This window comes from Kocuria atrinae, from assembly GCF_039531425.1.
GTDB lineage: Bacteria > Actinomycetota > Actinomycetes > Actinomycetales > Micrococcaceae > Kocuria > Kocuria atrinae.
The window spans coordinates 15575-62490 of record NZ_BAAAQA010000012.1 but is presented as its reverse complement, the minus strand read 5'-3'; the positions used below and the strand labels follow the sequence as shown (position 1 = coordinate 62490).

Below are 46916 nucleotides of genomic sequence, written 5' to 3'. Positions count from 1 at the left end.
AAACGGCTCAGTGCCGATCCGGGATATCGGCCGCCGGCCCTAACCTGAGTCGGTGGATCGAGGCTTAGTACCTTGGTTGTTACTGAAGAACTCATGGCAGGTTCCGATCATGCTGGATCATCCAGAACGAACCCGGACTGAAGTCGTTTCCCTCGGTGTTCAAACGATGAAAAGCCCAGTGCATCTGCGACCCACGAGCCCAACCACTCTGCGGCGAAAAATGTATCGATCGGGGCCCCGGCCCGGCGATGTCAGATGGAACAGAAAACCCGCGGGTCACTCGCACGAATGCCCAGGTCGTTCAGCCGCTCCTCGACATGGTTGTGTAATCCTCGGCTTACGCCCTTCTGAGGTGGTTGTCAATGGCTCTTCGATTGAATCTCCGAATAACCGGTCAATGCGGGCTGACCAGCATCATTGATGTTCAGATACTCGCAAGTTGGATGTCATTCGGAGTGGTCACTATGTCCCCATGGCTACTTCTCAACCGCCCATCAATCGCCGTCAACTCGTCACCGGCAGCCTGGCCGGCGCGGCTCTCGTTGCGCTCCCCGGCACCGCGGTCGCCCATCGCGGCGAACGCACCGCACCGGGTCTGATCAGCAGACGGCTCACCCTACCCAGTGGCGTCGCCTCGGGTGACGTCTCCTCCAATTCCGCGGTCTTGTGGGCGCGCGCCTCGGGCCGGGGTCGCCTGCACGCAACTCTTCAGGCTGTCTCCGCCGACGGCGCTCCGTTACGTGGCCGTTTTGCTCGGGGCCTCCGTTTGACCTCCGGATGGGCCACCCCGGAGACCGACCACACCGCCAAGATCTTCGCGGGCAAGCTACCCTCCGGAACCCGCTTCAAAGTCACGTACGCGTTCGAGGACGAGCGTGGCCGACTGGGCGAGCGCGCCGTCGGCAGTTTCACGACCGCTCCCGGCAAACGCTTTGGTCCGAAAACTTCTGCCGCACAGTCCTTCGTCTGGACCGCAGACACCGCCGGCCAGGGCTACGGGATCAACGACGAGATCGGCGGGATGCGCGGATACGCCGCCATGCACGCCACCACGCCGGATTTCTTCTTGCACTCCGGCGACACCGTCTACGCCGACAATCCGATTGAAAAGACCCTGGAGGTTCCGAATGAACCGCTGTGGCGCAACGTGGTTACCGACGAGGTCTCCAAGGTTGCCGAGACACTCAACGAGTTCCGCGGCCGCCACCGCTACAACATGATGGACAAGAATCTGCGTGCCATGTACGCGGAGGTTCCTGTGATTGCCCAGTGGGACGATCACGAGACCACCAATAACTGGTGGCCGGGCGAAATCCTTGAGGACGAGCGCTACACCCAAGTGCGCGACGTAGACACCTTGGCCGCTCGTGGTCGCCAGGCCTGGCAGGAGTACATGCCCACTGCGGACTCGCGGGCGCTGTCCCGAGGCACCGGGTCCGAGCCCGCTCGCATCTATCGCAAGGTCGAACGCGGCGATCACCTGGATGTCTTCGCCCTGGACATGCGCACCTTCAAGAGTGAGAACACCCCGGGCAAGGAGCCGCACGAGACCGACATCTTGGGCGAGGAACAGACCCGGTGGCTGATCCGTGAGCTGCGCCGTTCGCGGGCCACGTGGAAGGTGATCGGTAACGATCTCCCGCTGGGACTGATTGTTCCGGACGGCAAGGACCAGGAGTCCATCTCCAACGCCGACCACGGAGCCCCGCTGGGTCGTGAGCTGCAGCTGGCCAGGATCCTGAAGGCCATCAAGGACCACGACATCAAAAACGTGGTGTTCCTGACCGGGGACGTCCACTACTGCGCGGCCCACCACTACTCCCCCGAGCGCGCGGCGTTCAAGGACTTCAAGCCGTTCTGGGAATTCGTGGCCGGGCCCATCAACGCTGGCGCCTTTGGGTCCAACGAATTGGATCGCACCTTCGGACCCCGCGTGGATTTCGAACAGGCCGGCCCACCCATGGCCTCACCCCGCAACGGCGATCACCAGTACTTCGGCCATGTGGCCATCACCGAGGACGGCAGCGAGTTCAGCGTCAAGCTGATCAACGCCAACGGCAAGGCCGTGTACCAGCGAACGCTCACCCCCGAGCGCTGATTCGACAAGGTTCGACGCCGCCGCCGGGACCTGGGCACACGAGGTCACCGCGGCGGCGTCGGCGTGTGCAAACCTCCAGGTGACAGGTTCACAATGGTGCCCATGGTGAGTTTGCCGACCGGTTACACGTTGAGGGTGGGACCGCCCAGCGTGGGGTCCTACGTTTATCTGCGCGAGGCCTCCGGCATGAGCCCCAAGACGTATCAGCAGGCCCTCGCTGGGATCGACGGTGCCTGGGCTGCGGTACACGTGGTTCATGCCCCCACGGGGGAAACCGTGATCATGGGCCGCGTGCTAGGTGACGGTGGGTGGTATTTCCACATCATCGACATGGCCGTGCTCCCTGAACACCAACGACAGGGACTCGGGGATACGATCCTCACCTGGCTGCTGGACCGGATTCGCCAGGACGCTCCCCCGGATGCGTTCGTCAGCCTCATGGCAGATCCACCGGGCCGGAGTCTGTACGAACGACACGGATTTAAGGACCGCTCACCCCGCAACGTGGGAATGAGCCGATTACTCGAACGACAGGTGGACGATGACTGAGGCCGCAATGCACGACCAGCCGATCTGGCACGCCCCCGTGGGAACCGTGGCCGGCTGGCATGACGGCCCCGTGGATCGCGCTACTGGCATTCGCTATGCACGCGCCGCCCGGTTGGAGGCCCCCACGCCGGTGAGCGATGCGAGCGAGCCGATCCAGGCGACGTCGTGGTCCCCGGCCTGCCCTCAGGCTCCAGTACCCCTGCTGGACAACGCGGTGGGCAGCAGCATCGGCAAGCTGCCCGTGGACGAGGACTGCATGCGGCTCTCGATCACGGTGCCGGCCGGCACGAAACCGGATGCTGACCTGCCCGTGATGGTATGGATCCACGGGGGTTCGTACGTGTCCGGAGCCGGTGACGCGCCGTTCTACGATCCCAGCACGTTAGTCGCCGAGCAGAGCGTAGTGGTCGTCAACGTGACGTACCGCCTGGGCCTGTTCGGTTATCTGGGCGACGGCAAGACAAGCCCCGCGAACCTGGGGTTGCTCGACCAGATAGAGGCGCTGCGCTGGGTGCATCGCAATATTGCATCCTTTGGTGGCGATGCTGAAAACGTCACGATTTTCGGTCAGTCCGCCGGGGGCGACGCCGCCGCCCACCTCATGATTGCCCAGGGCACCCGCGGGCTGTTCCGCCGAGCGATCGTGCAGAGCGCACCGTTCGGTCTCATGAAGAGCCGCAGCAAGATGAACAAGGTGATGTCCCGCACGGCGAGCGCTGTGGCCCCCGATGCGCACTGGGAAGAGGTGACGGCCACGCAGTCGACGGTGGAGAAGGCTGCATCGCGTTTCGGTCTCAAAGGTCAAATGCCCTTCGGAGTGCAGTACGGACATGCCCCACTGCCCGCCGAGAAGGATTTGGACGCGGCCTGGCGTAAGGTGGCTCCGCAGGTGGATGTGCTCGTGGGATACACGACCCGCGAGGTCGCCCTGTTCGCGGCCGCCGTTCCTGTGCTCCTCAAGCGACTTGAGAAACCCAAGCGCGATCCCGCCCTGGAACAGCTGGTGGTCAAACCGCTGACCAAGCGGATCTACGGAACCGGTGCCAAAGCCTTCGCATCACGTCACGCGGCCGCAGGAGGCAAGGTCACAGGTTATGTCCTGTCCTACGGTAACGAGGAACACCCGTTGAATGCGGCCCACATCGCGGAGTTGCCTTTGCTGTTCCCGTCGAGCGCCTGGGAGGGCGCCCCCAGCGCACTGGGGCTGAGTCTCAACGACATGCACGAACGCGGGCGACTGCTCCGAACCCAGTGGGCGGACTTCGCCCGGGGCGGTTCGGTGAACAGCCTGCCCGAGATCGGTTTACGAGTGCTCTCCTGACGGTGGCTGCTGCCAGCCAAGATTCTAGGACTGTTCACTCCGTGGATCGGGAGTGAACAGGTCTTCGATGCGACATTCGAAAACCTCGGCAATCCGGAAGGCCAACGGAAGGCTGGGATCGAACCGGCCACGTTCGATGGAAATAACGGTCTGCCGCGACACTCCCAATAATTTCGCCAGATGCGCCTGGGACCAGGAACGTTCCCCTCGTTGCTCGGCAATGATGTTCTCCACTACGAGTCACGTCTCTTGGCTACCCAGAACCGAACAGCAAAACTGACCATGGCCAGGATCAGGATCAACAACAGAACCGTGTCCCCGCTGACCTCGAGCCTGGAGATCGACAGGACAACCAGCGCAATACCGGCCGTGGTGATGACGTCGTGGAATGCTCCCGACGTGGCTTTGGCGTACCACTTGCTCTCGATGTTGTCCTCTGCGTGCGCGTCCGGCTCCACGGTGTATTTGGAGACGAACACGACCCAGCCCAGGGCGAAAAACGTGCCCGCAGTGCAGGCTGCGAAGATCACGAACCCGAGCAATCTGTTCTCGTCGTAGAACACTGACGCGACAGCTCCCACGATGGACGCGAGTACGAGCGACGTAACCACGGCCAGCACATAGGCCGAGAGCGGGGCCTTACCCGTGGTGCGAGTTGTTGTTGCCATGATGACTCCTACGGTCTGAGCCTGTGCGGCTCTTGTGGCTATGTAAAGCGCGCTTGACTTAGTCAAGCAAGCTTTACTCACCTATGTCAAGCGTGTTTGACAACAACTCCCGCCGCTTCCGCAATCTCCCGATACGCGTCCGCCAGGTCATCGACACTCGCATGGGCATTGAGGCCGCTGGGGTTCGGCGCCACCCACAGCTGCACACCGGGCCACGGGGATTCCTGCTTCCCGAGCCGGGCCTTCGGCACCTTGAAAGCGGAACGGTAGGCCGTAATGCCCAGGACAGCCACTACTCTCGGTTGCCGTTCGGCCACGAAACGGTTCAACCGATCTGCCCCAGCCAGCAGTTCCTCGCGGGACAGTTCATCTGCCCGCGCGGTGGCCCGCGGGCAAATGTTGCTGTTACCGATACCTTTGCCCATCAGTTCTGCCAGATCTGATTCCGAGTAACCATCCCTCGCATCAATGAGGGTGTCGGTGATGCCCGCCCGGTGCAGGGCCGGATAGAACCGATTGCCGGGCCGGGCGAAGTGCGCGCCCGTAGCTGCGGTCCACAAACTGGGATTGATGCCGACGAACAGGAGATTCAGCGGATCGGGCAGCAGATCCGGCACCGTGCGATCGCGAAACGTCTCCAGTTCTGCACGTGAAAACCCCATGGGACAAGGCTAACTGCGTGGTCCAGCAACCCGTTCCGGTGAACGACTCGGTTGAACAGCCGAAGCGTCACGGTAGCCCACACGACCGTTGAGCTGATCTGACTGCCGCGGCGCTCGCCAGAATCACAAGCCCGATGCCCACAATTTCCGGAACATCGAGAGCCTGCCCCAGCAATATCCACCCCACGAGCGCAGCGATGGCCGGAGCGAGACTCACCAGAATCGCGAACGTTTCCGCGGCGAGGAGCCGCAGCGACGCGAGTTCCAGCGCGTAGGGCACCGCCGAGGACATCACCGCGATCAGCGCACCAATCAGCAAAACCCGCGGGTCCAGGAGTTCCACGCCGCCGCTGGCCACCCCGAACGGTGCGGCCAGAAGCGCACCCACCACCATGGCGAGCGCGAGACCTTGGGTCCCGGGGAACGCCCGCCCGGCTTGGCGAGACATCAAGATGTACAGCGCCCACATACACGCCGCAGCCAACGCGAAAGCCACGCCCACGGGGTCCAGACCCTCAGTGCTTGGCCCCACTCCACTGAGCAGAAGCACTCCCCCGAGAGCGAGACCGGCCCACAGTAGACCGCTGAGTTTGCGTGACAAAACGACCGACAGGACCAGCGGCCCGAGTAATTCAATGGTTACCGCGACACCCAGCGGCAAGCGGGCAATGGCCTGGTATATGCACATGTTCATGGCGCCCAGGCTCAGCCCGAAGCCAAGAATCACCGGAAGGTTCTCGCGGGTGATCGACCGGACCGAAGGTCGGAACACTATCCACAGGAGCAGAGAGGAAATGAGCAGCCTGAGGAAAACAGCGCCTTGTGCCCCCACCCGGTCGAAGATCTGATAGGCAATGGCCGCGCCCGTTTGGGTGACGAGGGCTGCTGCAACAACCAAGGTGACGCCGGCCGCAGAGGACCCCGGCGCCGTCGGCGGGTGGGAACGAGTCGAGCGGTTGATCACCACACCGAATGTACGCGGTTCCCCGCTTCGACCACACCGACCGGTAGCCTGAGCAGCGGACGAGTGTATGATCCACATCACACCCCGGGAGCGGGTACCCCCATGAACGATCAACGCGTCCTCGGACAATTCGAAACTCTGAAGAACACCGGCACGGTGGAGTTATCCACCAGTCGCGGCAAGCCCCACTCGGTGAGCACCGATCCCGAGCTCGAGGTTCAATGGGACGAGGTCGAAGGCATGGGCTTGGCCCGCGTGAGCCGCTCAACCATGGTTGCCATGAAACTGACTCCTTCCGGCTACGAGCGCTACAAATCTCGGCTGACAGGCACTACCCGACGATTGGCCAAGGACATGATTGCCCTCCCCGCCACGATTGGCGAGGGACCCCAAGAGCTGGTGGCCCTGCTGGGCTTGGCCCATGGGCAGTACGGTCCTCCGGAGGTCCGCGAACAACACGCACGGAGACAGGCGGAGGCGCAAGCAGAGGCTGACGCGAACGCCGCTGCTCGTGACCCTCGCGCGGAGCGGCCCCGAGCTTCCAACCCTCAGGAGTAAGCGGGTTCCCGTTCGACACTGCGCTGGTCACGAGGGGAACGGCTGAGCCGCACACGGCCCACCGCCCAAATGACCAGCACGGCGGCGGACAGAACGGCCGCAGCGATACCCACGAGCTGCGAGGCAGGTTCGTCCGTGAGGCGGCCAACGCTGATCCATGCCAAGGCCCACGCGATACCGGCGGCCACGGCAAACCGGGGGCCCAGCGCTGCGACGTAAACGGCCGACAGCACCACAGCCACGACCATCACCGTGACGGCGATCCATTCGTCCGTGGAGCCGCCGGAACCCCAACCCGTTGCGGACCCCGCGGCGGCAATGTTGGCGCACGTGGCTGCGATGACCCAACCGAGGTACAAACCGAAGGTGCCGTCCACGATGAGCTTGCCGAGCGGCGTCGTCCCGGGATTCTCGCGCAACCGCTTCACCAGAATGCCCAGGGTGACTGCGAGCGCCAGGATGACCAGGACGCTGACCCAGATCCAGCCGACCTGGGTGACCAATAGCCACACGGCGTTGAGGATCATGGTGATGCCTGCGAGCCAGCCGATCCGGCGTTCACGGGCCGTAGTGGCAACCCACGGGAGCCACTGCCAAATGGTGTAGGCGAAGAGCCCGAGGTAGATCACGGACCAAATAGAGAAAGCGGTACCGAGCGGGGCAATGAGGGTGGCGTCCGCGGAGAGCGCTCCACCAGAAGATTCCGCGACCCGAGTTCCGATCACCCCCGTACCAACGAGCGTGCCGACAACACAGAAGATTTCGGCGGCGGTGACAAATAGACGGCGGGCCAGATCGGTCCTCATGACTCTCCTCAGGTAGCGTGCGGCCACCGTAGCGAAGAATCCATAAGACAACTGATTAACTGATCCGCGTGACGTGCACGGGTGCCCTCAACCGGGAAGCACGCAGCGGCCTGATGCCCTACCGAGACCCTCAGCTTTACTCCCGCTCGGACAACAGGAACGTCCGCAGCGCGTTGATGACTTCCTGTGGGCGGTCCGAATGCACCCAGTGGCTGGCTCCGCGCACCTTCAAGCGAATGGTGCTGGGGAAGAGCGAGCGCATGACGGGCTCGTCCTCGTCCTTGACGTAGTTGGACTTCTCGCCGGCGATCCACAGCACTCGGCCGGGGAACTGGGCTTTGTCGAGTTCGGTCTCGATGTCCGGGAACCCCATGATGGTCTCGAGCTCGGAACGCAGCAGCGCGAGGTTGGGCTGCCACCGCAGGCCATCGCCGTCGTTCTTGAGGTTCTGCAGCAGGAAGCCGCGCACGCCCGCCTCGGGGATGGGCTCCTGGAGAGCGGCGTCCACGTCGGAGCGGCGCTCGGCGGAGTCGATATCCACCTCAGCGAGCGCGTTCAGGAGGTGGTGGAATTCGCTGCGTCCCGAGCCGGAGCCCACGGGCGAAATGTCGATGATCACCAGCTTGCGCACCAGGTCAGGGTGGCGCAGGGCGAGCACCATGGCCACTTTGCCGCCCATCGAGTGTCCGACCACGTCCACGGGACCGTCCGCAGCAAATCCACTCTTCAGGTGTTCCGCCACCTGATCCGCGAGCTGCAGGTAATCGAGCTCTTCGGTCCAGTCCGATTGCCCGTGATTGGGTAGATCCACCAACAGGCTGCGGAATTCGGGCTGCAGCCCCTTGGCGATCATGCTGAAGTTCTTACCCCGGCCGAACAGGCCGTGGAGGAACACCACGCGGTGATCGCCCTCGCCGGTTTCGACGGAATGAACGGTGGTTGAGCTCGTATCAGTCACCCGACCAATCTACTGGTCACGCGGCCCCACCGACCAAGTCGAACGCCACGGAACGAGTCAGGCCCCGGATCCGTTCAAGCGGTCGATGTGCTCTGAAGCCTCAGCCTTGGTCAGATTGGCGGGCAATTCTTCTCCCGCTCGCTTGGCCAACGTGTCCAGGTAGGACTTCTGAGACTCGGTCATCGGGTCGTCACCGCTGACCCAGTCTTCGGGGTCCTTCTCGAGGTTCGGGTTCTGCGCGTCACCCGTGGCGCCAATGGTCTCGCCGGTGTCGCCGCGCGATTCATTTGATTCGTTGCCAATGTTTTCGTCAGGGTTCTGGGTCATGTTCGCTCCTCGTTCCTCTGCATAGCGCGTCCAATGAACTCCGGTGGGCCTGTCGACGTTGAATCAGCGCCGATGATCACCCACCTTGCTATCCAGGTTAATCCCACCCTCGGACACTCATAAGAGGATTTTCGCTCAGGGCAGTCGACCGATGATGTGACGTTCACCCACCTACCGAACGATGGTCCGTTGGCTGCCATCAAGACGCCTGGTCCAGCCCTTCGAGTCCAGATGCTCGAGCAACGGGATGGCCACCCGCCGGGTGGTTCCCCATGCCTGCCGCGCCTGGCTCGTGGTGAAGGGCTGTTCCAACCGCGCCAGCTCGCGCATGGCCAGTGCCGGAGCATTCGGCAGCACGACGACGCTGCCCTCCAACCTCAGTAGCCTTCCCGCACGTTCCGCCGCGGCCAGCTCGCGCGGACCCAGCCCGAGATCGTCCAGTTCGTGGGCCTCGGGTGCGGCAAACGGGTTCTTGGCCAGTTGTGCTTCCACCGTGGACATCGATTTTTCCGCAGCACCCAGTCCAAGGGGGCGGCCGGGAACGCAGAGGTAACCGTCGCGTTCCTCCAAAACGGCCTGTTGGATCACGGTGTCCAGGAGATCTGAACCGGGCAGGTCGAGGTTGTCGATGACGGCCCCGCGTGTCATGCCCGGACTCAAATGATCCCTCTCGTGCAGGCGTTCTACCGCGGTCCTCAGCCGGTCCGCCCAGGCCACCAGCACCGGGCGATGGATCCACCAGGGTCCTGCTTGCACAATGTTCGCGTCGGCCGGGGGTTCGGCGCTCTCCGAGTACACCAGCGCCAGCTTGTGCAGCCATGTCCCGCGAACCACCCCGCGACGTTCGGTCTCTGCCGCCGCGTCGCCCGTGGCCGGGAGCCCGGCGAGCCATTCAGCTTGCCGGGCACTGTCACCTCGTCGCGTGAGCTCGGCCGGGTCTACGTCCAAGACACGGGCGCCGCCCAACAACACACGAGCTTCGGGATAGCGCATGACCAGCCGGTCCCCCGGGATCAGCGCCAACTTCTGAGCCAATTTCACTCTGGCGTGGTCGCCGTCGAGAGGACGCAGCCGTGCGGGCACTGAGGCGGAGCCCGCGTGCACCATGATTTCCGCCGGTGGGTCCTCGAAAGAGATGCCGGAGATCCGGCGAATATCCAGCTCCCCCGTGATCGGCCACGCGTCCGGCGTCAGGAGCGCGTCACCGCGGTGAATGTCCTCCGCAGAGATGCCGCGCAGATTGATGGCCACGCGGTTTGTCGGGCCAATGGAATCAACCGATGAGTTGTGGCTCTGCAGGGATCGCACGGTCACGGCTCGTTCTCCGCCTTCGCCCAATAGCGTGAGCCGATCGCCCACGCGAACTGTTCCTCCGGTCAGCGTTCCCGTGACCACGGTTCCCGCGCCGGACACCGAGAACGCTCGATCCACCCACAGCCGCAGCCGTTCTTCTGGATCCGGCAGGGGAAGTGCGGCCAGCACGCTGTCCAAAGCAGCACGGAACTCTTCCAGGCCCGCCCTGTTCTGAGCGGACACCGCAATCACGGGAGCCTCTCGCAGACCGGTTCCGGCGAGTTCGCCCCGGGCCTGCTCCGTCACCGCTTCGACCCGTTCAGGCGCCCGGTCCGTTTTGGTCAGCACGATCAGGCCGTGTTCAATCCCCAGCGCGGCCAACGCATCCCGGTGATCGCTGGACTGGGCTTGCCACCCTTCGTCCACGGCCACCACGAAGCACACCACGGGTGCCGGTCCCAGCCCCGCGAGCATATTTCCAAGGAAGCGTTCATGGCCGGGGACGTCCACGAATGCCACATTCTTGCCGGACGGCAGATCCATCCACGCGAAGCCCAGGTCGATGGTGAGTCCGCGTCGTTTCTCTTCCGCCCAGCGGTCCGGTTCCATGCCGGTCAGGGCGCGCACCAGCGTGGATTTTCCATGGTCCACGTGCCCCGCTGTTGCCACGACGTACATCAGTTCAACGCTCCCAGCGCGGCGTGTATCGCGGCGGCGACCTGAGCGTCGTCGTCCTGGGGAATACAGCGCAGGTCGATGAGGCACGCACCGTCGTGGACTCGCGGCAGCACGGCAGGTTGTCCACGTCGCAAGGACGACGCCGCTTGCTCCGGCAGGCGCACGGCCCACCCGGGCAGCGGCACGCCGGGCGCTCCCCCACCGCCCACGCGACCATCGTGGGCAACCACGGGCATGCCGAGTTCGGCGCCGAGCCGCTCTGCGCGCTCACGCAACTTTTCGGGATCCGCGTGAAGCGCCCTCTGCACCGGTGTGTTGCCGGAAACCAGGGTCGCTTCCAGCGCGGCGAGAGTCAGTTTGTCTGCGCGAACCGCGCGTGCCAGGGGGTGTTTGGCGAGCTTCTGGATCGACTCCGTGCGGCCCAACAGAATTCCCGCCTGGGTACCGCCGAGCAGTTTGTCTCCGCTGGCGATGACGACATCCGCGCCGGCCTCAAGCGCTTCGGAAAGGCTGGGCTCATCAGGCAGGGCCGAATCAGGTGTGAGCAGTCCACTGCCCACGTCCATGATCAGGGGCAGCTTGTGTTCATCAGCAATCACCCGAAGTTCCCTCAGCGGTACGTCCGAGGTGAATCCACTGACCCAGAAATTGCTCGGGTGAATCTTGAGCAGCGCGGCGGTCTGAGGGCCCACCGCGTCCACATAGTCGGCGGGGTGGGTGCGGTTGGTCGTGCCCACTTCCCGCAGGCGCGCGCCCGTGGATTCCATGAGATCCGGCAACCGGAACCCCGCACCGATCTCCACGAGTTCACCGCGGCTCACAATCATTTCGCGGCCGGCAGCCAACGCCGTGGTGGCCAGCACGAGCGCGGCGGCGCCGTTATTGACGACCAGTGCGTCCTCTGCAGCCGGGCACGCTGCGAGAAGAGCTTCACGCGTGGCCACCCCTCGTTTGGACCGCTGCCCCGTGGCCAGATCCAGCTCGATGTCCACGTAACCGCTCGCGGTCAGCAAAGCCTCGCGGGCTGCAGGAGATAACGGTGCCCTACCAAGATTGGTGTGAATGACCACCCCGGTCGCGTTCAGGACGGGTGTCAGGGAGGTGGCCCGGCGCTCAGTCAGTGCCGCGATTACTGCGTCCTGCACCTCCTCCGGTGCAATCTCAGATTGCCGGGCCCGCTCCTGAGTCTGTGAGATGACGGCGCGAATCACCCGATCGCTCAACCTGTTGCGAGCGCCCTGCACCTCCGGCAACGCCAGGAGCTGATCCGTACGGGGAATCCGTGAACGGGGGTCTGCACCGGTCACTACGGCTCCTTGTGCGTCTCAAGTGCGCGGGGTGCGCTGCCGCCGCCCCGGGCCAAGCCGAGAGCGGCCATGGAAATTGGCGGAAGCGGACGGGAATCGAACCCGCCAAACCGAGATACTCGGTTTCACCGGTTTTGAAGACCGGGGGGCCCACCAGGACCCAGACACCTCCGTGTCGAACTTATCACCGGCCGCGCAGATGCCTTTCCTACACTGGGGACATGGCTTCAGTTCAGTCCTCGGCCCCTGACCTTCGACTCACCGGGTACGCTCACGGCGGCGGTTGCGCCTGCAAGATCCCGCCGGGAGAACTCGAGGAGGCCGTTCGCGGCCTGACCGGCCAAACCGCGCCCAACGTTCTGGTGGGCCTGGACGACGGCGACGACGCCGCTGCGGTCCTGGTTCGCGATGACCTCGCCGTGCTGTCCACGGCAGATTTCTTCACCCCCGTGGTCGACAACGCCTACGACTGGGGTCGGATTGCCGCGGCCAACGCCCTCTCCGATGTCTATGCCATGGGTGGTCATCCGGTCGTCGCCATCAATTTGGTGGGCTGGCCCCGCGACGTGCTTCCTATGGAACTGATGTCCGAGGTGTTGCAGGGCGGACTGGACATCGCCTCCGAGGCAGGGTGCCCGGTCATCGGCGGTCATTCGATCGATGACCCCGAACCCAAATACGGTATGGCCGTGACCGGCACTGCCGACCCCACCAAGCTGCTGCGCAACGACACCGCGGAGGCGGGGTTGCCCATCACACTCACTAAACCGCTGGGCGTGGGGTTGCTCAACAACCGTCACAAGCAGACCGGCGAGGTCTTCGATGAAGCCATCGCCACCATGACCCAGCTCAACCGGGATGCTTCCCAAGCGGCAGTTGCTGCGGGGCTGAAGGCCGCCACAGATGTCACCGGCTTCGGGTTACTCGGCCACCTCTACAAGATGGCCCGTGCTTCCGGAGTAGGCGCGGTCATCGATCGCAGTGCAGTTCCCATGGTCTCCGGTGCGGCAGAGGCGCTGCGGGACGGATTCGTTTCCGGCGGCACCCGTCGCAATCTCGACTGGGTGCGACCGCACCTGACCGCTGATTCCCGCATCTCCGATGACGATTTGCTGTTCCTTGCGGATGCCCAGACCTCGGGCGGACTGCTCGTGATCGGCGAGCTGCCCGGTCACCCGGTGATCGGCGAGACCGTGGCCCTCCCCGCTGACGACAGTGAGCTGGTCCGCGTCCGCTGATCAGCCGGCCGTGGTGATCGAGTCGTCCGTGATGCCCTCGGCGCGGCGCTTGGCCAACCGGTTTCGCTGTGGTTCCACTGTGTACTTGGGGTCCTTCACGGAATCCTTGCCCGCCTGGAACACACCGAACCGAGTAAGTGCGGAGGACGCCACCAGGGCCGCGCCCGAGAGAGCGGCGACCCAGCGACGTCGTCCGCCGAGGATCGTGCCGGTGGCACCCGCAATGGCAAGCCGCTCGCTCCATGTGAGCCACGTTCCGGGACGTCCCTGTTCAAGTGGTTCAGCGGCCACGGGGTCCATGCGCTGCTTCATGAGGTGCATGGAGACGACCTCACCAGCCACGCCCGCGAGCGCGAAGGTTCGGGCGGGTGCCGTCTCGCGAGTCGGCGTGGTCAGCATGGCGAGGCCGCCGGCGGCCAGGGAAGCCGAGCTCACGAATACGAACGGAAGATCCTTGTGCATGGCATTCCACGTGGGAACCGCGGTGTCTCCGAGCAACACGGCGGTGTAGGCGGCCAGTGGCGCGCCCAATACTGCGGCACCCGCCGCGGCGGGGCGATCAACGAAACGCAGGATGGAACGCAGGGGTCCCAGAGGGAGTTTGGCGTGGGTCATGCGATCCACCTCGCCGGCCGCGGCGACACCCGCGTGCGTGGCGTAATACGCCAGCAACCACGAACCCAAGCTCATGGGTGAGGTGGGTTTGATGGTGCGCATCATGTGCAGAAACCGCTCTGGGCGGCCCAGGTCGGCCACCAGCGCCACCGTTCCCAGACCCGCGGCGGTGATGGCGGACAATCGCATGTTGCGTCGCAGCATCGGCCGGTCGGTGAGCTCACCACCAAAGGCCAGGATGGACGAGCCACCCGCAAGACCACCGAGGAACAGGTACGCGCCAATTTCCTTCTCCCACGGCGGCGCCTTGACGATGGGTCGCCCGTAGTAAGACGTGAAGTCCGGCTCGGGCACCATGGGCATTTCGCGCGAGCCGTCGCCTCCGCGGCGGAACGCTGATCCGGGTGCACGACGGCGCCCCTTGCCCTTCCGCTTCCGGCGCGGCTCCTCGGGTGGGCGGTAGCTGTCGAATTCGGAGACGCTCATCGGCGACCTCCCGATGCAAAAGCGACCGCACCCACGGCCAGCATTCCGGCGACGGCCATCCCGGCACGCTTGAACATGTCCGGAAGATCCGCAGTGGGGACCCGCGGGTCAGGCGGCAGGCCGTAGGTTTCGGGTTCATCGAACAGTAAGAACACTGAACCGGTGCCGCCCACGCCGTCCTTGGGGTTGGCACCGTAGAGGCGGGCCTCGGTCTGCCCCTGATCGCGCAGCTGGGTCACACGCTCCCGGGCCGTGGCCACCATGGAATCCCGATCGCCGTACTTAATGGACGTGGTCGGGCAGGCTTGAGCGCACGCCGGGGTCTCGTCGTTCTTCATCCGGTCGTAACACAGCGTGCATTTCTGAGCGACGCCGTGTTCCGGCACCTTGACGGAGTCCGGCATGGGAGGTGAATTCCGCTGGTTCTTTGGTTCGAACACGCCGTCGCTGCGACGTTCAATCACGCCGAACGGGCACCCGGCTACGCACGTGCCACACCCGTTGCAAATGTCGTCCTGGACCACCACAGTGCCGTATTCGGTGCGGAACAGTGCACCCGTGGGGCACACGTCCAAGCATCCGGCGTTGGTGCAGTGTTTGCACACGTCGGAGGACATGAGCCAACGGAAGTCTGGGGTGTCCGGGTGGACAGAGGAACCGCTGGAAGCACTCGCGCCGGAGGAATCGGGTGTTGTCCCGTCCGCTCCCCCCGCGTCACCACAGCCACAGCCTCCGGAACTGCAACCGCCCGACGAAGCCTGGGTGACTGGGACCGTGCCCCGCGACGTCGTCCCCTCCGGAGGACCCACGCGCGGCATGCCCAGTCCCACCAGTGAGCGCCCGGATTCCCGTGCTTTCTCGATCTGCCGGTCATCTTGTTCGATGAACGCCACGTGCCGCCACGTGTTGGCGCCCAGACCCCCGGTGTTGTCGTACGAGGATTCCAGTAATTCGTAGTTCGAATCCGCCGGATTACGGTTCCACTCCTTGCACGCGACCTCGCATGCCTTGCAACCGATGCAAATGGAGGTGTCCGTGAAGAACCCTTTTCGGGAGTGCGGATGATCGTAGTGGGCGTCGTGCGTCGGGTTCCCGGCAAGGGGTCGGTCAGTCATGATGATCAGTCCTCCTCGCCTTGGGAGAGCGAGTTGTCGGTGTGGTCACTGTCCTGGTCCGAGGACTGGCCCTTCGCATGGTCTCCCCGGATTTCGCGTTCCGGGTCGGTAACGCGAGTATTGCTGGTCTCCGGCGTGAGCCCGGCGCGTTGCTGGTACTCGTGTACTAACTCCGTGAGTGCGGGACCGCGAGGACGCCGTCCGGGACGGATGTCGCAAGAGCCTACCTTGGACCCTTGAATGTGCACGTTGGGGTCCAAGGCAATGCCCAACAGGTCGTTGGCGGAATCACCCGTCACCACGGCATCGGAACCGACACCCCAGTGATAAGGCAACCCAATCTGATGCACGGTATTGCCACCCACGGTCAACGGGGTCATGCGTTCGGTGACCAGCACCTTGACCTCGATGGCCGAACGTGGCGAGACGATGGTGGCCCATCCGTAAGGTTCAAGACCTTTCTCCTGCGCAAGCTCCGGGGAGATTTCGCAGAACATCTCCGGCTGCAACTCCGCCAGGTATGGCAGCCAGCGGCTCATGCCACCGGCGGTGTGCTGCTCCGTCAATCGGTAGGTGGTGAACACATACGGGTACACACCGGAGCCAGGATTGCCCGCACTCGGGGCGGACAGATTGTCCTCGCGTGCAAAGATCATGCGCGTGGGGTTCTGCTGCTGCGCGTAGAGAGGGTTGTCCACCGGTGATTCCTGGGGCTCGTAGTGGGTGGGCATGGGCCCGTCCACCATGCCCTTAGGAGCGAATAACCATCCCTTACCGTCCGCCTGCATGATGAACGGGTCGTCACCGGCCAGGGCATCCGCTCCGCGTTGGCCCTCCACTGGTCGACTGCCCGGTTCACGGTCCAGCGGGAAATCGGGATTGTCCTTGCCTGTCCACTGGTGTCGGTCCGCGTCCCACCACACCAGTTTCTTGCGCTCACTCCACGGTTGGCCGTCCGGGTCTGCGGAGGCGCGGTTGTAGAGGATCCTCCGGTTGGCGGGCCATGCCCAACCCCACTCGGACGCGATCTCGTCCTGTTCTTCACCCGGTTTGCGGTTGGCGGCCTGATTGACACCGTCCGCGTAGACACCGGTGTAGATCCAGCAACCGCCAGATGTCGTTCCGTCTGCCTTCATCTGGGTGTATGACGACAGCGGTGTGCCCGCGTCCGGGCCTTCGAGGAACTTGCCGTTGATCTCGGCCAGCACGGCCTCAGGATCCGGTTCGCCGTCCTCGTTGAGGGGGTAGTCCCAGGTGAGGTCTTGCAACGGACGGTCCCTGTGGTCGGTGGAATTCGCTACCCGCTGCCTGATGCGATGACCCAGCTCGAAAAAGAACTCCAGTTCACTCTGGCACTCACCCGGCGGGCTCACCGCCTGGTGACGCCATTGCAACAGGCGCTGGGTCTGCGTGAATGTTCCAGACTTCTCCACGTGCGTGGCCGCAGGCATGAAGAACACCTCGGTGTCGATGTCCTCCGCACGCAATTCCCCGGACTCGATTTCCGGCCCGTCCTTCCACCAGGTGGCGGATTCGATCATGTTCAGATCCCTGACCACCAACCACTTCAGGTGGGACATGCCCATTCGTTGCATTTTGCCGTGCGCGGAGCCGACGGCCGGGTTCTGGCCCAGCAGGAAGTAGCCTTCCACCTCGTCGGCGAGCATGCCCATGAGCGTCTGATAGGTGCCATGGGGCCCGTTCAGACGAGGGATGTAGTCGTAGGCCCAGTTGTTTTCTTCCGTGGCGGCATCTCCCCACCATGCCTTCAGCAGGTTCACGGCGTAGGCGTCCGCGTAAGCCCAGAAACCCTTCTGTTCCTTGGCGGCAATGGTCTTGAGGTATTCCTCGAATGACTCCGATTCCACCGTTGGCATCGGAAGGTAACCGGGCAGCAAGTTGAACAGGGTGGGGATGTCAGTGGATCCCTGGATACTTGCGTGCCCGCGCAGCGCCATGATGCCTCCGCCGGGACGGCCCACATTGCCCAACAGCAGCTGGAGGATCGATGCGGTGCGGATGAACTGTGCGCCCAAGGTGTGCTGGGTCCAGCCCACCGCGTACGCGAAGCACGTGGTGCGGTCCCGGCCCGAATTCTCTGTGACTGACCGAGCCAGGTACTCGAAGTCGTCCTCGGAGATACCGCACGTCTCGCGCACCATCTCCGGGGTGTAGCGGCTGTAGTGGCGTTTGAGGATGTGGAAAACCGTCCGTGGGTCCTGCAGAGTCTCGTCCCGAATCGGGGAGCCAGGTCCCACCGGTGCACCGCCGCTACCGAACTCATCGCCGCCGGCACGTTGGCTTTCGTCGGATCCTTCTTCATGTTCTTCGACCGCGCTGTCTTCGCCCTCGGCACTCGGATCACGCTCGTCGGTGGAGTTGGTGGATGCGCCCTCGGACTCGTCCCCGTCAGGTTCGGTGGTTTGATAGGCCCAAGAATCAAGGTCGTAGGCACCGGTTTCGGTGTCATACCCGGAGAAGAGACCGTCCAGGTCCTCGGTGTCCAGGAAGTCCTCGCTCACCAAGTTCGGGGCGTTCGTGTAGGCACGGACGTACTCGTCGAACCACAGCTCGTTGCTCAGCACATAGTTGATGAGCGCGCCCAGCAACACGATGTCCGAGCCAGCTCTGATCGGTACGTGTTTATCCGCAATAGCGGAGGTACGCGTAAACCGAGGGTCAACGTGAATGACTTTTGCGCCACGCGCTTTAGCTTCCGTCACCCACTGGAATCCCACGGGATGGCACTCGGCCATATTGGATCCCTGGATGATGATGCAATCGGCGTTCGCCATGTCCTGCAGTGACTGAGTAGCGCCACCGCGGCCAAATGAGGTTCCCAAACTGGGAACCGTGGAGGAGTGTCAAATACGAGCTTGGTTCTCGATCTGTACGGCCCCTGCTGCGGTGAAGAGCTTCTTGATCAGATAGTTCTCTTCGTTGTCCAGGGTGGCGCCGCCCAATGAGGCAATGCCCATGGTGCGCCGCAGGGGTCGACCCTCGTCATCCGTGTCCTGCCATGTGCGACGTCGGGATTCGATGAACCGGTCCGCGATCATGTCGAGCGCAGTCTCGCGGTCTAACCGCTGCCACTCCTTGGCTTTGGGTGCGCGATACAGCACACGGGTCTGTCGGCCGGGCGAGTTGACGAGCTGCTCGCTCGCGGAGCCCTTGGGGCACAAACGGCCGCGGGAAATCGGCGAATCGGGATCACCCTCGATCTGGATGACCTTCTCGTCCTTGACGTAGACCTTCTGCCCACAGCCCACGGCACAGTACGGGCACACGCTTTGCACCACCCGATCCGCCGTTTCGGTGCGCGAGGTGATGTCACGGGTGTGCTGAGACACCACGGCCGAACTACGGCCAGTGGTGTCTGCAGTGCGGAATTGCCGGAAGACCGGCCACTCCAGTGGGCTGAATCGCGACATGAAGCCAGGCTAGTCCAGGTCAGGATCGGTCGGCAGCTCTTGATCCGCCGTGTCGATCCGGTTCTCTACCTGCAGCTCGTCCACGTCCTTGAGCGGGTCCTCATCGGCGCCCCACTGGGCGTCGTCCTCTTCCCACGCGGAATCCTCGTCACCGGTGGTGCCGATGAACTCGTCCTCGCGCAGGGGCTCCCCGGGAGCGTCCGGGTTGTCGATGGGGTTGGGATCAGGGATGGGTTCAGACATCATGGATTCCTTTCTCGCCCCGAGCTCGGTCACGTCGACCAGCCCGTAGAACGATCATAGTACTTACTGTTGGTCGTCAGCCGGTGCCGAGAAGGACCACATCACGCCGAAACGGTCGAACACCGTGCCGTACCACTCGCCCCACGGTGCCTTCTCGAAAGGCATGCCCACCGAACCACCACCGTTGGTGAGCTTCTGGATCAGGTCGCGAGCGTCGTCGGGAGTCTCCACGGAGTAGAGCAACGAGTAAGCGGTGCCGCGCAGCGGGTAGTCGTTTCCGTCTTCCATCGCATCGCCGCCGGCAACCTGGCCGCCGGGGGTGGTCAGGACCGCGTGGGCCACGTGTTGAGGGTTCGGCTCGAAGGGCATGCCCTCCAGCTGCATGTCTCCGTAGCGCACCAGGTCAAGGTCTCCACCGAAGACTTCGTGCCAATGCTCAAAGGCCTCGGCCGCGTTACCGGGCAGAGCGATATAAGTAGCGAGGGTGGTGCTCATGCGGTGCTCCTGAGTTCGAAAACGTCACGGCAGTCGTGTGTCGCGTGCTCGCCAGAATAGGCCTCCCCCGCCCCTGGGACCAGACCCCGGTCAGATCAACGGCCAGGGAAATCTCATCCCGGTGGGGTCCGCCGGTAGCCGACCCAAGAGCCCCAGGACTCTCACGCGTTCCCGGAGAGCCTGAGCCTCTGCGGTGGTGAGCAGGTCCGCCACTTCGGCCGGGACCTCGTGTTCAAGGGGCGCAATGTCCTCCAACAACGCCTCAGCAATCGGTTCTCGGGCAAAGTCCCAGATGACCGTGCGCAGTTTGAAGGGCTCGGCAAAACACAGTCCGTGATCGATTCCCCAGATCCGCCCGTCCAGGCCCCGCAGCACGTGGCCGGCTTTACGGTCGGTGTTGTTGGCGACCACGTCGAAGACCGCCATGCGTTTGAGATCCTCGTGCGTGTCCGGACAATCCGCGTACAGGGTGAAGTAGTGCTGCTCCAGGTCCGTTTCGATGAACCGCTGCAGGGACCCGATGCCAAAGGGGCCGTCCTCCCGAATGATGGTCAGCGGCACGATCCCCCAGCCCAGTGACTCACTCAGTAGATACGCCGCGCGCTCGCGCCGGTAGAGCCCCGGTTCGAAGTCGTACAACGGCCGCTCCCCCAGCTCTGGTTTGTAAATGGCCCAGCCCTGATTGTCCCCGTGAGTCAGCTCGACCAGGAACGTCTCGTTACTGCTCTCCACGAGCTGCCCGAGGACCTCGATCTCCCCCAGTTCAAGAAGTTCACTCGTGCGCTGATCGTCCACGGTGCCTCCTCAGTGCGCCGTCAATGCGGCCAGCGAATCCTGGGTTGAGTTAACGGTCAGCACCACGGGATCGTGCCCTTGGGGATATGCCACCGCTGACACCGAACACGGCCCCACACTGAGCCGCTGGAACTTGTTCAGCGGAGTGCCCATCTCGTGCGCCACCACAGCGCGGATGGGGTCCGCGTGAGAGAAGCAGACCACGGTGCCGCCGGGGTGAGCGGTTCGGATTCGGGCGAGCGCGTCGATCATGCGGTCCAGCATGTGCTGGAAGCTCTCACCACCGGGAAATGTGAAGCTTGCGGGTTCATGCTGAATGGTCTGCCATTCGGCCTTGCGGGCCAAATCTGCCAGTTTCTGGCCGGTCCACTCCCCAACGTCCAGTTCCAGCAGACCCTGGTCTTCGATGACCGACAGCCCGGTGGCGTCCGCCGTGGCCTGCGCAGTCTCTCGCGTGCGTTCCAGCGGAGACGAGTAGAGCGCCGTGACTGGGAGTTCGGTGAGCCGCTGCGCCACGCGCGCAGCCTGTTCTCTGCCGGCCTCGGACAGGTGCAGTCCCGGCGCTCGCCCAGGCAAGAGCTGCCCGGTGGTGGGTGTCTGACCGTGCCGAACGAGCAGCAACGTGGTGGTTTCTGGGCTCACACGCACCAGCGTAGGCGGCGGATTCTCCCTCGTCACGGCCTACCTGCTCGCCGCCCGTCATACGACGTCATCAACATGTGGGAGGGGTCGACGCCGCTGGCCCCCGCGCGTAGCGTGGCGTGCGTGAGCGTTCAGCCTGAGATCCGCACCGTGGGTGACCTGCGCGCAGCAGGTCACGTCCAGAAGACACTGCGCGAAGAAATCCGCGACAACCTGCTCGCCGCTCTGGCAGCCGGGGAAAATCCGTGGCCGGGTTTGCACGGTTTCGACCGCACCGTCATCCCCCAGCTGGAGCGTGCCCTGATTGCCGGGCACGACATCGTGCTGTTGGGTGAGCGAGGCCAGGGCAAGACCCGTCTGCTGCGCACGCTGTCCGGACTGCTGGACGAGTGGAGCCCCGTGATCGAGGGTTCCGAACTCAATGAGCACCCCTACGACCCCATCACCGCGGATTCGGTCAGCCGTGCCGCCATCGAAGGTGACGCCTTGCCGATTGCTTGGCGGCACCGAACCGACCGCTACGTCGAGAAGCTGTCCACCCCGGACACCTCCGTGGCCGACCTCATCGGTGACGTTGACCCCATGCGCGTGGCCGAGGGTCGCCGTCTGGGCGATCCGGAGACCATCCACTTCGGCCTGGTACCGCGCGCCAACCGAGGCATCGTGGCCCTCAATGAGCTTCCAGACCTGGCAGAACGCATCCAGGTGGCACTGCTCAACGTCATGGAAGAGCGGGATATCCAGATCCGCGGTTACGTGCTGCGCCTGCCCCTGGACGTACTCGTGGTTGCCTCCGCGAACCCGGAGGACTACACCAACCGCGGCCGGATCATCACTCCGCTCAAGGACCGCTTCGGCGCCGAAATCCGCACCCATTACCCGCTGGAATTGACCGACGAGATCGCGGTCATTCGCCAGGAGGCGCAGCTGACGGCCGAGGTGCCGGACGTGATCCTGGAAATTCTCGCCCGTTTCACGCGGGCGCTGCGCGAATCAAACGCCGTCAATCAAGCCTCCGGCGTCTCCGCACGATTCGCCATTGCCGGTGCGGAGACCATTGCGGCCGCTGCCCGACATCGCGCTACGGTGCGCCCGGGCGAAGATGCGGTGGCCCGCCTCGTGGACGTGGACAGCGCCGTCGACGTGCTGGGCGGCAAGATCGAATTCGAGTCCGGTGAGGAAGGTCGCGAGGACGAGATTCTGGAGCACCTGTTGCGCACCGCGACCGCCGACGCCGTACGGGCCCACTTCCGGGGGTTGGATTTCGGCCCGCTCGTGGAGGCTTTCGACGGTCAACGAACCATCACCACCGGTGAACAGGTCACCGCCCAGGAATTCCTTGACGCTCTGCCCGGTCTCGAGGACAACGAGTTGTATGACCAGATCGCCCAGAAAGTGGGCGGGGACACCCCCGGTCACCGAGCCACCGCCATCGAGTTGGCATTGGAAGGGTTATTCCTGATTCGTCAGCTCTCCAAAGAAACCGGTGACGGGGAAACCGTCTACGGATAGAGGCCATCATGCGTAACCGCCACAGGTCCTCCCGGTACGGCCGCTACTCCGGGGGCCCCGATCCCCTGGCACCACCCGTCGACCTCGCCGAGGCCCTCGACGCCGTCGCGGAAGACGTCATGTCCGGCTACTCCCCGGAACAGGCCATGCGTGAGTTCCTGCGCCGGGGCGGACGCAACCAGCGCGGACTGGACGATCTGGCACGCAAGGTGCAACAGCGGCGTCGTGATCTGTTGAGCAAGCACCGCCTGGACGGCACGATCCAGGAGGTCAAGGAGCTGCTGGAGAAGGCCTTGCGCGAGGAACGCAACCAGTTCCTGCGCGACGCTCGCATGGATCCCATGGACCGGCAGTTCCGCGAAATGCAATTGGACAGCCTGCCCTCCTCCCCCGCGGCTGCCGTCACGGAACTCGCCGACTACGACTGGCAGTCCGATACCGCCCGGCAGCACTACGAGCAGATCAAGGACCTGTTGGGGCGCGAGCTGCTCGACCAGCGGTTTGCCGGCATGAAGCAAGCGTTGGAGAACGCGACCGACGAGGACCGGCAGGCCGTGGCCGAGATGCTGGGTGACCTCAACGACCTGCTGGACAAGCACGCCCGCGGTGAAGACACCCCGGAAGACTTCGACGAGTTCATGGCCAAACACGGGGATCAGTTCCCCGAGAACCCGCAGGATGTGGACGAACTCATCGATGCGCTCGCCCAGCGTTCTGCTGCCGCCCAGCGCATGATGCGGTCCATGACGCAGGAGCAACGCGACGAACTGATGGCGCTGTCCGCACAGGCCTTCGGCTCGCCCGAGCTGATGTCCCAGCTCGACAGGCTGGACTCCTCCCTCCAAGCGTTACGACCGGGTGAGGATTGGACCGGTTCCGAGCAGTTCGACGGCGATCAGGGCCTCGGCCTGGGTGACGGCACCGGAGTGCTCCAAGACCTCGCGGACCTGGATTCGCTGGCCGAGCAGCTCTCCCAGTCCTATTCGGGATCCACGCTGTCCGACCTGGACATCGAGGCGCTGACCCGGCAATTGGGCGACGATGCCGCGGTCTCGGCCCGCACGCTGGCTGAGCTGGAAAAGGCCATGCAGAACAGCGGCTACCTGCGTCGCGGCACGGACGGGGACTTGAAATTGTCCCCGCGCGCCATGCGCAAGCTGGGGCAGTCCCTGCTGCGCGACGCCGCCGGGCGTATTTCCGGACGACAGGGCCGCAGGGATACTCGCTTGGCCGGAGCGGCCGGTGAGCAGACCGGGTCCAGCCGAGCGTGGGAGTTCGGGGACATGGAACCGTGGGATGTCACGCGCACCGTGACCAACGCGATCGGGCGCACAGCCGCCGCCGGCCAGGACCCGATGAAGGAACTGCGGATCGATGTGGAGGACATCGAAGTGCGTGAGACCGAGGCCCGCACCCAGGCCGCTGTCGTGTTACTCGTGGACACCTCGTTCTCCATGGCGCTGAACGGCCGCTGGGTGCCCATGAAGCGCACCGCGCTGGCGCTTCACCACTTACTCTCTACCCGGTTCAGGGGTGACCGGCTCGAGCTCATCACGTTCGGACGATACGCCCAGCGCATGGGCATCGGTGAGCTGACGTCCCTGCCCGCGTGGCACGAACAGGGAACCAACCTGCATCACGGCCTGTTGCTGGCGGGCCGGTTCTTCCGGCAGCACCCCAATATGCAGCCGGTACTGCTCGTGGTGACCGATGGCGAGCCAACCGCTCACCTGATGACGCACGGGAAAGCGTGGTTTTCCTATCCACCGGACCGCGAAACGCTGGTCAACACGGTGTCCGAACTGGATAAGGTCACCCGCCAAGGCGCGGAAGTCACGTTCTTCCGGTTGGGAGACGACCCGGGATTGGTCCGGTTCGTCCAAGCGATGGCCCAACGGGCCGGGGGTCGAATGGTCGCCCCGGATCCCGAGGACCTGGGCGCGGCCGTGGTGGGCGAGTTCCTGCGAAACCGCTACTCGGATCCCGTGTGGGACGTGGACTGGGACTGAGCGTTCGGCACATTCCACGGCCGGGGACCCGCCTCATCCCTTGTCACTCCTTCATTTGCATGGAAAAGTGATCTGAACCACGGCGCCATGACTGTGGCGCCCGGTCGCCCGACTAAACACCAGGAGGTCACCGTGAACCTGTCTTGGCTCACTCCCGTGCTCGAGAACGACGGACCGTTCCTGTCGATCTACATCGACTCCACTCGAACCGATCCCAGTTCCGCCTCGGGCCTGTCCACCCGGTGGGGAAATTTCCGTTCCAAACTCGCGGACGACGGCGCTCCGGACGAGATTCTCGAGGAGATCGAGGAAACCTTGTTGGAACCTTCACCGATCGGTGGCCGTCATGGACGCGCAATCCTTGCCACCGGTTCGGCAATTCTGGTCGACAGGGTGCTGCCCGCTCCCCCGCGCCAGGATTCGGCCCATTGGGGTGACGAACCCGTGCTGGTCCCCCTGTTGCAGGTGATCCCGACCGGGGTGCGTCAATTGCTCGTGGAAGTGGACCGATCAGGCGCTGATCTGCACCTGCGTGCTCCCGAAAACCCCACTATCACCAAGAATGACAATGGCCTGGGTGAAGACGCCTCGGTGGATGGCGGCCACGACGAACTGCACAAGGCCAGTGTGGGCGGTGGCTCCCAGCACGGCTGGCGCTCGAGCAATCAGGAAGCCCGGGTCGAAGATTCCTGGGAGCGCAACGCGGAGGCGGTCGCGTCCAAGGTCGATTCCATCGTGCGTGACCGTCAGCTGGACATGCTGCTCCTCACCGGCGACGTTCGAGCAGAGTCACTCCTCAAGGACGAGCTGAGCAAGGAGGCCTTGGCGATCCTGAAGGAAGTCCCGGGTGGCACGCGCGGTGTCAGCTTGGACCGCGCCTCGTTCCGGGAGGAAATGGCCCGTGTGACCGAGGAGTTCATCAAGAATCGTCAGCAGTCGCTCGCGGATCTGTTCACCGAGAACCAGAACCGCGGCGGTGAGTCCGTGGCCGGCTCGACCGAAGTCGCCGAGGCACTGCAGCGCGGTCAGGTATCCGAGCTCATCCTGACCATTGGTGCCGAACCGGAAAATGCGGAGGAACTCGCCCGACAGGCGCTCGCAACGGATGCCGGGATCTCGACACTGGGTTCCGAGTACGTGGACCTTCCGGATGGTGTGGGAGCGTTGCTGCGCTGGCGGGACGAGGCCACACCCTCGAACAGCCTGTCGAGCATGTCCGGGGACCACGGCCGCGAAACCGCGGTGGATCCGGACAGCCAAGAGTCCCCACGGGGTCAAGAAGAAGAATCCATCCGGCAGTGAGCAACCTGTTGAACCCTAAGGTTGCTGACTAGACTGGTCGGACGAGGCCCACCGGGCCAACGGCGGGCCGTTGGACCAGGAGGGCTGAGCAGTAGCACGCAATGTCGCGCAGAAGCTGATTGCCGATCACCTCGTCGAAGGCAGCATGGAACCCGGTTCCGAAGTGGGATTGCGGGTCGATCAGACTCTGACCCAGGACGCCACCGGCACCATGGTGATGCTTGAGCTGGAAGCCATGGAACTTGACCGGGTGCACACGGAGTTGTCGGTTCAGTACGTGGACCACAATTTGCTCCAGACGGACGAGAAGAATCCGGACGATCATCTGTTCCTCGAGTCCGCGGCTCAGCGGTTCGGATTGTGGTTCTCCAAGGCCGGCAACGGAGTGTCCCACCCGGTCCACCAGGCCCACTTCGGCCGCCCCGGCGTGATCATGATCGGCTCCGATTCCCACACGTGTGCCGCCGGTGCGCTGGGAATGCTGGCGATCGGCGTCGGGGGTCTGGAGGTCGCTATGGCCATGGCGGGCCAGCCGCTCTACGTGGCGATGCCCGAGATCTGGGGCGTGGAGCTGACCGGGCAGCTGCCCGATTGGGTGTCCGCCAAGGACGTGGTTCTGGAAATGCTGCGGCGTCACGGAGTCAAGGGCGGCGCCGGGCGGATCATCGAATATCACGGCGAGGGCCTGGCGCACCTGACCGCTATGGATCGACATGTGATCGCGAACATGGGTGCCGAGCTCGGCGCAACCACCAGCATCTTCCCCGCCGATGACGCAGTCCGACAGTATCTGGAAGCGGTCGGCCGCGGTGAGGACTACACGGAGATCGTTGCCGACAACGGCGCCGAATACGACGTCACCGAACACATCAACCTCTCTGAACTCGAACCACTGATCGCCAAACCTACATCCCCGGGCAACGTGATCCCGGTTGCCGAGGTGACGGACGAGGATGTGGCCCAGGTCGTGATCGGCTCCTCCGCTAACCCCGGCCTACGTGATTTCGCCGTGGTGGCGGAGATTCTCGACGGGCAGCAGGCCCACCAGGGAGTGTCCGTGGACATCAACCCGACCTCCCGCGAGGTCCTGGCCGACCTGATTTCCGGCGGGTGGTTGACCAGCCTGGTGGGATCCGGGGCGCGGATCCACCAGTCCGGATGCTTGGGCTGCATTGGCATGGGCCAGGCACCGGCGAGCGGTCGCAATTCGTTGCGCACCATGCCGCGGAACTTCCCGGGCCGTTCGGGCACCGAGGAGGACTCTGTCTGGCTGTGCTCCCCGGAAACGGCCTCTGCGGCCGCACTGACCGGAAAAATCACCGACCCTCGGACCCTGGAGGACAGTCACGGAATCTCCTACCCGCGCCCGGAGATGCCCGAGACCTACAGCGTGATCAATGACATGCTGTTGCCCCCGTTGGAACCGGAGAAAGCCAACAAGGTAGAGCTGGTGAAGGGCCCGAATATTTCTGCGCTTCCGGATTTCGAACCGATCCCGGACCAGCTGTCAGCGCCAGTGCTACTGGTCATGGGGGACGATGTTTCCACGGACGAGATCATGCGGGCAGGCTCCCAGGTACTGCCCTATCGCAGCAATATCCCCAAGATCGCGGAGTTCTCCTTCACGAGGATCGACAAGACCTACCCTGAACGAGCACATCAGGCGAAGGACGGTCACGTAGTGGTGGGTGGAGACAACTACGGACAGGGATCCTCCCGCGAACACGCCGTGATTGCTCCGCGCTATCTGGGGTTGCAGGCCGTCATCGCCAAGTCATTCGCCCGAATTCACTGGCAGAATCTGGCGAACTTCGGGATTCTCCCGCTGGAGTTTGACGATCCGTCCGACTACGACGAGATCTCGCAGGACGACCAGATGCTCGTCGATGACCTGCATGAAGCACTGCGGGCCGGACGCACCCTCACCGCCACCATCGGTGACCGTGAGGTGAAGCTCAACCACAGGCTGTCCGACCGGCAAGTGGACATGGTGCTGGCGGGTGGTCGTATTCCACTCACCGCGCAGCAATCTCAGTGAGTAGAGGAATCCGTGGCGGCAACATTCCGTGAGGGCAGAGGGCCGGGCGTGGTTGGCAAGCCTCCTTACCATGACTGTGGCACCATGAGGTCAACCCGCGAATGACCAGGAGGTGGAAGGCCATGCATCTGCCTCGCGCCCTCATGACCATGTCCGCTGGAGCGTTCACGGCCAATTGCGCCCTGGGTGCCTCGGTGGCTGCCGGGTGGATCGATACGTCAGACTTCCGCTGGGTCCACCACGGTTTATACGTCCTGACCGCATCCACGACCTGCGCGGCGTTCGTGGCGTGTACCGCTCGACGATCCCCCGCGGCCTTCGCGCTGGCCCCCGCTGTCCTTCCGCTGTTCATGCTGCAGCATCACGGAGCGCACCCGCTCCAACGGCACACCCGAGACGCTTTGTCAGCGGCCCCCTGCTACGTGGCCGGCCTCGTGCTGGCCTGGAGGTAATCCATGGAGTTCCTCGACGCCGTGTTCAACCGGCGCACCACCAACGGCCCCTTCCGCCCGGATCCGGTCAGCCCCGAGCATCAACAGACCCTCATCCGCGCGGCCGCCGCCGCGCCCTCGCAGTTCAACAGTCAACCGTGGCGGTTCGTGGTCATCGAAGATCGGGACACCATCAACACGGTCGCCTCCATCAGCGGCGAGAGCATGACCGAGGTCATGAGCTCGGGCACTTTCTTCAACCGCTACAAGAAGTACTTCAGGTTCAGCCAGAAAGAAATGGACACGCTGCGCAGCGGCATGCTGTTCGACAAGCTGCCCGCTCTGCTGAGGCCTTTCACCTCCCGGGCGTTCACACCCTCCGGCCAGAACCTCATGAACAAGCTGCGGGTGCCGCAGACCTTGGGCGAGGAGAATCGCAAGCTCGTGGCCGGGTCACCGTTGCTGCTGGGCGTCATGCTTGAACGCGGCGAGTACCGCCCCGAAGAACTGTCCGGGTTCTACTCCGTGTTCAGCATGGGCGCGGCCATGGAGAACCTCTGGTTGACCACCGTGGAATTGGGCATGGGCATCCAGTTCGTGTCTTTCCCAATGGAGGCCCCGCATCAGTGGCAGCGCATCGTGGACATGTTGCGAGTACCTGACGACCTTGAGCTGATGGCCGTGTACAGGTTGGGTTATCTTCCGGAGCGAACCCACCGCCCGGCCATCGACTGGTCCAGCCGAGAGCGCAAACGCCCCTCCCAATTCGTGTTCCGGGAGACCTGCGACGTTCCTCAGGAGGGCTGGGACAACGACGTTCGCCCCGGCTCCGCCTGAGCCGGGTACACCGCAAGTAGTCGGAAGAAGCACTGCTGCCGAACACGCCACGTAGCAGGCAGCGCTTCCACCAGTTCATCCCGGCGGTAGCTGCGCCGGACCGACAGCAGGCCATCGAAGCGGGCGAAGGTCCGGGCTCGGATGAGTGGCAGTGTGCCCAGCCAGTACAGCAACCAGGCCGCACGGCTCCGCCTCAAGTCATTGTGCACCGCCACTGAGCGGGTCAGAGCCGAGGTGTCCGCCAGCAAGGCAGATAGCTCGGACGGCGATAAGTGGTGAAGCACGTGATTGGAGACCACCACGTCGAAGCGTTCACCCGCGGTCACCAATTCCGCGGTGGACTGGGCGCGGTACTCGACCCCGGCACCGTTGTCATGCGCGGAAGACCAAGCGTGGGCTCGGGGGTCCGGATCGATGGCCGTAATCGCAAGATCGAGTCCGTCGCGGCGAGTCCACCGGGAGAGGCTGCTAGCGACGTCGCCACCCCCGCTGCCCACATCCAAGAGGGTGGGTGTGCGGCCCTCCAAGGACGCGGAGCGAATGGCCGGACGGATCCACCGGCGGTAGACGGGCCGCCATGAGGCGACCATCGGATTGATGACCCCGAACAACCTGTAGGTGTTGTCCAACGCCACGGGGTCGCAGTTCGGATCATCCATGAGCTCCGGCTCGTCAATACTTCGACGGCGCAGCAGCGGGTCCATCATTGCCCGGTTGCTTCGGCAGACACCGTTGCTTCGGCAGACACCGCGCGCAGCAACGCGCTCTCAATACTCAGTCCGGGGCCGAAAGCCATGGCCCCCACTAGACCGCTGGTTCCGGAGGTTCGGATTCTCTCCAGTACGAAAAGAATGGTCACGCTACTCATGTTCCCGGCATCCGCGAGGACCGCGCGCGAGGGCTCCATGTGGTCGTCGGCGAGCGCCAGACGTGACTGCACCTTGTCCAGGATGCTTCGACCGCCGGGGTGAACGGCCCACAACGGAATGTCTGCGACGCTCAGGTCTGCCCGGGATAGCAACGGCGCCAGCGCATCCGTGACGTGATCGTCGATGATGCGGGGAACGTAGGTGCCCAGGATCATCTCGAACCCTTCGTCGCCCACGCTCCACGCCAGGTCCTCCTCGCCCACGGGCGCGAGGGTTGTCTCGAAATCCAGTAATTCCAGCGCAGGTTCCGGTGACCGGTCACCGGTGTCCCGCGCGGTGATCACTGTGGCCGCAGCACCGTCTGCGAACAGCGCATTGCCCATGATGGTGTCCGGGTCGTTGCGCACGTGCAGGTGCAAAGTACACAGTTCCACGCACACCACTAGCACCACGGCCCGGGGATCCGAACGGCACGCGGTGTGGGCGGCCCGCAAGGCAGGGAACGCGGCGTTGCATCCCATGAATCCCAAATGCATGCGGGACACATCCGTGGGCAGACCCAGGTCCTTGACCACGCGGACGTCCGGCCCCGGTGCGAAGAATCCCGTACAGGACACGGTGATCACATGCGTGACGTCCTGCGGGGTCACGGCCGGTGCCGCCTGAGCGAGCGCGGTGCGCGCCGCCCGCACGAAGAGCCGTTGCGCGTGGTCGGTATAGATCTGGTTCCGCGTCTGCGTTCCTGGGGAGAGCAAATGCCCGGTGGCGGGATCTACAAAGGGCGACGGCGCGGCGTCGTCATCGGCCTCTACACTGTCGGTCGCAGCGGCCGCCCCAAGCTCCGGCAGGACTGTGTAGCGGGTCGCGACCCCGGATCCCGCGAAGGCCGAGCCGACCAACCGCGACCCCAGTCGGGTCATGTCCGGCTGCTCAGCGAAAAGCCTTGCGACGTCCGGCTGGTGGATCCGGGTATCCGGAACAGCGGTCGCAATCGTCAGCATGCGTACGGTCATACCCCATGGTAGGCACGGCAGCCACCATGACGGTCGATCACTCGCTGACGGGCGCAGCCGAGGCCATCGGTTCGATCAATCCGCTGGTCGACGGAACTCCTCGGGAACTTCTTCCAGCAATCGCAACCACATTTCGGAGACCGTCGGGTAGCTGGGCACCGCATGGCGCAGCACGTGCACCGGAATCTGCCCGGTGATGGCGATGGTGGCGGCGTGCAGCTGTTCGCCGGCTTCCGGCCCCACGAACGTGGCACCCACCAGACGTCGAGTCGAGCGGTCCACCACGATTTTGGCCCGCCCCGGAACGTCATTGCGCAGAAGGGCGGCTCCCGCCGTGGAGTTGTAAGGCACCTCGGCAGTGACCGCCTCGATCCCCTGGTCACGCGCGGCGGCCTCGGTGAGCCCCACCTGTGCCACCTGTGGTTCTGTGAAGATCACTTGAGGGACGGGAGGACCTTCCACCGGGAAAGGCTCGGGCGCGCCCGTGGCCGTGGCACGGATCTTGGCACCCACCACGCGCGCCCGGTACTTGCCCCAGTGAGTCAGGGGAACATCGCCGCTTGCATCGCCCACGGCATGTAACCAGTCGGGGAGGTTGTCGCCCAGCACCTGGTCCGAAGTGACGCTGACGGCGTCCAGCCCCAGGTCACTCAATCGCGGAGCACGTCCTGTCGCCACGAGCACCTCGTCCACCTCGAAATCACCCGCGGACGTCTTAAGCTGCACCGCACCACCGTGGATTTTCCCCAGTCCGGTGGGCTCAGGATTCTCCCTGGTGCACGAGGTCACGGACGCGTTGAACACCGCGTCCACACCGTGGGCCTTCATGCCATCCAGTACGGTCTGCCCGGCGAACGGTTCATTGTCTGACAACAGGCCCGAACCGCGTACGAGCAGTGTCACATGCGACCCGAGACCGGACAGCCATGTGGCGGCCTCGCACGCGACCACCCCGCCGCCCACGATCGCCAGTCGTTCGGGTATCTCAACCACACCGGTGGCATCCGCGGAAGTCCACGGCTCCGCACCCTCGAATTCCGCGGGAATCTTGGGTTCACTGCCCGTCGCGATGATCACGGAGTGCCGCGCGGTGATGGTGAGCGCAGCGGAGTCGTCGACCCGAACCGTGCGTTCGCCGACAAGGCGAGCGTGACCGCGAACCACCTGGATCCCTGCCGATTCCGCCCACTCGACCTGGGAAGAATCGTCGTAATTCGACACGAAGGAATCCCGGCGCTCGAGCATCCCACCGTGGTCCAGGCGCGCGGGCGAGACGCCGTCAACGTCTGCGGAGGTGCCAGCGACATCGAGGGGGCGCAGCAGGGCCTTGCTGGGCATGCACGCGTAGTAAGAACACTCGCCACCCAAAAGGTGGCCCTCCACGATGACGGCCGTGAGATCGGTGCCTTCGATCGTGTATTGGGCGGCGTTCTCGCCCACGGCTCCCCCACCGATGACGACGACGTCCACGGTGAGTTCCTGAGTTTGCGGTTGTTGCGTGTGGGGCATGAGCACCTCTTCTTGACGTGTCGGTGTGGTGGGGCCGGTAATCCGACCCCACCACACCGGGTGGGAAGCCTACTGATTATTCAGAAGCCTACTGACAATTAATGGCATCGTAAGCGCCCACGCCCGCCCTGACCAGATCCCCTAGTGATGACCACCACCGTGCACATCGTGGAAGGCCATGATGCTCTTGGGCAGCACCGTGAAGGGCCGCATCATCGTGTGGTCCTCGTGATCCAGAATGTGGCAGTGGTACATGAAACTGCCCGTGGCGCCGGTGAAGTCACCGAGCACCTGGACCCACTCCCCGGACTGAACGACCCACGTGTCCTTCATCCCCGCGGTCATCGGACTCACCGGGCGACCGGCTCCGGGAACGGGCAACGGATTGGGAGTTGAAGCCGTCGCGAGGTTGAAGCCGGGCACCGACCCACCGGGACCGAGCGGCCACTGCCACCGATTGAGCATCTGGAACTCGGTCATGTGGATGTGCATCGGATGCGCCGGACCACCGAGATGCAGGATGTTCCAGACGGCCCAGTCACCTTCGGAGAACCTGATGGTCAGGGATTCGTCGAACAACTTGGCCGCCGGCTTGAACGTGAGGACCTTGCCGTCCGCACGGGTCACCCGGATCACCTCCGTGGTGCCGGGGCCCTCGCCCTCCGCAAGCTCACGCAGCTCCCACATTTCCGGGTGCACGGAGCCCCCGATACCGGGAGGAACTACGGCCACCCAGGCATGAGCGTGATGGTCGATCACTCGGTCACCGATGATCAATTTGCCGTCATCCGTGTGGCGGTAGCGCACGTACTCCCCATTGAGAACGCCGGGGAGCCGGAACCGGTCGAGCACGCGGCGATCATCCACGCGGAACTGCATGACGCTTGCGTCTGCCTGCCCCGGTTGAGCATTGAGTGCCGTGCCGTTCTCATTGCGCAGCTCCAGGGTCCGGCCGCGGTACTTGGAGAAGTCCACGAGCACGTCCACCCGCTCGCCCGGGCCCATGTCCACGATCCCGTCCTGGGGAATGAAGGGCGCAGGCAGTAGGCCTCCGTCCGTGCCAATGACCACCAGCGCATCGGTCTTGCGGCGCGCGCCGAAGGCAGGGTCCGTGCTGGGAATGTCCTTTGTCGGCGTGAACTTTTCATCCGTGGTGTCGTGGATGGAGAAACGGTGGATCCGCGAACTGGAGCCGTTGAGCAACCGCAGTCGGTACCAGCACGCGTCCACGTCCTTGGTGGGCCAGATCTTCCCGTTGACCATGTTGAACGGTGCGCTGACGGGAATTTCACCCTTGATCCCGGTGGAACCCGTGAAGCCGGCCTGCTTGTACAGGGCACGCCCCGTGAACTTGATGGTCCCCGCCGGCGCGCCCGCCTCGGATTCCAGATTGCGATCCGCGATACCGAGGAACAGCTCACGCTCACCCGACGGCAAGCGAAGCCGCGCTTCCTGCTCGTCCCGAATGATGTAGAACCCTGAAAGACCCGCGAATACGTTGAACCTGGTCACCGCCATGGCGTGATCGTGATACCAGAGGGTGGTTGATTCTTGACGATTCGGGTAGGTACAGCGCGTGACACCGCCCGGCAGGGTCACGTTGTGGGCCCAGCCATCGTTGTGGCCGTCCGTTAATGCGCCGTGGAGATGCACCACGGTGGCTGCGGTGAGTTCGGCGGTATGGTCCAATCGCGGATAAGAATCCTCGCCGGGGCCCTTGTCCGCGGCCCGACCGCCCGGGAGGGCGGCGGCGCGGAAGTTCGCGTTCACCCCGGGCTGCCCAGGAGGTAACGGAGGCAATGCGGGCACGCGTACGACGTCGTACGGCAAGTTCAGCGCCTTGCCGTCCCGCTCCAGCCCGTTCTCCCAATCGATGCGCACGGCGCGGTCCCGCTGGACCTCGATCGTGGGGCCGGGAAGGCCGCCCTCGTAAGTCCACGCCTCGGCGGGCGGGATGTCCGCGTGAAACTGCACCCGCCCGAGTTCGGCACGAACGCGAATGGGACTGCCCGCCGGCCGACGCCACGCGCGAATGATGGTTGGCTGTGGGAGGCGATCACGAAACTTCTTCAACCCCAGCCCCGAGTCAACTCCCGGCAACGGGACTGGCCGCGGCGGCCACCACGGGAAACCGGCTGGCGGGCGCACTCCCGGCCGGTTCGCCGACGGCGCTTGCCCACTCATGGGTTCGCGCATCGGCTCTTCGGACGTGTCCGGCTCCACAGGAGCGAGAGTGATTCCAGGCTCCGATGGAAGCGGCGGTGCGCTTCCGGTCTGGGCAAGGTTAGCGTACTCGACCGAGCCTGGCGCGGGGAGATTCTGCGATTCGGGGGTGGGAGTATTCATGATTAGCCCTCGCTTAGCGAGTAGTGCTGCGGCAAGTGAGCCCTCCGCGACCTACGTCGACCCTCAGTTGCCCTGATAAAAAATTAGCATAAGCAAATACCGGAGAGTAGGGGGTCACGTTTTGGTTAAGCATGTGAGGTCGCCCGGCGAGGGCCCAATGGCGGACAGAAGTAAACCCCGGCCTCAATAACGAGGCCAGGGCCGACTCCAGAGTGTCCTATGCACCCAGAACAGACTGTGCGATGAGATGGTCGAGCTTCCGCACATCGATACCGCGTCCGACGTTGATCTTGATCCGACCCGCCCGGGTCCACAGTTCAATCTCGGCATTCAGGTCGATCGTTCCGGCGTTTTCCGTGGACCACATGTTGATACTCGAGTAAGGAATCGAGTAAGTCTCAACTTTCTTCCCTGTAAAACCTTGAGCATCACGGACTATCAGTCGCCTGTTCGTGAACGTTGCAGTATCTCGTACGGTCTTGAAGGAAACGACAGGGGTTTCGCCGGGAACGAGCAGCTCTGGAATGTCATGGGGAGTGTCAATTTGAGACGTGAACGTCCATCCACTGTTCAATACTTGGTCACTCATGGGTTAGCCCTCTTTCATTGTTTCGTCTACGGGGACTTCTCGGCCTCACGATTGCCGACGAGCGTTGGAGGTGAGTGGCATTCGAAAGGTCTCAATCACATATTACTGATGAGTTGCGAGTTTCAATCTTAAACAAAGGATCATGATGAGAAACAGCAAGGTGTGCATCTGCGCCCCATCAACCGGAACAGGAACTGGCGAGTCACCGCCATTGAATTCACGGACTCTTATGGCACACCATGGCGTCGTAACGAACAAGGACTGTTGAGTCTGCAGACGAAGGAGACACCATGATTCAGGCAACCCCATACATCGGCTTCGAAGGCCAGGCAGAAGAAGCGCTCATGTTCTACCACTCCGTCTTTGGCGGGGACCTCAAGATCACGCGTTTCCGAGACTTCGGCATGGTCGAGGACACCCCTGACTGGGTCATGCATGGTCAGCTCGACACCGACATGGGGTGGAGTCTCATGGCCTCCGACAACCCGGGCGGCGTCACGGGAGGCAGTCGTATCAACGTCTGCATCTGGGGCGACGACGAACAGCGCATGACCGAATTCTTCAACGCACTCGCTCAGGGTGGCACGGTGGAGATGCCGCTTGAGAAGCAGGAATGGGGTGACTCCTTTGGCGGGTTACGCGATCGGTTCGGGGTCGACTGGGGTGTGAACATCGGTTCCAAGGAGTCGTAATACTCCTGGTCACCCTCGCTTGTGACATGCGTCATGCGTAGCGTGGAGTTGCCACACCGTTGAGCGGTCGGCATCACTTCCCGAACGCGCCGGCCCAGCGGACCGACGATGAGGAGATGCCATGAACGAGCGTGAACTGACTTCCCCGACCGATTCGACTGACCTGGCTGGCGCCCCCCAAAAGAAGATCTCTCGAGCCCGAACCGGCATGGCCTTCCTGGGTCTGGCGGGACTTCTCACGCTCGCCGCGTGCGGCGACAACGCAGGCGGTGGCGGCGGAGAGGAAACGGGCTCCGAAGAGACGAGCGCGGCGGCGTCGGAACCCGAAACCATCGCTACGGCGGACGTCCAGAATGCCGACGGCGTTGACTTGGGCACCGTGGAATTCTCCTCAGCGGAAGACAATGACCAGGCCATGGTCGTTTCGGCCGAACTCTCAGGACTGGAACCCGGCTATTACGGGTTCCACGTGCACGCGCACGGCGTGTGCGAGGCGGAGAGTTCCGCGCCCGATGACCCGTCCGAGACCGGTGCGTTCCTGTCCGCGGGTGGTCACTTGGGCGGCGACGACGCCCGGCACCCCGAGCACGCAGGCGACCTTCCCGCGCTGCTAGTCATGGAGTCAGGCGAGGCCAAGCTGACGTTCCAGACGGATCGGCTCACCAGGGACAACCTGATGGACGATGACGGTTCCGCGCTCATGATTCACTCCGACCCGGACAATTACGCCAACATTCCCGAACGCTACGCTGCCGACGGCGCGGACGAGGACACTCGGTCCACCGGCGATGCGGGCAGTCGCCTGGCGTGCGGTGTCATCGAGTAGTCGCCTCTTTGCTGCCGCGGTAGGCGGTTCAATACTCGCGCAGCGGCACAAACCTAAACTGCCCGTGGCGGGTGACCTTCACGCCCTTTTGACGACGGCGCACACGCAGCATTTCGTCCGCCACCGGAACGACCATGACGCCGCTCTCCCCCAGCTGTTCCACGAGCTGCTCGGGGAGGGCATGCGCCATGGCGGAGACGAGAATTCGATCGAAGGGCGCCTCCTCCGGGGCTCCGAGCGCACCCTCGATTGCTTGCCTGACCTGTACCCACGGCTGGCCTTGTCGTTCGTTCGCGGCCCGGGCCAGGTCGACGAGTTCGGGGATGCGTTCGACACCGATCACTTCACCGTGGCTCCCGACCAGGTGGCCCAGTAGCGCCGAGCTCCATCCGGACCCGGCTCCCACATCCAGCACGCGATGGCCGGGCTGCACATCCAACAGTTTGAGCATGGCCCTGACTGTGCTCGGTTGGGAATTGGTTTGCCCGTGCCCAATGCTCAACGGGGCGTCCACGAACGCGAACTGGTGAGCTTCCACAGGGAGGAAGTCTGTTCGTTTAATACGCGTAAATGCTTGGGAGATTGGATCCATGGCTGTCTCTAACGAAATGAACTGTTTCTCGATTCTGCCCGTTCGGTAAACCGTTCTGGAGACCTCAGCACCAACATGACGGCGACGATCAGCGCGGACAAGGTGCCCGTGATCATGTCAATCATGGTGTCGTAATTATCGATCTGCGCCCGTGATCCAATCATTTGATCCGCCGCGAACTCCCCGATTTCCCACAGCATGGCCACCAGTGCGCTGAATGACGTGACCACGGTCGCGTGAAGCCACCGCGGCATCTGGAATCGGTGCTTGCGCATGACAGCGCGGAGAATGTAATCCGCCCACAGCGCGATCATGATGCCCGAATAAAAGTGGACGATGGTGTCCCACGGTTGCCAGACGTCGTAGAACCGCAAGTAGCTGCCCATGTATCCGCCGGTGAAAATCAGCACGGCGTAGAGCAGCTGAAGATACAGCGGGATGCGAACCCGCGCGATGGCTTCAATCACCAACGGACTCAGGGACACCTGCAGCAGCCCCATGGCCATGACCGCACTTTCAGGGTTCCCGCCCGCCGTGTCCCCGATGAATGACACCAGCAACACCAGTTCCACCACGATGAGCGGCGCGTGCCTTAGCAGCATTCCGCTGAGAGAAACACGTTTCACCATGCTGCTGACCCTACGCGCCTACCTGTGGATATTCTTGTGCCCCAGCCACGGAAGTAGGTTTGACCTCATGAGCCACCGGGACATCGTCAACAAGCTCCTGGACGAGCACGGACAGACCTACGCCCAGGAAGCGGGCATCCATCTCAAGGACACCCCCGCTCCCCTGTTTCAGCTCCTAGTTCTGGCCAACCTGTTGTCCACCAGGATCAGCGCCACTATTGCCGTCGCGACGGCTCACGAGCTCATCAACAGTGGCTTCACCACGCCCGAGAAAATGCGCGACGCCACCTGGCAACAACGCGTCGACGCTCTCGGCCGGGGTGGTTACCGCCGCTACGACGAACGCACTTCCACCATGCTCGGCGACGGCGCCGCCCTCCTTCTCGACACCTACGGCGGGGACCTGAGGCAATTGCAAGAGCAATCCGAGAATCCCAAAGACGTGCTGAAACGGTTGCAGGAGTTCCCGGGCATCGGCCCGACGGGCGCAGCAATTTTCGCTCGCGAGGTTCAAGGAGTGTGGCCGATCATGGCTCCGTTCTTCGATAAGAAGGCCCTGGATGGCGCGCGCAAGCTTGAGCTGCCGAACAACCCGGATTCTTTGAGTCGCTTGGTGTCATCCGAGGACTTACCGCGGTTGGCCTCCGCCCTGGTGCGTGTGGCCTTGGACCGATCCAAGAAGTAGAACGGAGAATCGCATGAACGCCGATGTCATTGTGGTGGGAGCCGGTCTCGCCGGTCTGGTAGCCACCGCGGAACTGACCAGTGCGGGACTGCGTGTCTTGCTGGTCGATCAAGAGTCAGAAGCCAACCTGGGTGGCCAAGCACATTGGTCGTTGGGTGGGCTCTTCATGGTGAATACCCCCGAGCAGCGCCGCATGGGCATCAAGGATTCCCCCGAGCTGGCCATGCATGATTGGCTCGGTAGCGCGGGTTTCGATCGCAACGTGGATGACCCCGCCGGGGAAGATTACTGGGGCTTCCGCTGGGCCCAGGCGTACCTGGACTTCGCTGCTGGTGAGAAACGCTCGTGGCTGCACAGTCGTGGTCTGCGCTGGGTTCCGATCGTGGGTTGGGCCGAGCGGGGCGGGTATCTCGCGGACGGCCACGGCAACTCGGTGCCACGTTTTCATTTGACATGGGGAACGGGACCGGGCGTCGTCGCACCTTTCGAACGGGCCGTGCGAGATGCGCACGACGCCGGTCTGGTCACCTTCGCGTTCCGGCATCGAGTGGACGAGCTCGTGAAGTCTGGCGGCGCCGTCGACGGCGTGAGCGGCGTCGTACTGGCTCCCGACACCGCTCCGCGCGGGGCCGCAACCAACCGTTCGGAACTCGAGGCATTCGAGTTCACGGCCCCTGCTGTGCTCGTCACCGCGGGTGGGATCGGCGGTAATAAGGATTTGGTGCGCGCGAACTGGCCCGAGCGGTTAGGGCAAGTGCCACGCAAGATGATCACGGGCGTGCCCGAGTACGTGGACGGCCGCATGCTGGGCTTCGCGGAGGCCGCCGGCGGTCGGATCGTGAATCGCGACCGGATGTGGCATTACACGGAAGGTGTGACCAACTGGGATCCGATTTGGCCTGATCACGGGATTCGAATCGGATCCGATTTGGCCTGATCACGGGATTCGAATCATTCCCGGGCCGTCTTCTCTGTGGTTCGACGCGCGCGGTCAGCGGCTGCCTGTGCCGAACTTCCCGGGTTTCGACACGCTGGGGACGCTCAAGGCGATCGGCCACAGCGGGTACGACTACACGTGGTTCGTGCTGACGCAGCGGATCATCGAGAAGGAGTTCGCGCTGTCCGGATCGGAGCAGAATCCGGACGTGACCGACCGCGATTTGAAACTCACCCTGAACCGCGTGCTGCCCGGCGCGGCTGGTCCGGTCGAGGCGTTCAAGAAGCATGGCGAGGATTTTGTGGTGGCGTCATCCCTGAGCGAGCTGGTGGCAGGCATGAACGCACTGACTGACGAACCGCTCATCGAGCTCGCGGACTTGGAGCGACAGATCGTGGCGCGAGACCGCGAGATGGACAACCCGTTCACTAAGGATCTGCAGGTTTCAGCGATCCATAACTCTCGACGGTCGCGCGGCGAGAGGCTGGCGCGAACGGCATCACCGCACAAAATTCTCGATCCGAAGGCAGGACCACTCATCGCGGCGCGGTTGAACATCATCACGCGCAAGACTTTGGGCGGCCTGCAGACGGACCTGTCCGGGCGCGTTCAGGGCCTGGACCATTCGCCCGTTCCTGGACTGTGGGCCGCGGGCGAGATCGCGGGTTTCGGTGGCGGCGGGATGCACGGCTACCGCTCGTTGGAGGGCACGTTCCTGGGCGGCTGCATGTTCTCCGGCCGTGAGGCGGGACGGGGTATTGCGGAGGAGCTGAGGGGGTAGTTTTAACGGATTGGCAGGATGTGCATCAGAGGTGACCAACCCGATAGTGAGTGCGACCTGGACACCACGTATTTGGGTAGCGAATTGATGGGGCCCGCAACAGGGTTCTCGGCGGGATCTGCCATCGGCCAGAACTTGGAGAACATTTCATAGGTCCGCCGCCCAAGGATGATGCCGTCGACCGATTCGAGCCAATGCAGTTGCTCAGAATCCTGCTCGCTCACTGGTCCTGATGACTCCGTCGCATCGACAGTGTCGGCCGCTCCGAAGAAATCGATTCCACCGTCAGACTCGGCCGCGAATCCGTCGGCGGAGATTATTTGTTCGATCGTGATGGCACCCATTGGGCTGCCCTCTCTGTTTCGATGTACCCCTGCGCTACTGCCCCGACATCAATGCGAGTTCATTCAGGCTTTCGCGCGTCCCCTGGGGTCTCAACTCAGCTTACTTCTTCATATACGGGCCACGACAGGGATACCCCATTGCATGCGTGTCGGTTACCCATCAACGAGACCACGTTCGGGTGACAAGCTCGTACTGGGGAATTATGAGCGGTAAGTTGCCCAGATCTGCTCGTACGCCAACTCCGTGGCCGCAAGTCCGGCCCCCAACAACGGCGCGTCTTCATCGAGGGCACTCACAACCACTTCGAGTTCCCCATCCAGAAAATGAGGGTTTAGTGCATCACGGAGCATGTCCATGAACTCTCCACAGCGCGAGAATGGGCCGCTAATAACAAGAGCCCGCGGATCCAAGAATGTTGCGATATTTCCCATTGCCGAAGCTAGGGCATCGACAAACCGTTGTGCGCCGTCGCCTGGAGGGCTTGCCATGAACAACTCTTTGGTGCGTTCAACATCCAGGCGCTCTCCGCCAGGCGAAGCCACACCGAACTCCAGCAGGTGACTCATGAGTGAGCGTCCGCTGTAGCGCAAGTAGCCCAGTTCACCAGCAGTTCCGCGTTGTCCGCGCTGGACAGTACCCGACATGACAATTCCCGCGCCCACGCCCGGACCGATGTAAAACAAGACCACGTCATCCATGCCCGAGGCCCCGCCGACCTGGTGTTCGGCCAAGGTGGCCCAGTTGACGTCGTTGTCCAAACGCACTGGTCCGTCACACACTGTGCGCAGAACAGACACAAGATCTCCCAGCCCTTCCGGGAAGGGAGTGTTTGGCAACTCGATAGCGCGCTGAGACACGGGGTTCACGGGGTTACCCTGCAAAGCCGTGGCCGCCAGACACCGGTTTCCGGTGGCTCGAACTGCTTGTTTCGCCAGCAATCGCAGTGCTTCTTCCAACTCGGAACCCGTCATGTCCTCCGGAAGCTCCTGGCTGAACTCCTTGAGAACTCCCCCGCGCAAGTCCTGGGTACGAACCCTCGCGCGCCCTGAAGCCGCGGCAATCGCCAACGTGTGCCCGTATGTGGAGTTGATGTCGTAAAAATCCGGGGTACGGCCGCGCTTGACGGGCACTAGTTCGGCAGGTCTTTGCGCGCTGATTATTAATCCTGCCGCACTGAGCCGCTGAGCCGCCTCGGAAGCGGTGGGACGAGACAAGCCCACCGTTGCCGCGATATTTGCGCGCGAATCGGGTCCGTGGTGCAACAAGTGGTTGAAGAACAACCGGTCACTCACCGCAGCTAAGGATTGCGGCAGCTGCTCTTGATTCTCGATCAGCGTCTGCGGGGGGCGAGTCACGACGCACATCCTTCTCGGGATTTTTCGTAAAGGGTCTTCACAAATCCTACCCGCACCCCATATGCTCGTCATCACATTAATAAAGATTCCTTACTAAGGAACCCTGACGAAAGGAATGACCATGGAACAGGCCCATGCCGCACCTCAGGTCCCCGCAGATGTTCCCGGAGAGATCCGGGCCATCAAAGCGAAGCTCCGGGAGCAGATCGGGGACGTCGAAGGCGTTTTCCGCCAGCTCGAGGATCGAATCAAGGTCCAGGTCGAGGAGATCGAAGCTCGCCGCGCCAATGGTGAGGATGTCTGGCCCGTCTTCGACTACGCCGAGATCGAAGCTGGCGCCGTCACTGATGAGCAGATCGCCGAAGTCAAGAAACGCGGATGCATGGTGGTACGGGAGCACTTCCCCCACGATCAGGCCCTGGACTGGGACCGCGACCTCGTGAACTACGTGGAGGTCAACGACTTTGACAACCAATACCGAGGGCCCGGTGACGACTTCTTCGGCACTCTGGGACAGAGCGCATCTCGCCCGGAGATTTACCCGATCTACTGGTCACGGCCTCAGATGGAGGCACGACAGGACAAGCGCATGGCCTCTGTCCAGTCTTTCCTCAATCACCTGTGGAAGTACGAGTCCGAGGGCAAGACCTGGTTCAACCCCGATCAGGATTCGATGTATCCCGACCGCATTCGTCGCCGTCCCCCGGGCACCACTTCAGGCGGACTTGGCGCACACACCGACTCGGGTGCACTCGAACGGTGGCTCCTGCCCGCGTACCAAAAGGTCTTTCGTCATGTCTTCAATGGACAGCCCGACAAGTACGACCCCTGGGACGCGGCGTACCGCACCGATGTGAACGAGTACGAGGGCGGAAGCACCATGTGCTCGATGTTCCGGACGTTCCAAGGGTGGACGGCCTTGTCCGATATGACCAACGATCAGGGTGTTCTGCACACCGTGCCCATTCCGGAGGCCATGGCGTACATTTTGCTGCGCCCGTTGCTTTCTGACGTTCCCGAGGACGAGCTGTGCGGTGTGAGCCCTCGGCACGTACTCCCGATCAGTGAAGAGTGGCACCCCCTGTTGATGCGCGCGCTCACGCCCATCCCCGATCTGAAAGCCGGAGATTCAGTGTGGTGGCATGCCGATGTCATCCACTCCGTGGCACCTGTTGAGGATCAGCAAGGCTGGGGGAATGTCATGTACATCCCGGCCGCCCCGATGTGCGAAAAAAATGCCCGGTATGCCGCAACGGTGGCCGAAGATTTCCAGGCCGGGCGTTCTCCGCGCGATTTCCCGGAGGAGAACTACGAGACCGAGTGGCAGGATCGCTTCACCCAGGGAGAGCTGAACGAAATCGGTCAGCGCGGCTTGGGCTTGGGTGTGTGAGCCGTGCTGACAGCAACGCCCGCAACGTCCAATGATGGGCGGATCTCTGCGCGATTGATCGGGATTGCCATGGTGGCCGCATTAGGTGGTTTCCTCTTCGGCTATGACAGCGCCATCATCAACGGCACCGTTGATGCGGTACGCGAGCAGTTCGGCCTGGGATCGGCGTTGATCGGGTTCACCGTCTCTTGTGCCTTGCTCGGTGCTGCGGTGGGGGCCTGGTTTGCCGGTGTCTGCGCGGAACGCTACGGGCGAGTGCGCACCATGCTCATTGCCTCGTTCCTACTGACCATCAGTGCTCTGGGTTCTGGCTTGGCCTTCGGTGTCTGGGATCTCATCTGGTGGCGTTTTGTCGGCGGTGTCGGCGTGGGCTTCGCGTCCGTGATCGCCCCCGCTTACATCGCGGAAATCGCCCCGTCCCGGCAACGCGGTCGACTGGCCACGCTGCAGCAGTTGTCACTGGTGGTCGGCATCTTCCTGGCCTTTCTCGCGAGCGCTTTCATTGTGTGGGACACCGGGGGCGCCGCTGAGGCGGGCTGGTTCGGCCTGGATTCTTGGCGATGGATGTTCCTTAGTGAACTTGTTCCTGCGTTGCTGTACGGCTTACTGGCGGCGCGGCTTCCCGAGTCACCCCGCTACCTGGTTGAGAAGCAACGGGACGATGAGGCTCGGAAGGTACTGACGCACGTAGTAGGTCTCGCCCCCGGCTCCGAAACTGACACGAAAGTCGAAGAGATTCGGCACACGGTCCACACCGAGCGTCGGCAGCGCTTCCGCGATCTTCTCGGGAGCCGCTTCAACTTCCACCCGCTGGTGTGGGTAGGAATCATCTTGTCCGTGTTTCAGCAGTTCGTGGGCATCAACGTGATCTTCTACTACTCCACAACACTGTGGAAGTCCGTCGGGTTCCAAGAATCGGACTCGTTCCTGATCTCGGTCATCACATCGGTGACAAACATCGTCGCGACCATCATCGCGATTTCGCTGATTGATGTGCTCGGACGTAAGACGCTGCTGTTGATCGGTTCCGCCATCATGACGGTGTCATTGGGCACCATGGCCGTGGCCTTCGCTCAGGCAGTGTCCGTGAACGGCGAGCTTCAACTGCCTGGTTCTTGGGGAATGATCGCTTTGGTCGCAGCGAACCTGTTCGTTGTCGGTTTTGGCGCCAGCTGGGGACCGATTGTCTGGGTACTGCTGGGTGAAATGTTCCCCAATAGCATCCGGGCGCTGGCCCTGGGAGTGGGCGGAGCAGCCCAGTGGATTGCGAACTTCGTGGTCAGCACTACGTTCCCGACTCTCGCGGATGCGGGGCTGCAGGTGGCGTACGGCATCTATGCCGCATTCGCCCTGCTGTCACTGTTGTTCGTGTGGCGGTATGTGCGTGAAACGAACGGACGGCAATTGGAGCAGATGACGCTCTAGCTCCCACTGAGGTCCCCCACCTCGCGTCTATGAGTCTGTGACCCTGCAGCTGATCAGCTGCGGGGTCGCAGACTTTTCTCATCTCGGACCCCGTTAATCCGCGGGCGCACAGGGGACGACCCCTTCAGGTCTTCACGAGCTGGTCACCCGCCTGACTCGTACTCGCCACTTCCATCAAGCACCGTTGATCCTGCTGACACGCTCGGGACCTGGGGGAATACACCGTCAAGTTGGTCTCGAGTTGCCCGAAGTTCTTGAACGAAAGGTTCACAGTGAACACTAGAAGCAACCGCACTTTCGGCCGCATCTCCAAGGCCACGGCGGCCGCGGCGCTGTCCGTCGCCGTCCTGGCACCAATCACCGCACCGGCTTACGCACAGCCCGATACCCGCCCGACAGCGGAGGCTGCGGCGAAGAACGAGACGCGGGCGGCGTCGTCGGCGAACGAACCTTTGCTGATCGGCCACCGCGGCGCGGCAGGTACTGCCCCCGAGAACACGGTGTCGGCTTTCAAGGACGCGCGGTCCTCACACGCGGACTACTTTGAGATCGATGTGCAGCTTTCCGCGGACGGCGTGCCGTTCCTCTTCCACGATGACACCCCCGCGCGCACCACCAACGTGGAAGACGTGTTCCCGGGCCGCGAAAACGACCCGATCACCTCGTTCACCTGGGCCGAGCTGCAGCAGCTCGATGCGGGTTCGTACTTCTCGGACAAGTTCGTGGGCGAGAAGATTCCGCACTTCAATGACGCCGCCAAGATCGCCAACAACAAGATCGGCGTGTTCATCGAGATCAAGTCGCCGGTCAACTCCCCCGGCATTGAAAAGGTCGTCGCGGACTCGCTGCAGAACAATCGCGACTGGAATCGCCTGCTGAAGAACGATCAGATCGAGGTCTTGGGCTTCGACGCCGCGTCCAATCAGCGCTTCTCGGAGCTCGCCCCGGACGTTCCCCTCCAGCAGCTGATCGGCACCGTGCCCGACTCCGCAACCCTGGCGCAGATCGCCACCTACGCCGATCACTTCGGCACGAGCTACCGGAACCTGGACGCCGCCAGCGTGGCGCGTGTCAAGGCCGCGGGCATGGGCATCGGAGTGTACACCGTGAACTCCACCGAGGCCTATGACCAGATGGTGGCGCTGGGCGTCGACCGCGTGACCGGGGACTTCCCCATTCAATTCTCCCGCCACGAACGCGGTCAGAAGCCGTTCCCGCAGAACACGGGCGTACAGATCGCTGACTCGATCAACGATGTGCCCGGCGATGACCTGCAGCCGGAAACCGGCGAGCACGTGATTTTGCAGAACACCACGAACCGCACCATCGACGTCTCCGGATACATCATTCGCGACGCTGCCAATACCCAACTCACCGTGGGCAACGGCTACGTCCTGGCGCCGGGTGCGCAGCTGCGCGTCTACACCGGTCCGGGCACCAACCGCGCGGACGCCTACTACAACAACGGCACCGCCAACGTGCTCAACAACGGCGGCGACTCCATCGCCCTGTGGACCGGCAACGGAAACCTGCAGGACACCTTCGCGAACTAACT

42 protein-coding genes, 1 tRNA gene and 1 pseudogene are annotated in these 46916 nt (G+C 63.4%); 18 read left to right on the top strand and 26 right to left on the bottom strand.

Translation table 11 applies throughout. The features are described 5' to 3' along the window. The first annotated feature begins 472 nt into the window (after positions 1–472). From ABD283_RS05950 to ABD283_RS05940, 3 genes are all read left to right on the top strand, one after another. Positions 473–2098, top strand: a complete 1626-nt coding sequence (locus tag ABD283_RS05950; RefSeq protein ID WP_344224071.1) for an alkaline phosphatase D family protein — start codon at positions 473–475, stop codon at positions 2096–2098. Positions 2099–2200: 102 nt separating this feature from the next. Continuing rightward, complete coding sequence (locus ABD283_RS05945; protein ID WP_344224070.1) at positions 2201–2647, top strand: GNAT family N-acetyltransferase; 447 nt, start codon at positions 2201–2203, stop codon at positions 2645–2647. After that, positions 2640–3968: a carboxylesterase family protein gene (locus tag ABD283_RS05940; protein WP_344224069.1), complete on the top strand. Its 1329-nt coding sequence runs from the start codon at positions 2640–2642 to the stop codon at positions 3966–3968. The genes ABD283_RS05945 and ABD283_RS05940 overlap by 8 nt, the downstream gene beginning before the upstream one ends. Positions 3969–3992: 24 nt before the next feature. On the opposite strand, the gene ABD283_RS05935 is transcribed toward ABD283_RS05940, so the two are convergent. The 4 genes from ABD283_RS05935 to ABD283_RS05920 form a co-directional block, all read right to left on the bottom strand. Continuing rightward, positions 3993–4202 carry a helix-turn-helix transcriptional regulator gene (locus ABD283_RS05935; protein ID WP_344224068.1) on the bottom strand — a complete coding sequence of 70 codons (210 nt, stop codon included), beginning with the start codon at positions 4200–4202 and terminating at the stop codon, positions 3993–3995. Next, positions 4202–4636: a hypothetical protein gene (locus ABD283_RS05930; RefSeq protein WP_344224067.1), complete on the bottom strand. Its 435-nt coding sequence runs from the start codon at positions 4634–4636 to the stop codon at positions 4202–4204. Before ABD283_RS05930 ends, ABD283_RS05935 begins: the two co-directional genes overlap by 1 nt. Before the next feature lie 86 nt (positions 4637–4722). Then, the gene (locus ABD283_RS05925; RefSeq protein WP_344224066.1) at positions 4723–5298 is read right to left on the bottom strand and encodes a mismatch-specific DNA-glycosylase; all 576 of its coding nucleotides are present in this window, start codon (positions 5296–5298) and stop codon (positions 4723–4725) included. A gap of 67 nt (positions 5299–5365) precedes the next feature. Next, the gene (locus ABD283_RS05920; protein ID WP_425552807.1) at positions 5366–6196 is read right to left on the bottom strand and encodes an EamA family transporter; all 831 of its coding nucleotides are present in this window, start codon (positions 6194–6196) and stop codon (positions 5366–5368) included. Positions 6197–6364: 168 nt separating this feature from the next. Here ABD283_RS05920 and ABD283_RS05915 point away from each other — a divergent pair, with 168 nt between their 5' ends. Next, positions 6365–6820, top strand: a complete 456-nt coding sequence (locus tag ABD283_RS05915; RefSeq protein WP_344224064.1) for a hypothetical protein — start codon at positions 6365–6367, stop codon at positions 6818–6820. On the opposite strand, the gene ABD283_RS05910 is transcribed toward ABD283_RS05915, so the two are convergent. From ABD283_RS05910 to ABD283_RS05885, 6 genes are all read right to left on the bottom strand, one after another. Next, positions 6811–7626, bottom strand: coding sequence for a tryptophan-rich sensory protein (locus ABD283_RS05910; RefSeq protein ID WP_344224063.1), 816 nt, complete (start codon positions 7624–7626; stop codon positions 6811–6813). The genes ABD283_RS05915 and ABD283_RS05910 overlap by 10 nt on opposite strands. 136 nt (positions 7627–7762) lie before the next feature. Continuing rightward, the gene (locus ABD283_RS05905; protein WP_344224061.1) at positions 7763–8584 is read right to left on the bottom strand and encodes an alpha/beta fold hydrolase; all 822 of its coding nucleotides are present in this window, start codon (positions 8582–8584) and stop codon (positions 7763–7765) included. A gap of 57 nt (positions 8585–8641) precedes the next feature. Next, the gene (locus ABD283_RS05900) at positions 8642–8911 is read right to left on the bottom strand and encodes a DUF3072 domain-containing protein (RefSeq protein ID WP_344224060.1); all 270 of its coding nucleotides are present in this window, start codon (positions 8909–8911) and stop codon (positions 8642–8644) included. Between the two features lie 171 nt (positions 8912–9082). Next, positions 9083–10882 (bottom strand): selenocysteine-specific translation elongation factor, encoded by a 1800-nt coding sequence (selB, locus tag ABD283_RS05895; protein WP_344224059.1) that lies wholly within the window; start codon positions 10880–10882, stop codon positions 9083–9085. After that, complete coding sequence (gene selA, locus ABD283_RS05890; RefSeq protein ID WP_344224057.1) at positions 10882–12189, bottom strand: L-seryl-tRNA(Sec) selenium transferase; 1308 nt, start codon at positions 12187–12189, stop codon at positions 10882–10884. Before selA ends, selB begins: the two co-directional genes overlap by 1 nt. A 77-nt stretch (positions 12190–12266) precedes the next feature. Next, positions 12267–12361 (bottom strand) — tRNA-Sec (locus tag ABD283_RS05885). Between the two features lie 49 nt (positions 12362–12410). Between ABD283_RS05885 and selD the strand changes: the two genes are divergently transcribed. Beyond that, the gene (selD, locus tag ABD283_RS05880; RefSeq protein ID WP_344224056.1) at positions 12411–13427 is read left to right on the top strand and encodes a selenide, water dikinase SelD; all 1017 of its coding nucleotides are present in this window, start codon (positions 12411–12413) and stop codon (positions 13425–13427) included. Here the strand turns inward: selD and nrfD are convergent, their stop codons facing one another. The 7 genes from nrfD to ABD283_RS05845 all read right to left on the bottom strand — a co-directional run bounded on the left by nrfD (position 13428) and on the right by ABD283_RS05845 (position 21249). Next, positions 13428–14528: an NrfD/PsrC family molybdoenzyme membrane anchor subunit gene (nrfD, locus tag ABD283_RS05875; RefSeq protein WP_344224055.1), complete on the bottom strand. Its 1101-nt coding sequence runs from the start codon at positions 14526–14528 to the stop codon at positions 13428–13430. It lies immediately after the preceding gene. Then, positions 14525–15643, bottom strand: a complete 1119-nt coding sequence (locus ABD283_RS05870) for a 4Fe-4S dicluster domain-containing protein (RefSeq protein ID WP_344224054.1) — start codon at positions 15641–15643, stop codon at positions 14525–14527. Before ABD283_RS05870 ends, nrfD begins: the two co-directional genes overlap by 4 nt. Positions 15644–15648: 5 nt before the next feature. After that, positions 15649–19074: a formate dehydrogenase gene (gene fdh, locus ABD283_RS05865; protein ID WP_344224053.1), complete on the bottom strand. Its 3426-nt coding sequence runs from the start codon at positions 19072–19074 to the stop codon at positions 15649–15651. 9 nt (positions 19075–19083) lie between these two features. Continuing rightward, on the bottom strand, positions 19084–19317 hold the full coding sequence (locus ABD283_RS05860) for a hypothetical protein (RefSeq protein ID WP_344224052.1): 234 nt from the start codon (positions 19315–19317) through the stop codon (positions 19084–19086). Between the two features lie 63 nt (positions 19318–19380). Beyond that, complete coding sequence (locus ABD283_RS05855) at positions 19381–19812, bottom strand: VOC family protein (RefSeq protein WP_344224051.1); 432 nt, start codon at positions 19810–19812, stop codon at positions 19381–19383. 90 nt (positions 19813–19902) lie between these two features. Beyond that, entirely contained in the window at positions 19903–20607 is a 705-nt protein-coding gene (locus ABD283_RS05850) for an SCO1664 family protein (protein WP_344224050.1), read from the bottom strand. Between the two features lie 9 nt (positions 20608–20616). After that, the gene (locus ABD283_RS05845; protein WP_344224049.1) at positions 20617–21249 is read right to left on the bottom strand and encodes a histidine phosphatase family protein; all 633 of its coding nucleotides are present in this window, start codon (positions 21247–21249) and stop codon (positions 20617–20619) included. Between the two features lie 123 nt (positions 21250–21372). Between ABD283_RS05845 and ABD283_RS05840 the strand changes: the two genes are divergently transcribed. From ABD283_RS05840 to ABD283_RS05815, 6 genes are all read left to right on the top strand, one after another. Continuing rightward, positions 21373–22761 carry a sigma 54-interacting transcriptional regulator gene (locus ABD283_RS05840; RefSeq protein WP_344224047.1) on the top strand — a complete coding sequence of 463 codons (1389 nt, stop codon included), beginning with the start codon at positions 21373–21375 and terminating at the stop codon, positions 22759–22761. A gap of 8 nt (positions 22762–22769) precedes the next feature. Continuing rightward, positions 22770–24770 (top strand): vWA domain-containing protein, encoded by a 2001-nt coding sequence (locus ABD283_RS05835; RefSeq protein WP_344224046.1) that lies wholly within the window; start codon positions 22770–22772, stop codon positions 24768–24770. 87 nt (positions 24771–24857) lie between these two features. Then, positions 24858–26072 carry a baeRF2 domain-containing protein gene (locus tag ABD283_RS05830; protein ID WP_344224045.1) on the top strand — a complete coding sequence of 405 codons (1215 nt, stop codon included), beginning with the start codon at positions 24858–24860 and terminating at the stop codon, positions 26070–26072. 145 nt (positions 26073–26217) lie between these two features. Continuing rightward, positions 26218–28110 carry an aconitate hydratase gene (locus tag ABD283_RS05825; RefSeq protein ID WP_425552805.1) on the top strand — a complete coding sequence of 631 codons (1893 nt, stop codon included), beginning with the start codon at positions 26218–26220 and terminating at the stop codon, positions 28108–28110. 122 nt (positions 28111–28232) lie between these two features. After that, on the top strand, positions 28233–28562 hold the full coding sequence (locus ABD283_RS05820; protein ID WP_344224044.1) for a hypothetical protein: 330 nt from the start codon (positions 28233–28235) through the stop codon (positions 28560–28562). Between the two features lie 3 nt (positions 28563–28565). Further along, a complete protein-coding gene (locus ABD283_RS05815; RefSeq protein WP_344224043.1) occupies positions 28566–29378 on the top strand; it encodes a nitroreductase family protein in 813 nt (270 codons plus the stop codon). On the opposite strand, the gene ABD283_RS05810 is transcribed toward ABD283_RS05815, so the two are convergent. From ABD283_RS05810 to ABD283_RS05790, 5 genes are all read right to left on the bottom strand, one after another. After that, positions 29336–30085: a class I SAM-dependent methyltransferase gene (locus ABD283_RS05810; RefSeq protein ID WP_344224042.1), complete on the bottom strand. Its 750-nt coding sequence runs from the start codon at positions 30083–30085 to the stop codon at positions 29336–29338. The two genes, ABD283_RS05815 and ABD283_RS05810, sit on opposite strands and share 43 nt — an antisense overlap. Beyond that, the gene (locus ABD283_RS05805) at positions 30082–31260 is read right to left on the bottom strand and encodes a type III polyketide synthase (protein ID WP_344224041.1); all 1179 of its coding nucleotides are present in this window, start codon (positions 31258–31260) and stop codon (positions 30082–30084) included. The genes ABD283_RS05810 and ABD283_RS05805 overlap by 4 nt, the downstream gene beginning before the upstream one ends. 75 nt (positions 31261–31335) lie before the next feature. Then, entirely contained in the window at positions 31336–32769 is a 1434-nt protein-coding gene (locus ABD283_RS05800; RefSeq protein WP_344224040.1) for a dihydrolipoyl dehydrogenase family protein, read from the bottom strand. Positions 32770–32910: 141 nt separating this feature from the next. Then, entirely contained in the window at positions 32911–34743 is a 1833-nt protein-coding gene (locus ABD283_RS05795) for a multicopper oxidase family protein (RefSeq protein WP_344224039.1), read from the bottom strand. A gap of 589 nt (positions 34744–35332) precedes the next feature. Then, a complete protein-coding gene (locus ABD283_RS05790; RefSeq protein ID WP_129700059.1) occupies positions 35333–35704 on the bottom strand; it encodes a PH domain-containing protein in 372 nt (123 codons plus the stop codon). A gap of 290 nt (positions 35705–35994) precedes the next feature. Here ABD283_RS05790 and ABD283_RS05785 point away from each other — a divergent pair, with 290 nt between their 5' ends. Both ABD283_RS05785 and ABD283_RS05780 read left to right on the top strand, forming a co-directional pair. After that, complete coding sequence (locus ABD283_RS05785; protein WP_315279994.1) at positions 35995–36396, top strand: VOC family protein; 402 nt, start codon at positions 35995–35997, stop codon at positions 36394–36396. A 121-nt stretch (positions 36397–36517) separates the two neighbouring features. Beyond that, positions 36518–37222: a superoxide dismutase family protein gene (locus tag ABD283_RS05780; RefSeq protein WP_344224038.1), complete on the top strand. Its 705-nt coding sequence runs from the start codon at positions 36518–36520 to the stop codon at positions 37220–37222. Positions 37223–37250: 28 nt separating this feature from the next. On the opposite strand, the gene ABD283_RS05775 is transcribed toward ABD283_RS05780, so the two are convergent. Both ABD283_RS05775 and ABD283_RS05770 read right to left on the bottom strand, forming a co-directional pair. Continuing rightward, complete coding sequence (locus tag ABD283_RS05775; RefSeq protein WP_344224037.1) at positions 37251–37814, bottom strand: protein-L-isoaspartate O-methyltransferase family protein; 564 nt, start codon at positions 37812–37814, stop codon at positions 37251–37253. An 8-nt stretch (positions 37815–37822) separates the two neighbouring features. Then, positions 37823–38416, bottom strand: a complete 594-nt coding sequence (locus tag ABD283_RS05770; RefSeq protein ID WP_344224035.1) for a DUF2238 domain-containing protein — start codon at positions 38414–38416, stop codon at positions 37823–37825. A 94-nt stretch (positions 38417–38510) separates the two neighbouring features. Here ABD283_RS05770 and ABD283_RS05765 point away from each other — a divergent pair, with 94 nt between their 5' ends. Further along, the gene (locus tag ABD283_RS05765) at positions 38511–39128 is read left to right on the top strand and encodes an HhH-GDP family DNA glycosylase (protein WP_344224034.1); all 618 of its coding nucleotides are present in this window, start codon (positions 38511–38513) and stop codon (positions 39126–39128) included. A 13-nt stretch (positions 39129–39141) separates the two neighbouring features. Next, a pseudogene (locus tag ABD283_RS05760) lies at positions 39142–40846 on the top strand (FAD-binding dehydrogenase). 2 nt (positions 40847–40848) lie between these two features. Here ABD283_RS05760 and ABD283_RS05755 read toward each other — a convergent pair. Beyond that, positions 40849–41190, bottom strand: coding sequence for a dihydrofolate reductase family protein (locus ABD283_RS05755; protein ID WP_344224033.1), 342 nt, complete (start codon positions 41188–41190; stop codon positions 40849–40851). 201 nt (positions 41191–41391) lie between these two features. Then, the gene (locus tag ABD283_RS05750; protein ID WP_344224032.1) at positions 41392–42546 is read right to left on the bottom strand and encodes an ROK family protein; all 1155 of its coding nucleotides are present in this window, start codon (positions 42544–42546) and stop codon (positions 41392–41394) included. Positions 42547–42667: 121 nt separating this feature from the next. Here ABD283_RS05750 and ABD283_RS05745 point away from each other — a divergent pair, with 121 nt between their 5' ends. From ABD283_RS05745 to ABD283_RS05735, 3 genes are all read left to right on the top strand, one after another. Beyond that, positions 42668–43936 (top strand): DUF1479 domain-containing protein, encoded by a 1269-nt coding sequence (locus ABD283_RS05745; RefSeq protein WP_344224031.1) that lies wholly within the window; start codon positions 42668–42670, stop codon positions 43934–43936. Positions 43937–43942: 6 nt separating this feature from the next. Next, complete coding sequence (locus tag ABD283_RS05740) at positions 43943–45361, top strand: sugar porter family MFS transporter (protein ID WP_425552806.1); 1419 nt, start codon at positions 43943–43945, stop codon at positions 45359–45361. A 272-nt stretch (positions 45362–45633) separates the two neighbouring features. Further along, a complete protein-coding gene (locus ABD283_RS05735; protein ID WP_344224029.1) occupies positions 45634–46914 on the top strand; it encodes a glycerophosphodiester phosphodiesterase family protein in 1281 nt (426 codons plus the stop codon). The last annotated feature ends 2 nt before the right edge of the window (positions 46915–46916 follow it).

Bases quoted from the DNA above. Each gene is read 5' to 3' on its own strand.
- ABD283_RS05775 (WP_344224037.1), bottom strand. From the start codon at position 37,814: ATGGATCCAATCTCCCAAGCATTTACGCGTATTAAACGAACAGACTTC.
- ABD283_RS05815 (WP_344224043.1), top strand. From the start codon at position 28,566: ATGGAGTTCCTCGACGCCGTGTTCAACCGGCGCACCACCAACGGCCCC.
- nrfD (WP_344224055.1), bottom strand. From the start codon at position 14,528: ATGAGCGTCTCCGAATTCGACAGCTACCGCCCACCCGAGGAGCCGCGC.
- ABD283_RS05855 (WP_344224051.1), bottom strand. From the start codon at position 19,812: ATGAGCACCACCCTCGCTACTTATATCGCTCTGCCCGGTAACGCGGCC.
- ABD283_RS05765 (WP_344224034.1), top strand. From the start codon at position 38,511: ATGAGCCACCGGGACATCGTCAACAAGCTCCTGGACGAGCACGGACAG.
- ABD283_RS05950 (WP_344224071.1), top strand. From the start codon at position 473: ATGGCTACTTCTCAACCGCCCATCAATCGCCGTCAACTCGTCACCGGC.
- ABD283_RS05860 (WP_344224052.1), bottom strand. From the start codon at position 19,317: ATGTCTGAACCCATCCCTGATCCCAACCCCATCGACAACCCGGACGCT.
- ABD283_RS05770 (WP_344224035.1), bottom strand. From the start codon at position 38,416: ATGCTGCTAAGGCACGCGCCGCTCATCGTGGTGGAACTGGTGTTGCTG.
- ABD283_RS05800 (WP_344224040.1), bottom strand. From the start codon at position 32,769: ATGCCCCACACGCAACAACCGCAAACTCAGGAACTCACCGTGGACGTC.
- ABD283_RS05810 (WP_344224042.1), bottom strand. From the start codon at position 30,085: ATGATGGACCCGCTGCTGCGCCGTCGAAGTATTGACGAGCCGGAGCTC.
- ABD283_RS05910 (WP_344224063.1), bottom strand. From the start codon at position 7,626: ATGAGGACCGATCTGGCCCGCCGTCTATTTGTCACCGCCGCCGAAATC.
- ABD283_RS05925 (WP_344224066.1), bottom strand. From the start codon at position 5,298: ATGGGGTTTTCACGTGCAGAACTGGAGACGTTTCGCGATCGCACGGTG.
- ABD283_RS05835 (WP_344224046.1), top strand. From the start codon at position 22,770: ATGCGTAACCGCCACAGGTCCTCCCGGTACGGCCGCTACTCCGGGGGC.
- ABD283_RS05790 (WP_129700059.1), bottom strand. From the start codon at position 35,704: ATGAGTGACCAAGTATTGAACAGTGGATGGACGTTCACGTCTCAAATT.
- ABD283_RS05830 (WP_344224045.1), top strand. From the start codon at position 24,858: ATGACTGTGGCGCCCGGTCGCCCGACTAAACACCAGGAGGTCACCGTG.
- ABD283_RS05825 (WP_425552805.1), top strand. From the start codon at position 26,218: ATGGAACCCGGTTCCGAAGTGGGATTGCGGGTCGATCAGACTCTGACC.
- selB (WP_344224059.1), bottom strand. From the start codon at position 10,882: ATGTACGTCGTGGCAACAGCGGGGCACGTGGACCATGGAAAATCCACG.
- ABD283_RS05915 (WP_344224064.1), top strand. From the start codon at position 6,365: ATGAACGATCAACGCGTCCTCGGACAATTCGAAACTCTGAAGAACACC.
- ABD283_RS05755 (WP_344224033.1), bottom strand. From the start codon at position 41,190: ATGGGTGCCATCACGATCGAACAAATAATCTCCGCCGACGGATTCGCG.
- ABD283_RS05780 (WP_344224038.1), top strand. From the start codon at position 36,518: ATGAACGAGCGTGAACTGACTTCCCCGACCGATTCGACTGACCTGGCT.
- ABD283_RS05940 (WP_344224069.1), top strand. From the start codon at position 2,640: ATGACTGAGGCCGCAATGCACGACCAGCCGATCTGGCACGCCCCCGTG.
- ABD283_RS05820 (WP_344224044.1), top strand. From the start codon at position 28,233: ATGCATCTGCCTCGCGCCCTCATGACCATGTCCGCTGGAGCGTTCACG.
- ABD283_RS05930 (WP_344224067.1), bottom strand. From the start codon at position 4,636: ATGGCAACAACAACTCGCACCACGGGTAAGGCCCCGCTCTCGGCCTAT.
- ABD283_RS05805 (WP_344224041.1), bottom strand. From the start codon at position 31,260: ATGACCGTACGCATGCTGACGATTGCGACCGCTGTTCCGGATACCCGG.
- ABD283_RS05745 (WP_344224031.1), top strand. From the start codon at position 42,668: ATGGAACAGGCCCATGCCGCACCTCAGGTCCCCGCAGATGTTCCCGGA.
- ABD283_RS05785 (WP_315279994.1), top strand. From the start codon at position 35,995: ATGATTCAGGCAACCCCATACATCGGCTTCGAAGGCCAGGCAGAAGAA.
- ABD283_RS05945 (WP_344224070.1), top strand. From the start codon at position 2,201: ATGGTGAGTTTGCCGACCGGTTACACGTTGAGGGTGGGACCGCCCAGC.
- ABD283_RS05870 (WP_344224054.1), bottom strand. From the start codon at position 15,643: ATGACTGACCGACCCCTTGCCGGGAACCCGACGCACGACGCCCACTAC.
- selD (WP_344224056.1), top strand. From the start codon at position 12,411: ATGGCTTCAGTTCAGTCCTCGGCCCCTGACCTTCGACTCACCGGGTAC.
- ABD283_RS05900 (WP_344224060.1), bottom strand. From the start codon at position 8,911: ATGACCCAGAACCCTGACGAAAACATTGGCAACGAATCAAATGAATCG.